This is a genomic window from Amycolatopsis sp. NPDC003861 (assembly GCF_053605405.1).
In genome coordinates this window covers 1-54,822 of record NZ_JBSGJD010000026.1, presented here as the reverse complement: position 1 = coordinate 54,822, position 54,822 = coordinate 1, and the positions used below count along the sequence as shown (strand labels likewise).

Genomic DNA, 54,822 nt, shown 5'->3' with positions numbered 1-54,822 from the left:
CTACGACGCGACGCTGGTGGTGCTGTCGGTGGTGATCGCGGTCGTCGCGGCCACGGCGGATGCGACGACCTCAGCCCGCCCGGCGCACCGCGAACGCCGCCGCGAGCCCGGTCGCCGTCATCGCTACCCCCGACACCAGCAGCACCCACGCCCCCGCTCCCGGCACCACCCGGGCCGCCGGCTGGATGCGGGTCACTCCGGGCAGTGTCACCACCAGGTGCCTCAACACCACGCCCGTCACCACCAGCCCCGGCAGGCACGCCATGGCCAGGGGCTCGTCCTGGTGCCGTGCGAACGTCAAGTACGCCAGTGTCACCGCGATCAGCACCGCCGCCGCGCAGACCAGGCGCAAGCCCAGGTCCAGCTCCGGGTCCGGGGTTCCGGGCGGCAACATCCCCGGGTACTCGGCCGTCCGGAGGGTCAGCCCCGCCAGCACGCCCAGGCCCGCCGCCCCCACCAGCACGGCCCGCGGGCCTCGGAGACGCTTTCGCTGTTCGTCCACTCCGGCCTCCCCTGCGTCGCCGTCGACGCAGCATAAGGCCGGTTTCAGCCCGAGAACCAGCGTTGCGGTTCCGGCCTGAGGTTCTGGTAGATGTGCTTGACCTCGGTGTACTCGGCCAGTCCCGTCGGGCCCAGCTCGCGGCCGAATCCGGACTGCTTGTAGCCGCCCCACTCGGCCTGGGGGAGGTACGGGTGGAAGTCGTTGATCCACACCGTTCCGTGGCGCAGGCGGCCCGCGACCCGCTGGGCGCGGCCGGCGTCCTGGGTGAACACCGCGCCCGCCAGGCCGTAGTGCGTGTCGTTGGCGATGCGGACCGCGTCGTCCTCGTCGGTGAACGTCTCGACCGTCAGGACCGGGCCGAACGACTCCTCGACGACCGCCGACGAACCCTGTTTCACCTGGTCGAGGATGGTCGGCAAGTAATAGAAGCCGTCGGCCAGCGCCGGGTCGTCCGGGCGGCGGCCGCCCGTGCGGAGCACCGCGCCCTCCGCCAAGGCCGCCGCCACGTACGCCTCGACCTTCGCGCGGTGGGCCGCCGAGATCAGCGGGCCGGTCTCCGCCTGCGCGTCGAACGGGCCGCCCAGGCGGATGCGCTCGGCCCGGCGCACCAGCTCGTTCACGAACTCGTCGTGCCACTCGCGCTGCACGATCAGCCGGGCGCCCGCCGAGCACACCTGGCCGGAATGGAGGAACACCGCCGTCAACGCGTAGTCGACCGCCGTCTCGAAGTCGGCGTCGGCGAATACCACGTTCGGGTTCTTCCCGCCCAGTTCCAGGGCGACCTTCTTGACCGTGCCCGCGGCCGCCGCGGCGATCACCTTGCCGGTCGCCAGGCCGCCGGTGAACGACACGAGGTCGACGTCCGGGTGCGACGCCAGCGGCGCGCCGGCCTCGGCGCCCGCGCCCAGCACCAGGTTGCCGGCGCCCGGCGGCAGGCCGGCCTCGGTGAGCAGCTTGAGGAACCGGATCGCGGTGTGCGGGGTCAGCTCGCTCGGCTTGAGCACGAACGTGTTGCCCGCGGCCAGCGCCGGTGCGATCTTCCACACGGTCTGCAGCAGCGGGTAGTTCCACGGCGTGATCAGCCCGCAGACGCCGACCGGCTCGTGCACGATCCGGCTGAACGCGTCCGGGTTGCCGGTGTCGACGACGCGCCCGGCGTCCTGGGCCGCGAGCTTGCCGAAGTAGCGCAGGCAGGCCGCGATGTCGGCCATGTCGTAACGGCTCTCGACCAGGCGCTTGCCGGTGTCGAGCGACTCGGCGCGGGCGAACGCCTCGGCGTCGCGGTCGAGCAGGTCCGCCGTGCGCAGCAGCAGGTCGCCGCGCAGGTGGGCGGGGGTGCCGGGCCACGAGCCGGTGTCGAACGCCCGGCGCGCCGCCGCGATGGCGGCCTCGGTGTCCTTGGCGGTGCCTTCGGCGACCGTCGCGACCAGGGAGCCGTCGGCCGGGCAGCGGATCTCCCGCCGGGCGCCGTCCACCGCGTCCACCCATTCGCCGCCGATGAAGAAATCCGCCATGCGAACCATTCTCGTGGCCACGCGGCGTGACCGCCACAGCGACGCGGCGAGACGAGGTTCACCCCACGTGCTGACCTGCGGTCGCGCTCCGGTTGTGACGCCGGACGCGGCCTGCGGCCCGGCTCTGGCGGGTCTCCGTAGACTGGCCGGAACCGAGCGAGTGAGGTGGAGACGAGTGACGATGCTGGAGTCCGTGAGCGGACCGGCGGACCTGAAGCGCATGAGTGTCGAGGACCTCGGCGAACTGTCCGCCGAGATCCGGGACTTCCTCGTCGACAAGGTCCGGCGGGCGGGCGGTCACCTGGGGCCGAACCTGGGTGTCGTCGAGCTGACCCTGGCGCTGCACCGCGTGTTCGACTCGCCGCGTGACGCGATCGTGTGGGACGTCGGTCACCAGGCGTACGTCCACAAGCTCGTCACCGGCCGGGCGGCGGGGTTCGACCTGCTGCGCCAGACCGGCGGCGTCACCGGTTACCCCTCGCGTGCGGAGAGTGAGCACGACTGGGTGGAGAGCAGCCACGCCTCGTCCGGACTGTCCTATGTGGATGGCCTGGCGAAGGCGTTCGAGCTGGCCGGCGGCGGGCGGCACGCGATCGCCGTCGTCGGCGACGGCGCGCTCACCGGCGGCATGTGCTGGGAGGCGCTCAACAACATCGCCGCGCACAAGGACCGCCCGGTCGTCATCGTGATCAACGACAACGGCCGGTCCTACTCGCCGACCATCGGCGGGCTGGCCGACCACCTCGCGGCGCTGCGCCTGCAGCCCGGCTACGAGCGGCTCCTCGACGGCGGCCGCGAAATCCTCAAGCACACGCCGGTGGTCGGGAAGCCGATCTACGCCGCGCTGCACGCCGCGAAGGCCGGCCTGAAGGATGCGCTGAGCCCGCAGGCGATGTTCTCCGACCTCGGCCTGAAGTACCTCGGGCCGGTCGACGGGCACGACCTCGTCGCGTTGGAAAAGGCGTTCCACAGTGCGCGGTCGTTCGGCGGGGCGGTGATCGTGCACGTGGTCACCGAAAAGGGGCACGGGTACGCGCCCGCGGTCAACAACCAGCACGACCAAATGCACCAGACCGATCCGATCGACCCGGAGACCGGGCTCCCGCCGGTCAAGGGACCCAGCTGGACCGGGGTGTTCGGCTCCGAGCTGGCGGCGATCGGTGCCGAGCGCGAGGACGTCGTGGCGATCACCGCGGCGATGCTGCGCTCGACCGGGCTGGACAAGTTCGCCGAAGCGTTCCCGGATCGGTGGTACGACGTCGGGATCGCCGAGCAGCACGCGGTCACCTCGGCCGCCGGGTTGGCCATGGGTGGGTTGCACCCCGTTGTGGCGATCTACTCGACGTTCCTGAACCGGGCGTTCGACCAGGTGCTGATGGATGTCGCCCTGCATCGGCTGCCCGTGACGCTGGTGCTGGACCGGGCCGGGATCACCGGGCCCGATGGGCCTTCTCACCACGGTATGTGGGATCTGTCGTTGCTCGGGATGGTTCCCGGGATGCGGGTTGCCGCTCCGCGTGACCCGGCCACTCTGCGGGAGGAGCTGCGGGAGGCCATTGCTGTTTCCGACGGGCCTACCGCTCTTCGGTTCTCGAAGGGCAAGGTCGGTACCGATGTCGCCGCCGTCGAGCGGGTTGGCGGTGTCGACGTGCTGCGCCGGCCGGCCGAGGGTGCTGACGTTCTTCTTGTGACGGTCGGTGCCTTTGCGACTTTGGGGCTTGCGGCTGCCGATCGGCTGGCTGATCAGGGGATCGGGGTTACCGTTGTCGATCCTCGGTGGGTGCTTCCGGTTCCCGCTGAGTTGGTTGCCCTGGCTTCGCAGCACAAGCTTGTCGTCACTGTCGAGGACAGTGGTCGGCATGGTGGGTTCGGGTCGGCTCTTGCCGCGATGTTCCGGGATGCCGAGTGTGATGTTCCCCTGCGGGATCTGGCTGTTCCTCAGTCGTTCCATGACCACGGGAGCCGGGACGAGGTTCTGGCTAGGGTTGGGCTGACCGCTCAGGATGTTGCTCGGCGGGTTACCGAGTGGGCTTCCCGGCTTGGGTCTTCGTCGGAAGAGTCGGCCAAGGATGCTCATCGGTGAGGAGAAAGACGTTGCGAACGCGTTGATGCTCGACACCATGTGCCGTGCTGTTCGACGTCCGTGATCCTGTCGCTCACGCGAACCTCGTCATCACGTGCTTGACGCGGGTGTACTCGGTGAACGCGTACGCCGAGAGATCTTTGCCGTGGCCGGAATGCCCGAAGCCGCCGTGGGGCATCTCGGCGACCAGTGGCCCGTGCGTGTTGACCCACACACAACCGAAGTCCAGGTCGGCCGACACCCTGGCCGCGACGCCGAGGTCGCGGGTCCACACCGAGGACGCCAGGCCGTAGGGGACGCCGTTGGCCAGTTCGACGCCCTTGGCCTCGTCCGCGAAGGACTGGACCGTGATCACCGGGCCGAAGATCTCCTCCTGGACGATCTCGTCGTCCTGCCGCAGGCCCGAGATCACCGTGGGGGCGAAGAAGAACCCCCGGGAACCGAAGCGGGTGCCGCCGGTCTCGATGCGGGCGTGCGAGGGCAAGCGCGCGATCAGGCCTTCGACGCGGGAGAACTGCGCCGCGCTGTTCAGCGGCCCGTAGTCGACGCCCGGCGTCTGCGCCGCGGCGGCCTTGGCCAGCGCCGCGACGAAGTCGTCGTGGATCGACTCGTGGACCAGGACCCGGCTGCCCGCCGTGCAGTCCTGGCCCGCGTTGTAGAACGCCGCGCCCACGATGCCCTCCGCCGTCTCCGCGAGGTCGACGTCCGGGAACACCAGCAGCGGTGCGTTGCCGCCCAGCTCCAGGTGGGTGCGCTTGAGGTCGGCGGCCGCCACCGTGGCCACGTCGATGCCCGCCCGCGTCGAGCCGGTGATCGAGACGAGTGCGGTGAGCGGGTGCTTGACCAGCGCCCGGCCGGTGTCGCGGTCGCCGGTCAGCACGGTGAATGCCCCCGGAGGCAGGAACTCCGCCGCGATCTCGGCCAGCCGGACGGCCGTCGACGGGGTCGTCTCGGCCGGCTTGAGCACCACCGTGTTGCCCGCCGCCAGAGCCGGGGCGATCTTCCAGACCGCCATCATCAGCGGGTAGTTCCACGGGGCGATCTGGGCGCAGACGCCGACCGGCTCGCGGCGGATCACCGACGTGTGGCCCGGCGTGTACTCGCCGGCCGCGGTGCCCTCCAGGTGGCGGGCGGCTCCGGCGAAGAACCGCAGCGCGCTCACGCACTCCGGGATCTCCTCGTCGAGGACGACCGAGCGGATCTTGCCGGTCTCGCGCACCTCGAGGTCCGCGAACTCGGCCGCCCGGGCCTCCAGGGCGTCGGCGATCTTCAGCAACGCCAGCTGACGCTGCGCCGGGGTGCTGCGCCGCCAGGTCGCAAACGCTTGCGCGGCGGCCGTCAGTGCGTTGTCCACATCGGACTGCGAGGCGACGGGGCTGGTGCCGGACACCTCGCCGGTCGCCGGGTCGGTCAGCTCCAGGGTGCGGGTCATGCCTTCTCCAGGTGGGTCGGCGCGAACAGCTTCAGCAACGCGGGGAGGACGACGACGGACGGTCCGGGCGTGCGCAGTGCGTCGGCGAGGTCCGCGCCCACCGTGTCCAACGACGACAACCGGGCCGGGACGCCGAACGAAGCGGCCAAGGCGACGAAGTCGGGCCGGGTCAGCTCGGTCGCCGTCGTCTGGCCGAAGGCGTCGGTGAGGTACTCGCGCAGGACGCCGTAGCCGCCGTCGTCGATGATCAGCCACGTCACGTCGAGGCCGTGCTGCATCGCCGTGGCCAGCTCGGCGACGCCGTACATCGCGCCGCCGTCACCCGAGACGGCGAGCGTGGGCCGGCCGGCCGCCGCGCCGCCGAGCGCGCCCGGCAGGCCGTAGCCCAGGCCGCCCGCACCCTGGGCCGTGTGGATCGGCGCGCCCTCGGGATTCCACGCCGACCAGGCCCAGTACGCCGCGATCGTCATGTCCCAGAACGTCTGCGTGCCCTCGGGCAGCGCGGCGCGGACGTCGTCGATCAGCTTCCGCTCGACGGCCAGGTCCTGACCGTCCAACCGGGACTCGACGCGGGCGAGCAGCCCGGAGACCGCTTTCTCGGCCCGGCCGTCGGACGCCCGCATCGGCACCCACTCCAGCAGCGCCTGCAGCGTCAGCCGGACGTCGGCGTGCAGGCCCAGGCCCGGGTAGTTCGACTCCAGCTTCCCGAGGTCGGCCTCGACCTGGATCACCCGGCCGCGCGGGGCGAACTCGCGGTAGTTGCTGGACAGCTCGCCGAGACCGGAGCCGAGCACGAGCAGGACGTCGGCGTTCGCCAGGAATTCCGTGGTGTGCCAGTCCTCCAGCCACGACCGCCCGGACAGTTCGTGGTCCCAGCCGAACACGCCCTTGCCGCCGAACGTCGAGATCACCGGCGCGCGGAGGGCTTCGGCCAGGGCCAGCAGCTCGGCGTGCGCGCCCGACCGCAGTGCCCCGCCGCCGGCCAGGATCACCGGGTTCGTGGCCGCCGCGAGCAGGCCGGCCGCCTCGGTGACCAGCTCGGGCAGGGGTGCCAGGGGAACGGGCGCGGCCGACACCGACGTGATCGGCGGCAGCCCGGCCGGGCCGAGCAGCACGTCCTGCGGGATCTCGACCCACACCGGGCCGTAGGGCGCGGTCGCCGCCGACGTCCACGCCTCCCGCAGCGCCGACGGGAGCTGGCTCGCCCGCCGCACGACGTGCACCGACTTCACGACGTCCCGGAAACTCGCCTGCTGGTCGGGCAGTTCGTGCAGGTAGCCGTGCCGTCCGCCGCCGAGGCCGGCGACCGGGACCTGGCTCGAGATGCCGAGCACCGGCACCGACGCCGCGCGCGACTCCTGCAGCGAAGCCAGCGTCAGCAACGCACCCGGGCCGGTCGAGACGATCAGCGGCGTCACCGGCACCGGGCCGTCCGGGTCCGCGGCGAGCCGGGCGCGGGCGTGGCCGTCGGCGGCGAAGGCGAGGTTGTTCTCGACGCGCCAGCTGATCACGCGCAGGTCGTCGGCCCGCCGCAGCGCCTCGAACAGGCCCAGCGCGTGCTGACCCGGCAGCCCGAACACCGTGTCGGCGCCCAGGGCCCGCAGCGTTTCGACGACGACGTCGCCGCCGATGCGGGTCATTCGCCCTTCCCCAGGGCCAGCAGGCTCACCAGGTCGTAGGCGACGTGGGAGGCCGCGATGGCGGTGATCTCAGCGTGGTCGTAGGCCGGGGCCAGCTCGACGACGTCCGCGCCGACCAGGTTGAGGTCGCGCAGCCCGCGCAGGATCTCCAGCAGCTCCCGGCTCGTCATGCCGCCCGCCTCGGGGGTGCCGGTGCCGGGCGCGTGGGCCGGGTCGAGGACGTCGATGTCGACCGAGACGTAGAGCGGGCGGTCGCCGATGCGCTGGCGCAGCGCATCGACCGTCTCGTCGACGCCCCGGCGCAGGACGTCGCCGGAGGTGACGATGCCGAAGCCCAGCCGGCGGTCTTCTTCGAGGTCGCGCTTGCCGTAGAGCGGCCCGCGGGTACCGACGTGCGACAGCGCGCTCGTGTCGAGGATGCCTTCCTCGGACGCCCTCCGGAACGGCGTGCCGTGGGTGTAGGGCTCGCCGAAGTAGGTGTCCCAGGTGTCGAGGTGGGCGTCGAAGTGCAGCAGCGCAACGGGTCCGTGCTTCTTGGCCGCCGCGCGCAGCAGCGGCAGGGCGATCGTGTGGTCGCCGCCGACCGTCACCAGCCGCGTCCCGTCCGCCTGCAGCGCTTCGGCTTCCTGCTGCAGCGTCTCGATCGCTTCGCCGATGTTGAACGGGTTGACCGCGATGTCACCGGCGTCGACGACCTGCTTCTCCTCGAACGGCGAGACGTCCAGCTCCGGGTGGTACGGCCGCAGCAGCCGGCTCGCCTCGCGGACGGCCGCCGGGCCGAACCGGGCGCCGGGCCGGTAGGACACGCCGGAGTCGAAGGGCACCCCGACGACGGCGACGTCGGCGCGTTCGACCTGGTCGATCCGCGGCAGCCGCGCGAAGGTCGCGAAGCCGGCGAACCGGGGGATGCGCGACGAGTCGAGGGGTCCGATGTTAGGCACTGGTGGGCTCCTGTTCCCGGTTCGGAATGGCGGTTTCTTCGCCGGCGAGCCGGCGGGTCCAGACGGCGAGGATGGTCTCGGGGGTGCGGGGCGTGGCGAAGCTGACCGCCAGGTAGACGACCAGGCTCACGCCGAGGCCCCAGTAGATCGGGGTGTTGGCGTCGACGCCGTCGATGATCATGAAGGCGATGACCGAGATCGTGCCGGCCACCATCGACGCGTAAGCGCCCTGCCGGGTGCCGCGCTTCCAGAACAGCGCGCCGACGATCGCCACCAGCAGGCCGCCCACCAGGATGTCGTAGGCGATGGTGAGCGCGTTGACGACGTCGTCGACGATCATCGCGATGCCGATCGCCAGCAGGCCGAGCAGCAGGGTGGCGAGCCGGTTGCGGCTGACTTCGCCGCCCTTCTTCAGGCCCAGCTTGGTGAGCAGGTCCGACGTCGTCGTGGTCGAACACGCGATCAGCGCGCCGCTCGCCGTCGACATCATCGCCGAGAGCGCGGCGGCCAGCACCAGGCCGCGGACGCCGGTGGGCAGCAGGCGTTCGACGATCGTCGCGAAGGCGTCCTGGGCGCTGGCGATGTCCGGGTACAGCGCGTGCGCGGCGGTGCCGATCAGGGCCCCGGCGAGGCCGTAGACCAGGCAGTAGACGCCGGAGGTGATGCCACCGGACGTCGCGATCGCCGGCGTGCGGGCGGTGAACACGCGCTGCCAGATGTCCTGGCCGATCAGCAGGCCGAAGGTGTAGATGACGAAGTAAGTGACGATCGTGTCGGTGCCGATCGAGGTGAAGCTGAAGAAGCTCGCGTCGAGCTTGGCGCTCATCCCGTCGAAGCCGCCCGCCGACGTGACCGCCACCGGCAGCAGGATGGCCAGGATGCCGATCGTCTTGATGACGAACTGGGCGATGTCGGTGAGCGTGATCGACCACATGCCGCCGAGCACCGAGTAGAGCACGACGATCGAGCCGCCGATCGCGATCCCGGCCCAGTTCGGCAGGTCGAACAGCACCTTGAAGATGGTCGCGAAGGCCAGTGTCGAGGTCACCGTGAGCATCAGGGTGTAGCCCCACATGACGACGCCGGACACCGCGCTGGTGCGGCCGCCGTAGCGCAGGTCGAGCATCTCGCCGACGGTGTAGACCTTCAGCCGCACCAGCCGCCGCGCGAACAGCGCGTGCAGCACCAGGATGCCGACGCCGATGCTGACCACCAGCCACATGCCGGAGATGCCGTAGGTGTAGCCGAGCTTCACCCCGCCGACGGTCGACGCGCCGCCGAGCACGACGGCCGACATCGTGCCGGAGTACATGAACCAGCCCAGCCGCCGTCCGGCGACCAGGTAGTCGGACTTCGTCTTCGCGAGCCGGAGGCCGTACCAGCCGACCCCGAGCATGCCTGCGATGTACAGCGCGATCACTGCGTAGTCGCCGGTCACGGTGTCCTCCTCACGTCGTTTCGGGTCACCGTAGGTTCGCCCGCACCCTCCCCGGCATGGGATGATTCATCCCCATGTCGACATCGGTGGGGACGAAATGACCCCGAGCACGGATGCGCTGTCCACGGAGGTGAATGTCCCGTTACGGGACGTGGTCGGCAACCGGGAGCTCGCGCTCGACGTCGTCCCCGAGACGCTGCGGCCGGGTGCGCTGGACGCCCCGGTGCGCTGGGCGCACGTCAGCGAGCTGGAGGACCCCGCGCCCTACCTGCTGGGCGGCGAACTGATCCTCACCGCCGGGGTCAACCTGCCGGAGCGGATCGACCGGTACGTGCGCGGGCTGCGCGACGCCGGCGTGACGGCGCTGGGGTTCGGGCTCACCCCGACGGTGCACGAGACCCTGCCGGAGCCGCTGCGCCGGGCGTGCGCGCGGCGCGGGCTGCCGCTGCTGGTCGTGCCGTCGCGGACGCCGTTCCTGGCCGTCAACCGGGCGGTCTCGGTGGCGCTGGCCGAGGCCGGCCAGCGGGAGCAGCGGCGGATCACGGCGGCGCGCGAGACGCTCACGCGCGCCGCGGGCGGCGGGCTCGGCGAGCTGACGTCGGCGCTGGCGGCGGTGCTGGGGTCCTGGGTCGCCCTGGTCGGCGCCGAGGACGTGCTGGCCGCCGCGCACGACGCGCCCGCGCCGCTGCCCCTTCCGGTGCGGGAGCTGATGGCGACCGTGCGGGCGGGCAGCGGGATCCGGAGCGCGACCACCGAGCTCGACGGCGGGTTCGTCGTCGTCCAGCCGGTCTACCCGCAGGCCACGGCGTCGCACCTGGTGGTCGTCGGCCGGCCCGGGCGGCTCGACGGCGCCGAGCGGGCCATCCTCGCGGTCGGGGCGGCCCTGCTCGGCCTGGTCGGCCGTGCGGGCTCGGACGCGGCCGAGCTGGGCGCGGCGGCGACCGGGCTCTTGCTGGGCCGGGTGTCCCCCGGCGAGGCGGCCCGGTCGCTGCTGGGGTCCGACGTCGTCCGGCTGGTCGCCGGGGCGGCGTTTCGGCGGGGTCCCGGCGAGGTGGCCCGGCGCCCGGACTGGCTGCGGGCCCGGCTGGACACGCCCCTGGTGTCGGTGCTGCCCGGGCCGTCGTTCGTGGCCGTCGCCGGCTCGGTCCCGCGGTTGGAGGACCTGCGCGCGGCCGGCTGGCTCGCGGCCGTGGGTTCGCCGGTGCCGGCGTCCCGGGTGGCCGCGGCCTCGGCGGAGGTGGAGCTGCTGCTTTCGCGGGCGCTCGCGCTCGGCCGCCCGGTCGTGGCCGGCAGCGAGCCGCTCGACTTCGACGCGCTGCTGGACCCGGACGCCTCCCGCGGATTCGCGTCGAGAGCGTTGGAACCGTTGGTGGCGCTCGATCAGGCGGGGGACCGGGCGCTGGTGCTGACCCTGCGGACCTGGCTGGCCCACCACGGCGCCTGGGAACCGACGGCGGCTGAGCTGGGCGTCCACCGCAACAGCGTCCGGCACCGGATCGCCCAGGTGGAGAAGGCGCTGGGGGTGGATCTGGCGGACCCGGAGACCCGGATGCGGCTGTGGTTCGCCCTCCGCTGGGTCACGCCCGGTCCTTAAAGGGCACTCTCAGGAAAATATGGGATTGTGGGCTGGTGCGAGTTTTGGTAGTCGAGGACGAAGAACCCCTGGCCGACGCGATCGCCCGCGGGCTGCGCCGCGAGGGGATGGCGGTGGACGTCGCGCTCACCGGGGACGACGGGCACGAGAAGGCCGCCGTCACGCGGTACGACGTCGTGCTGCTGGACCGGGACCTGCCCGGGATGTCCGGGGACGAGCTGTGCCGGGAGATCGTCGCGTCCGGGGAATTGACCCGGGTGCTGATGCTCACCGCGAGCAGCTCGGTGTCCGACCGGGTCGACGGGCTGTCGCTGGGCGCCGACGACTACCTCGCCAAGCCGTTCGCCTTCCCCGAGCTGGTCGCGCGGGTGCGGGCGTTGGGCCGCCGGGCCACGCCGGCCGCGCCGCCGCTGCTCACCGCCGGGGACGTCGAACTCGACCCGGCCAAGCGGACCGTGCGGCGCGCCAGTGGGCCGGTGGAGCTGACGCGCAAGGAGTTCGGCGTCCTCGAAGTCCTGCTGCAGGCGGCCGGGTCCGTCGTCAGCAGCGAGGAACTCCTCGAGCGGGTGTGGGACGAGAACGCCGACCCGTTCACCACGACCGTCCGGGTCACCGTCATGACGCTGCGCAAGAAGCTCGGCGAGCCGGGGATCATCGAGACCGTCGTCGGCTCCGGGTACCGCGTGCCGGAACCCGGCACCCCGCAACGCGCGTGAACCTGCCGGGCACCCGCACCCTCCGCGCCCGGATCACGCTGCTGGCGACCGTCCTGGTCGCCGCCGTCAGCCTGCTGCTGCTCTGGCTGGCCTGGACGCTGGTACGGGACTCGCTCGACACCGTTCCGCAGATGCCGCCGGGCAGCACGGTGGTCGTCGACGGCGTCACGGTCGACGCCTCCACGCTCGCCGAGCACCTGCGCGTGCACGCCCGCGACCGGATGCTGCTGTTCGGCTCGATCGCGTTCCTGCTGGTGGTGGCGGCCGCGGCGATCCTCGCCTGGACGTTCACCTCGCGCGTGCTGCTGCCGCTGCGCGAGATCACCGGCACCGCGCGGCGGCTGTCGGTCGAGTCGCTGGGGGAGCGGATCGGCGAGATCCGCTCCCGCGACGAGCTGGCCGAGCTGGCGAGCACGTTCGACGACATGCTCGACCGGCTCCAGGCGGCGTTCGACGCGCAACGCCACTTCGTCGCCAACGCGAGTCACGAGCTGCGGACGCCGTTGTCGGTGATCCGCACGGAACTCGACGTCACCCTGGCCGACGACGCGGCCGACGAAGCCGAGCTGCGCCGGATGGCCGGCGTGGTCCGGGACGCGACCGAGCGCGCCGGGCAGCTGGTCAACTCCCTGCTGCTGCTGGCCCGCACCGACGGCGCCGGGCTCGGTGTGCGTGAGCCGGTGGACCTCGCGGTGCTCGTCGACCGGGCGTGGCGCGCGGTGCAGCGTGAAGCCTCGCAGCGGGGTATCCGGGCGACGTTTTCCGTGGTGTCGGCGTCCGCGTTCGGCGACCCGGCGCTGCTGGAGCGGATCGCGGGCAACCTGCTGGAGAACGCCGTCCGCCACAACGTCGAGGGAGGCTGGCTGGAGGTGACGACGCAGCCGGGGCCGCGGTGGTCGATGCTGCGGGTCCGCTCGTCGGGTGGCCTGGTCGACCCGGCGGCGGTGCCGGAGCTGTTCGAGCCGTTCCGCCGCGCCGGCGTGGCCCGCACCGCCCGCCACGGCGCGGGCCTGGGCCTGTCGATCGTCCGCGCGGCAGTGGCCGCCCACGGCGGAACGGTCACGGCCGAGCCCATCGTGGGCGGCGGCCTGGGCGTGACGGTCCACCTCCCAGTCCACTGACCCCGTGATCGGAACCGGATCTCGCGTGCTTGGAGCCGGATCCCGCGTGATTTGAGGCGGAACTCGCGTGATTAGAGACGGATCTCGCGAGTTCCGCCCTCAATCACGCGAGTTCCGTGCTCAGTCACGCGGGATCCGTGTTCGATCACGCGGGTTCCGTGCTCAATCACGGGGGCGGGTGAGGGCGAGGGCGGCTCGGAGGACTCCGGCGGCGTGGAGCATGGCTGCGCGGGCGTCCGGGTCGACGCCGACTCGGTTGGCGAAGCCGTGGAGCTGGCCTTCGTGACGTCGGTGCACCAACGGGACACCCGCTGCGGCGAGGCGGGTTGCGTAGGCCTCGCCTTCGTCGCGGAGGAGGTCGAAACCGCACGTGGCCACGTACGTCGGGGGGAGGCCGTCGAGGGTGTCGTCGTAGATCACCGAGGCTCGCGGGTCGGTGTAGGACTCCGGGTCGCGGACGTACTGGTCGCGGTACCAGGCCCACTCGTCGCGGTCGAGGCGGAAGCCCGAGCCGAACTGCCGGTGCGACTCCGACCCGCCGAGGGCGTCCGTCGCCGGGGTGAGCAGGAGGCTGAACGCCGGGCGGGGCAGCTCGCCGCGGGCCGCCGCGTGGGCGACCACCGCCGCCAGGTTGCCGCCGCTGCTGTCGCCGCCCACTGCCAGCCGGGCCGGGTCGACGCCGAACTTCGCCGCGTGCTCGTGGACGAAGGCGAACGCCGCCACCGCGTCCGACGCCGCCGCGGGGAACGGGTGTTCCGGCGCGAGCCGGTAGCCGATCGACACCACCCGCACGCCGGCTTCCTCGGCGAGCAGCCGGCACGCGCCTTCGTGCGTGTCGATGCTGCCGAGCACGAACCCGCCGCCGTGGAAGTACACGATCGCCGGGGCGGGCGCCGGGACGCCCTCCGGTTCGTACCACCGCAAGGGCAGCGGCCCGCCCGGCCCGGGCCACGTCGTATCGCGGGTCCGGACGCCGGGGCAGATCCCGGCGCCGGCCAGCGCCCCCGCCAGGTTCAGCTCGGTCCGGGCCCGCGCCAGGTCGCCGTTCTGGTGCGGCGAGTCGAACGGCGCCAGCCGCGACACCCGCATGAGCACCTGGGCGGTGAGGACCGGCCGCCGGCCGTCCACCACCACCGGACGGCCCGCGATCACCCGCAGCACCGGGGAAGGCAACCGCAACAGGAACCGCAACCCGGTCATGATCGACCACACGAGCAGCCGACGGGACAGTCCACTCAGCACAGGTCCACAAAAACCGGATTCGCGTACAACCACAAGTCCTCGAACGGATTCGCCTGCCCGATGACGTCCGGCGTGGGCTCGGCGTCGCCGTTCGAGCCCCGCACCCGCAGGTAGAACGGTTCCCGGACGTTCCGGAAGGTGTGCCGGAAGACGACCTGCCGTCCCGGCGCCCAGCGCGGCTCGAACGACTCCACGACCCGCGTGCCCGGCGCGGTCATCGTGTCGCGATCGGCGGCCTGGCCGGTGACGGGGCCCGCGATGACGTCCAGGTGCGCCAGCCGCGGCACCGAGCCGCCGCCGTTCGGCCGGGACGCCAGCCGCGCCCGCACGACGACCGTGACGTCCGACCCCCGCCGCACCCGCAGGCGCCCGCCCAGCGTCGCCGCGGAGCCACCGCTGTGCGCCTCGACCTCGAGCTCGGCGACCAGGCCGCCGTGCGAGCCCCAGATCCGCCCGGCCCGCAGGCCTTCGAGGACGCCTTCGAGACTCCGCCGCGTGACGCCGACGTACGTGCGGCTGAACTCGCCCGGGTAGAAGTCCGCGTACGGCGCGAGCAGCTGCGGCTTGCCGGAGTCGACCGGGTCCGGGAACTTGCCGTGCGTGTCGTACCAGTCGCCCGGCACGTCCGGGCGGACCAGCGTGTCGCCGCGGTTGTAGTGCGAGTCGGAGTTCGTGGTGACCCACCACGGCTTTCCCTCGGCCAGCAGCGAGTCCCACAGCCCGCCGACCTTCGCCGTCGCCCAGTCCCAGCCGCCGTGCGTCCGGTACGCCTCGGCCGGGAAGCCGGGCCACGAGTTCGCGCCGGAGTTGTTGACGTACCCGCCGCGCGCGCCGGCGTTGCCGAGCGGCTTGGGGAAGCCGTCCGCCTGGGCGCCGGGCGCGCCCTCCATGCCGATGACGATGCTCGGCGCGGCGTCGCGGTAGGCCCGCAGCTCGTGCGGGGCGACGCGGCCGTTGCGCAGCGGGTGGTTGATCAGCACGACCGGCGCGTGGATCCGCCGTGCGCGTTCCTCGTCGGAGAGCCAGCGCAACGCCCGCAGCGCGAGGGCCTCGTTCGCCGGGCTCGACGCCTCCGAGTTCGTCAGCCGCCAGTCGAAGGCCCGCTCGAACTCGCGCAGCTTGGCCGCCTGCGCCGAACCGGCCTGGAAGAACACGGTCGCGTGCTCGGCGCCCGGGACGTTCCACTCCATGCCGTGCCACAGCAGCAGGTCCGGGTACTTCCGCCGGGCGGCGAGGAAGTCCGCCTCGGTGGGCTCGACCGACACCTTCTCGTGCTCGGCGTGGCCGTGGTCGGTGCAGACGATCCAGTCCGCGCCGTGTGCCCGCCCGCCGCGCGCGATGTCGTCGATCCGGTACATCGCGTCGTAGGAGTACTGGCTGTGCGTGTGGTGGTCGCCGACCAGCCACTGGTAGCGGCCGCACACCCGGCCCAGATCGAACTCGGCGGGAGCGGAAGCGGAAGCGGCGGCGGGAGCCGCGAGGGGCACGCCCGCGGCGGCGGCCGCGAGTCCGGCACCCTTGAGGAAGCGGCGTCTGTCGGTGGTCACGGCGGGACGCTAAGCCGCCGGGGTGAACGGGCGGTGTCCCGGCGGCCAACGTGTGCTGTGATCTTCGGTGTGGCGGAGAAACCCCTGGCCCGGGTGCTGGTGGCGGCCGGCGCGCTCGCCTTGGCGGCCGGCGTCGGGCTGGCCTTCTTCATCGCCGCGCTCGTCCGGCCACCCGAGCTACCGGTGGACACGAACCCGGCGCCCCTGGCCGGGCACACGCTGTGCGCGGCGGTCGTCGTGACCTATGTGTCCGAAGAGGACATGCGGGCCGCGGTGCCGGTGCTGCGCGACGACCCGAAGGCGCGGCGGGTGTTCCTCGACCCGCCGTCGGTCTCGCTGCTCGCCGTCCCGGGCACCGACCTGAAGGCGTGGGCGCAGGAGCTGCACGCCCGCTACCGGACCGCCGAGCGGGTCACGGTGATCGACTCCGACACGACGGCGGCGCAGCTGAAACTCACTGCGCCGCCGCCGAAGTGCCCTCGCGAGGGCGAGTACTAGGCCGTCGGGACCGACGCCACGCCCGGGGCGAGGAACGGCTTGCCGTTCACCCGCTCGGAGACGCCGGAGCGGTCCAGGTACGGCGTGATGCCGCCGTTCCAGAACGGCCAGCCCGCACCGAGGATCAGGCACAGGTCGATGTCCTGCGCCTCGGCGACCACGCCCTCGTCGAGCATGATCCGGATCTCCTCGGCGATGGCCGACAGCGCCCGGTCGCGCACCTCCTCCGAGGTGGACGGCTTGTCGCCCTGGGTCCACAGCTCGACGACCTCGGGGTCGGCCGACTGGTTGCCCTGCGCGTCCCAGATCCAGACGCCCTTCTTGCCGGCCTTGACGAACTTCGCGAGGTTCTCGGACACGGTGAACCGGTCCGGGAAGGCCTCGTGCAGCGTCTCGCCGACGTGCAGCGCGATGGCCGGGCCGACCAGCTGCATCAGTGTCAGCGGCGTCATCGGCAGGCCGAGCGGCTCGAGGGCCTTGTCGGCCACGTCGAACGGCGTGCCCTCGTCGACGGTGACCAGCACCTCGCCGAGGAAGCGCAGCAGCAGCCGGTTGACGACGAACGCCGAAGCGTCCTTCACCAGTACGCTGGACTTCTTCAGCTGCTTGCCGACCGAGAACGCCGTCGCCAGGGATGCGTCGTCGGTCTGCTCGCCGCGGACGATCTCCAGCAGCGGCAGCACGGCGACCGGGTTGAAGAAGTGGAAGCCGACGACCCGCTCGGGGTGCTGCAGCTTCGACGCCATCGCGGTGATCGACAGCGACGAGGTGTTCGTCGCCAGGATCGCCTCGGGCTTGACGTGCTGCTCCAGCTCGGCGAACACCTGCTGCTTGACGCCCAGCTCCTCGAAGACGGCCTCGATGACGAAGTCGGCGTCGGCGAAGGCGGCCTTGTCGAGCGAGCCGGTGACCAGCGCCTTGAGCCGGTTCGCGCCGTCCGGGGAGACGCGCTTCTTGCTCAGCAGCTTGTCGATCTCGGCGTGGACGTAACCCACGCCCTTGTCGACGCGCTCCTGGTCGACGTCGGTGAGCACGACCGGCACCTTCAGGCGGCGGACGAACAGCAGCGCGAGCTGGCTGGCCATCAGGCCGGCGCCGACGATGCCGACCTTGTTCACCTTGCGCGCCAGGGACTTGTCCGGCGCACCGGCCGGGCGCTTGGCGCGCTTGTTGACCAGGTTGAACGAGTACAGGCCGGCGCGCAGGACGTCGGACATGAGCAGCTCGGCGAGGCCGTCGGTCTCGGCCGCGTAGCCGCGGTCGAGGTCGTTCTCGCGGGCCAGTTCGAGCAGCTCGACGGCCTTGGTGGCGCCCGGCGACGCGCCGTGCGTGCGGCCGTCCACAATGGACTTGGCGCGGGCGATGGCGGCGTCCCAGGCCGAACCGCGGTCGATCTCGCGGCGCTCCGGCTCGATCTCGCCGTTGACCACCTTCGCCAGCCACAGCAGCGACTGCTCGAGGTAGTCGGCCGAGCCGAAGACCGCGTCGACGATGCCGAGCTCGGCCGTCTGCTTGACGTTGAGCATCTTGTTCTGCGCCAGGGCGTTCTCGATGATCACCGTGACGGCGGCGTCCGCGCCGATCAGGTTCGGCAGCAGCTGCGTGCCGCCCCAGCCCGGGAACAGGCCGAGGAAGACCTCGGGGAAGGCGATGGCGGCGGTGTTCTCCGACAGCGTCCGGTAGTGGCAGGACAGCGCCAGCTCCAGGCCGCCGCCCATGACCGCGCCGTTGACGAAGCCGAACGTCGGGATGGTCGATTCGGTGAGGCGGCGGAACACGTCGTGCCCGGTCTGGGCGATCTCGCGCGCCAGCTTCGGGTCGCTGACGGACTCGACGCCGGACAGGTCGGCGCCGACGGCGAAGATGAACGGCTTGCCGGTGACGGCGATCGCGGCCGGCTCGGCGGCGAAGGCCTCGTCGAGCGCGGCGTTCAACGACACGAGCCCCTGCGGGCCGAAGGTGTTCGGCCGGGTGTGGTCGTGGCCGTTGTCGAGCGTGATCAGCGCGACCTGCTTGGTCAGGCCGGGCACCTTGATCAGGCGGGTCTTCGCGTGGGTGACGACCTCGTCCGGGAACGCGGCCTTCGCCTCTTCTGCGGTGAAAGTCATTACTTGGTCCCCTCGAACGCCGGGTTCTCCCAGATCACGGTGCCGCCCATGCCGATGCCGATGCACATCGTCGTCATGCCGTACCGCACGTCGGGCCGCTCGGCGAACTGGCGGGCCAGCTGCGTCATCAGCCGGACGCCGGACGAGGCCAGCGGGTGGCCGCAGGCGATGGCGCCGCCCCACTGGTTGACGCGCGGGTCTTCGTCGTCGATGCCGAAGTGGTCGAGGAAGGCCAGCACCTGCACGGCGAAGGCCTCGTTGATCTCGAACAGGCCGATGTCGTCGATGGACAGGCCGGTGCGCTTGAACAGCTTCTCGGTGGCCGGCACCGGGCCGATGCCCATGACCTCCGGCTCGACGCCGGCGAAGGAGTAGCCGACCAGCCGCATGGCGACCGGCAGGCCCAGCTCGCGGGCGGTGTCCTCGTCGGCGAGGAGCGACGCGGTGGCGCCGTCGTTGAGGCCCGCGGCGTTGCCCGCGGTGACCCGGCCGAACGGGCGGAACGGCGTCTTGAGGTTCGCCAGCTGCTCGACCGTGGTGCCCGGCCGCGGCGGCTCGTCCTCGGTGGCCAGGCCCCAGCCGAGCTCGGCGGACCGGGTGGCGACGGGCACCAGCTCGGGGCCGATCTTGCCGGTCTTCACGGCTTCGGCGTAGCGCTCCTGGCTGCGCGCGGCGTAGGCGTCGGTGCGCTGCTTGGTGATCGCGGGGAACCGGTCGTGCAGGTTCTCGGCGGTCTGGCCCATGACCAGGGCGGTCGGGTCGACGAGCTTGTCGGCGATGATCCGCGGGTTCGGGTCGACGCCCTCGCCCATCGGGTGGCGGCCCATGTGCTCGACGCCACCGGCGATGGCGATGTCGTAGGCGCCGAAGCCGATGCCGGACGCGGCGGTGGTGACGGCGGTCATGGCGCCGGCGCACATGCGGTCGATGGCGAAGCCGGGCACGGACTTGGGCAGCCCGGCCAGCAGCGCGGCGGTGCGGCCGATGGTCAGGCCCTGATCACCGGTCTGGGTGGTGGCGGCGATGGCCACCTCGTCGACGCGCTCGGGCGGCAGTTCGGGGTGCCGCCGCAGCAGCTCGCGGATGGCGTTGACGACGAGGTCGTCGGCCCGGGTCCCGGCGTAGATGCCCTTGTCGCCGGCCTTGCCGAAGGGGGTGCGGACCCCCTCGACGAAGGCGACATTGCGCACGCCCCGCGCGTTCGGCGCGAGCGGCGTTGCTGGTGCGGCCACGAATGCTCCATGAAGTAGACAGCTGATCTTCGGGGGGTCCGGGTGGCGGAGCCCCCGGCCCGGGGCGGAGCCCCGGTTGTCACTGACCGCACGATAGCCCTTGTTACCCACCGGTAACCAGTGGTGTGGCCCGGTCGAGTGGGCTACAGCACACTCTTGGGCTCCAGCGGACCGCGTTCGGCGCGGGAACCGCCAGTCACAGAGACGGTGTCAGTCCTAGTGCCTCGCGATGGCGCCACGCGAGCTCGAGGCAGACGGCGCCGGCGTTGACGGTGCCCGGGTGCTCGACATAGAGGCGGATGTTTTCTTCGGTGAAGGGGATGCCGTGCCCCTCGGGGCCGACGATGACGGTGCCTTCCGGCCCCGTCGGGACCATTTCGCAGAAGAGCCGATCGAAGACCGGCGCGTCGATCAGAGTCACGGTGTAGAGGCTGGGCTTCCAGTCGAGCAGGTCAAGACCGAAGCCGAACACTTGGACCGTCAGTTCGCCCCGGCGGTAGGCTTCGTCGAGACGGCAAAAGGGTTCCTCGCGCTGGTAGTCGATTGGGCGGCCGCCGCGGCCGAAAGCCTCCTCGACGTTCAGGAACTCCTCCCCGTACTCGCGCATGATGCTCTTCCATAGGTCGAAGTCTTGCCGGACCGCGCCGAGGCCGATGTCCGAGGGGGTGAACTCGCCCGCTGGGATGACGTGGACGATATCCGGCCCTTCAGCCACGAAGCTGCCGTCCCGCCGGTGGAGGAAGAAAGTGGACAAGCCGGGGCTTCGGCGAATGGTCAGGGTGTTGACGCCGAGACCGGGAGAGCGGCGGTGGATCTCGAACGGGTCGCGGAGCCAGCGACGGTATCGCCCCCTGAGGATGTTCCTGCGCCCGGCGAGGTGACGAGCCGCTGCCTCCAGGGTGAGAACCAGCGACGTGTTCAAGTGGTCGAAATAGCACCCGGTCGAGAAGGTCAGGTCCAGCCGCCTTGCCTCGGCGTGGACGCCGAGAAGACGGTAGATCTGGCCGTCGTACAGGGAACCCAGACGTTCGAGCTTCTTGAGCGCCTCGGTGTAGCTGGTGAACGAGCGGACGCCGCGGACTCTCGGCAACGCTCGTGCCGCCTTGGCGAGTGTCCGCTTCAACTCGAGGTCGTCCTCGGTTGGCTCGAGCAGGGTCAGATTCACGGAGGTCAGCGGCAGAGGTGGGTCGAAGAGCCATCCGGGCTTGGTCAGAATGGGCAAGCTGCCCGTCCAATCGGTCCGAGCAGCTTCTCGTGAAGCAACGTTGATTCGGGGATAGTGGGCGCGGACGTGATCCAGTACGTCGTCCAGCTGCTGGTCGCTTACCGCTCCGGCGGACTTCCGCCAGTTGATCACGAACGTTGTCGCGGCGATCAGCAGACTCGAACTGCTGATCAGGAGCGCGAGGTCCATGAGCCGCCCCTTCTCGCGGGATTACTGCCCATGTCGTACCCCGCCTTGTCGTTGTTGCGCAGGTCGGCGGGTCGAGCTGAACGTTCACTCGATCGGCGGGCACGAGGCGCGTGCCGTCATTTGGGCTCCAGCGTCCGTCCTTTCACGAGCCACGCGACGCCGAACGCCTCCACCGCGACCGCCTCCAGCCACAGCGCCGGGTGCAGGTCCGGGGTGAGGCCGAGGTACTTGGCCAGGGCAATCAGCGCCAGGCAGGCGAGGATCACGCCACCGCAGACCCGGTAGAGCGCGCCGGACTTCTCCGGCTGCTCGCCGTCGTGCGGGAACAACCTCAAGCAGAAGTAGGCGAGGGAGAGGAAGAACACCGCCGCGAAGGCGAGGTGCAGGACGCCGGCGGTGCGGTCCCAGGCGGTGACGTCGTGGTCCGGCGTGGTGGGGAACAGCGCCAGCCCGATCGCGCCCAGGCCGGCGACCGTGCTGGCGATGTTGTCGACGTAGTCGTGACCGTAGTAGGCGAGCAGGAACACCCCGACCGCGCACATCGCGCCGACCAGGACGTCCCGGAGATCGGTGTAGTAGTAGCCGCTCAGGGAGCCGATGAGCGGGCCGCCTTGGAGGAGCTGCTTGCCGAGGATGAGGACGAGCGGCAGGGCCAGGCCGATCAGGCCGATGGCGCGCCGGAGGAACAGGTACGAGTGGACGAGGGTGTTCTGCGGGGATGTGGTCGCCGTGGTCATGGCCGCCTCCGGGGGTCACTCAGGAGAATCGGCGTCGAGGTGCCCACGGGTGAGGTTTGTTACCGCGGAGTTGTCCAAGTTCTCAGCTGATCGTTACGGAGTTCGGCGAAGGTGCCGTCGTCGTGGGCGATCGGCGTGAACCCTTCGAGGAACCCGATCCGCGCCCCTTCGGCCGGATCCCAGACTTCGAGCCCGGCTTCGGCGGCGACGTAGAGCAGCCCGCCGTGGGCCCACATCCGTCCGGCCGGACCCGCGAACATCCCGGTGCGGCGCCCGGTCCCGGCGTCGTAGAGCTCGACGCCGTCGAGCATCTCCTGCCAGGAGGCGCCCATGCGCTGGATGGCGACCGTGGTGTCGTCCAGCCAGGCGATCGGCTGGTCCCACTCGCTGCTGCGACCGGGAGTGAGGTGCCGGCCCGTCTCGGCCGCGTGGACATCGCCGGCGAGCCACGCCGCGACGGCCACGACCAGCGGGGCACCCACGGGCATCCAGACCCAGCCGTCCACGACCAGTGACCGCTCGGACGGGCTCACGTGGAGCGCGCCCTGGGTGTAGTCGAGGTAGTGCTCGGGTTCCGGCTCGCCCTTCCGCGGTGCCGCGGTTTCCCGGTCGGTCAGCAGCTCTCCGCCGGGCAGGGTGAACACGTCCAGGCGGTTCCAGTCGGTGCCCGCGACGACCTTGGCCGATTCGCCTTCGCCGAGGAAGGCGAACGGGTAGCGGGTGTGTTCGTTGTCGTTCCGGTCCCGGTCGAGGTCGAGCACGGTCAGCCACTCGTCGAGGTCGACGACGGTGGCGAACCGGCCGTAGTCGGAGACCACCGCGGCGAACCGCCCGTCGCGGGAGGTGTGCAGGCCGCGGCGGGGCCGGTCGGGGAAGTCGCGGATGTCTTCGCAGGTTTCTTCGGGCAGCTCGACCGGCCCGACGAGCCACTGGTCGTCGTCGGTGATCCGCACGAAGCCCTCCGCGGTGAGCGCGAGCCAGTGTCTGGGCATCGGCGCCAGACAGCCGTCGTTCAGCGGCTGCACCGGGCAGGGGCGGGCGGACCAGGTACCGCCGGGTTCCCGGTCCCGCACCAGGATTTCGGGCTCGCCGTGCCAGCCCGCGGGAAAGCTCTTCTGGTCGGCCCGGTCGGCGCAGTTTTCGCAGACGCCGACCAGCGCGGCCGGCGTGCACTTGCCGCAGACGAGGTCGTAACGCGTGCCCACGCCGGTCAGGTGGCGGGTGGACGGGGGAGGTTCTTCGACAGCCAGATGCAAACAGGTGCGCAGGGAGCCGATGCGGCCCGGGTGGCCGCAAGGCAGGGTGTTCATGACTTCAGTGTCACCCTGCCGCGCAACCCGTTTACCCGATGCCCAGGTGTGCCAGCCACCCGCCCTTCGCCGAAATGTCCTCCGCGCCTTCCGTGGCCGACGGCTCGCACAGGAAGCCGGAGACCCGCCTGCCGTCGGCCAGTTCCAGCTTGCCGATGGCCAGGGGCGCCGGGATGCCGGCCACGAACTCGCCGAAGCCGCGCGCCGGCAGGTCCCAGACCTCGGCGGCCACCGACACGCCGCCGGACGCCACCCGCACCAGGCCCGGCTTCGGCGGCACCGTGTCCAGCGCGTACAGCCGGTACGCGGCCGCCGTCGAGACCGCCGACACGAACCGGCCGCCGCGGGAGGTCAGCTCGTGGTTCAGCGGCTGGCCCCTCAGGTGCGCTCCGACCACCACGATCGGGATGCGCGACGAGCGCAGTCCCGCCAAAGCCGCCAGCTTCAGGTCGTCGTGCGGCGCGCCGAGGAACATCACGCCGAACGGGCGGCCGGCCACCGTTCCCGCCGGGACAGCCAGCGCCGACAGCCCGAACAGGTTGGTGGCGTTGGTGAACCGGCCCAGGCGGGCGTTGACCGCCACCGGGTCCGCCGCGACCTCCGCGATCGTCGGGTGCTCGGTCGTCGTCGGGAGCAGGAGTGCGTCGGCGCCCGCCAGCGCCACCAGCGCCGCCGCCCGCAGGCCGGCCAGGGTGGCCTGGTCGGCGAACAGCCGGTGCGCGGGGATGTCCCGGGCCGGGCCGATGATCGAGCGCACGACCGGGTCGACCGCGTCCGGGTGCGCGTCGATGAACTCGCCGACCGCCGTGTACCGCTCGGCGACGAATGCGCCGCCGTACAACAGCTGCGCCGCCTCCAGGAACGCCGAGATGTCCACAGTGGTCACTTCGGCGCCGGCCGCGGCGTAGTCCGCCACCGCCGCGTCGAACGCCTCCGCCCAGCCGGGCGCCAGGGGCCCCAGCTGGTCCGGGGCCGGGACGCCGAGGCGGAACCGTCCCGTGTGGACCTGCGCGGGTTCGGCCAGGCAGGTCAGCGCGAACGACGCCTCCTCGACCGTCCGCGCGAACAGCGAGACGCAGTCGATGCTCGCGCACGCCGGGACGACTCCGTCCGTGGGCAGCAGCCCCGGGGTGGGCTTGAGGCCGACGATCCCGTTGAACGCCGCGGGCACCCGGCCGGACCCCGCGGTGTCCGTCCCCAAGGCGAGATCCACGATCCCCAACGCGACAGCCACCGCGGACCCCGAACTCGACCCGCCGGAAACGTAGGCGGGATCCACGGCGTTGCGCACCGCGCCGTAGGGGCTGCGCGTCCCGACCAGCCCGGTCGCGAACTGGTCCAGGTTCGTCGTGCCGAGCACCAGTGCCCCGGCTGCGCGCAGCCGCGCCACCACCGGCGCGTCGGCCTCCGGCTTGTACGCGTAGTCCGGGCAGCCCGCCGTCGTCGGCAGCCCGGCGACGTCGATGTTGCCCTTGACCGCCACGAGCTTCCCGTACAACGGCAACCCGTGCTCCGGCAGGGCCGCCGCCTCGGCCAGGACGTCGGCTTCCGGCCGGAGGTCGATCCAGATCTCCGGCCGGTCCACCTGCTCGATCCGCCGGTAAGCCGCTCGTACCCGCTCTTCGAGGGCGCTCATCCCAGCACCACCAGCGGCGTGCCGGGGGCCACCTGGTCACCGGGGGACACGAGCACCTCGACCACCTCACCGCTCGCCGGCGCGGGGATCCGCGCCTCGGTCTTCATCGCTTCCAGCGTCACCAGCGACTGCGCGTTCTCGACGCGCTCGCCCGCGGTGACGTCGACCCGCCACACCGTCGCCGCGAAGGGCGCCTCCACGACGTGCCCGCCCGGCGGTGCCTCGACCCGCGCCGGGGGCCGGGTGACCGGCTCGGGCTTCGGGTCGAACTCGCCCGCCGCCGCCCACGCCTGCCGCTCCGCCTCGAACGCCGCCGCCTGCGTCGCCCGGAACTCGGCGATGCTCCCGGCGTTGTCCGCGAGGAACTGCTGGTAGTCCGCCAGGGCGAAGGAGCCCTCGGTGGTGTCGAGTTGCAGCGTCCCGGACGCGCTCTGCGCCCGCAGGTCCAGGAGCTCCTCGGCCGAGACCGGGTACCAGGAGATCCGGTCGAAGAACCGCAGGTTCCACGGCTGGTCCCCGCCGCGCCAGCTATTCCACACCTGGATCGTGCGCCCGACGAACTGGTAACCGCCCGGGCCCTCCATGCCGTAGATGCAGAGGTACGCGCCGCCGATGCCGACGGAGTTCTCCGCCGTCCAGGTCCGGGCCGGGTTGTACTTCGTCGTCACCAGGCGGTGGCGCGGGTCCAGCGGTGTCGCCACCGGCGCGCCGAGGTAGACGTCGCCGAGGCCGAGCACCAGGTACTCCGCGTCGAACACCGTCCGGAACACGTCATCCACACTGGACAGCCCGTTCACGCGCCGGATGAACTCGATGTTCCACGGGCACCAGGGCGCGTCGTCGCGGACGCCGGTCATGTACCGCTCGATCGCCTCGCGGGTGGCCGGGTCGTCCCACGACAGCGGCAGCCGCACGCTGCGGCTCGGCACGACGAGGTCGTGCGTCGGCGGCAGGTCCCGCTCCAGCTCGCGGACCAGCCCGAGGGCCTTGCCGACCGGCAGCGCGTCCGGGTCGACGTGCACCTGCAGCGACCGGATGCCCGGCGTCAGGTCCACGATTCCCGGCACGCCTTCGGTCGTCAGGCGCTCGGCGAGCGCGTGCACCCGCATCCGCAGCGCGAGGTCGAGCGTCATCTCGCCGTACTCGACGAGCAGGTTGTCGTCGCCGCTGCGGCGGTAGGTGACCGACGGCTCCTCGCCGGACGCGGGCATCCGCGCGAGGACACCGCCGTCGTCGCGCGCGGGCCGGCTCGGTTCGACCGCCGAGGCCGGCCGCGTCCGCAGCGCCGCCGCGTGGTCGGTGCCGATCGGCACGAACCGCACGGTGTCACCCGGGCGCAGCTGCCCGAGCTTCCAGCGCTCGCCGGTGGCGACCGTCGCCGGGCAGACGAACCCGCCCAGGCTGGGGCCGTCCGGGCCGAGCAGGATCGGCAGGTCGCCGGTGTAGTCGACGGCGCCGATCGCGTACGGCGTGTCGTGGATGTTCGACGGGTGCAGGCCCGCCTCGCCGCCGTCCGGCCGCGCCCACTTCGGCCGCGGCCCGACGAGCCGGACGCCGGTGCGCGCCGAGTTGAAGTGCACCTGCCAGTCCGTGGCGTAGAACGTGTCGACGTCGTCCGGGGTGAAGAACTCCGGGGCCGCGTGCGGGCCTTCGAGCGCGCCGATCGTCCACTGGGGAGCGAAGTCCGGGCGTTCGGCGGCCGGCACCGGCCCCACGACCGGGTCCGCGGGCGCCGGTCCGGGCCGCAGGACGTCCCCGGCGGCCAGCGCGCGGCCGCCGTGCCCGCCGAACTTGCCCAGCGTGAACGTCGCCGCGCTGCCGAGGAACTCGGGCACGTCGACACCGCCGCGCACCAGGACGTAGCTGCGCAGCCCGGCCGTGCAGGCCCGGACGTCGAGGGTCGCGCCCGCCGGGACCTCGACGGGGGTCCACAGCGGAACCTCGGCGCCGTCGACGAGCACGGTCGTCGGGGCGCCGGTGACGCACACCTCGGTGGCGTGCGAAAACCGGAGCGCGACACCGTCCACAGTGCACTCCAGGCCGGGCGCGCCCTCGGGGTTGCCGAGCGCGAGGTTGCCCAGGCGCAGCGAGAGGTCGTCCATCGGCCCGCTCGGCGGCACCCCGACGGCCCAGTACCCGGTGCGGCCCGGCCAGTCCTGCACCGTCGTCATCGTCCCGCCGCGCGCGACGTCGATCCGCGGCTCCGCGTCCCCGACGTCGTCCAAAGTGGACGTGTCGTGCGCGGCGGCGTCGAATGCCCGGTCGGCGGCCGCCGACCGGAGCTGCCCGAGGTTGGTCTGGACGCCGTCGAACCGGGTCGCGGCGAGCGCTTCCCGGAGGTTCGCCAGCGCTTCGGTGCGGTCGGCGCCGGTGCAGACCACCTTGGCCAGCAACGGGTCGTAGTGCGTGGTGACGGTCGTGCCCGGCTCGACCCAGGTGTCCACGCGGGTGTCCGCGGGCAGGGTGACCCGGGTGACGAGACCCGCGCTCGGCCGGTGCCCGGCGCCCGGGTCTTCGGCGTACACGCGCGCTTCGACGGCGTGCCCGCGCGGGACCGGGGTCGCGCGGAACATCGCGCGGTCGCCCTGGGCGAGGCGGAGCATCCAGGCGACCAGGTCGACGCCGTAGACCGCCTCGGTGACCGGGTGCTCGACCTGCAGCCGGGTGTTGACCTCGAGGAACGCGGCCTCGCCGCGCTCGGCGTCGTAGACGTACTCGACCGTGCCCGCCGAGCGGTACCGCACCGACGAGCACAGTGCGACGGCGGACTCCACCAGGTGCTTCCGGACGTCCTCGGGCAGGTCCGGCGCCGGGCACTCCTCGACGACCTTCTGGTTGCGCCGCTGCAGCGAGCAGTCGCGCGTGCCCAGGGCCAGGACCTCGCCGAAGCCGTCGCCGAACACCTGGACCTCGACGTGCCGCGCGCGGGTCACCAGGCGTTCCAGGAAGACCCCCGAACTGGCGAAGCTCTTGGCGGCGACGCTGCGCACGGTGTCCCAGGCGGCGCGCAGCTCGTCCGGCGACGCGCAAGCGCGCATCCCGATCCCGCCCCCGCCGCCGGTCGCCTTGAGCATCACCGGGTAGCCGATGTCCTCCGCACGGGCCAGCGCTTCGTCCACATCGGACAGCAGACCGGTGCCGGCGAGCAGGGGGACGCCGGCCGCGATCGCCGCTTCGCGCGCGGTGTGCTTGCTGCCGAACACTTCCAGGTGTTCCGGCGACGGCCCGGCGAAGGCGATCCCGGCGTCTTCGCAGGCCCGCGCGAACGCCGCGTCCTCCGAAAGGAACCCGTAGCCGGGGTGGATCGCGTCGCAGCTGGTGTCGAGCGCGGCCCGGATGATGGCGTCGGCCCGCAGGTAGCTCTCCGCCGCGGGCGCCGGGCCGAGCCGGACGGCCCGGTCGGCCAGCCGGACGTGCGGGGCGAGGCGGTCGGCGTCGGAGTGCACCGCGACGGTCTCGAGACCCAGTTCCTTCGCGCTGCGCAGGATCCGGACCGCGATTTCGCCGCGGTTGGCGACGAGCAGCCTCACGCGCCGACTCCCGGGGAGATGACGACCATCCGCACCGGCGTCGGGTCGAACCCGTTGCACGGGTTGTTGATCTGCGGGCAGTTCGAAACGAGCACCAGCACGTCGGTCTCGGCGCGCAGCCGGACTTCCAGGCCCGGCGCGGAAATGCCGTCGACGATGCCGAGTGTGCCGTCTTCTTCGACCGGCACGTTCATGTACCAGTTGACGTTGCTGACCAGGTCGCGCTTGCCGAGGCCCCACTTGGCGCCCTCGATGAGGAAGTTTTCGACGCAAGCGTGCTGGTAGCGGGTGTGCTGGCCGTAGCGGAGGCTGTTGGACTCCTTGCTGCACGCGCCGCCGAGCGTGTCGTGGCGGCCGCAGGTGTCGGCGACGACGGTGAGCAGCGGCGCGCCTTCCTGAGTGCGCAGGACGCTGCCGGTGGTCAGGAAGATGTTGCCCTGCGCGGCGATCGTCGCGGCCGCGCTGTAGCGCTTGGCGGTGTCGTTCGCGTCGTAGCAGAGGAAGTCGACGGCCTGGTTGCCGCCGAGGTCGATGATCGCCAGCTCCTGGCCCTGCTGCAGCACCGTCGAGTACGGCGCCCGCGCGGGAACGTCGACGCTGACTTCCAGCTGGGATTCGTAGGCCGTGCTCATGCGATCCCCCGTGCGGTCAGGTAGTCGGCGGTGTTCTCGAACGCGCGCTGCGCTTCCGGCGTGTGGGTCCATTCCGGACTGTCCGGGGTGGTCGGCCGGTCGCGCCAGGCGAGGACTTCGAGCTTGGTCACGGTGTAGTCCGGCCGCGGGTCGACCGGGTGGGCGACGTTCGCGATCAGCACGATCGACGGGATCTCGATCCGTAGGTCGACCGACCGGCCGGCGCCCGCGGAACCGGTGAACTCCAGGCCGCCCTCCGGCTGGACCCGCACCCCCTGGAAGAAGGACAGGCTCGGCGGCAGATCACGCGGCCCGAGGCCGTTCTTGGCCGCCGCCAGGGTGAGCAGCGGCAGCCCGGCGGGGGAGGGGCTTTCCGGGGCCCCGTCGCCGTAGCGCTCAATGTTGGCGTCCACAGTGGACGTTCCGCAGAGCGCGTCGTGCTGCCCGCTCGAATCCGCGACGATGGTGGCGAGCACCCGCGCCTGGTCCGACAGCAGCGCCACCGACTCGCCGAGGTAGGCGTTCCACTGCACCTTGACGGTGTCCGCGACGTTCAGCCGCTCCCACGGCCCGTCGGCGTTGAACAGCAGCAGGTGCGCGCAGGCGTCGCCGTCGACGTCGGTCAGCCGCAGCCGCGTGCCGCGGGCCAGCACCTTGTGCGTGTACCCGCCGCCGGCCACGGTTTCGGCCCAGGTCAGCGTCTCGGGGGCGACCTCGGCCGGCGGCGCGGGCCAGGTGCTCGCCGGGATCGACGGCATCGTGTCGACCACGGTGCCGGCCTGGGCGCGGGCGTGGTCGCGCGCTCCGTGGGGCGTCGCGGTGGTGCTCATGGTCGTCCTCTCTCAGGTCGCGGGTTCGAGGGCGGGAGCGGGACGCAGCCGCAGCCAGCAGAGCCAGCCGATCACCAGTGCGCCGCCGACGAACTCTATCGGGAACAGGAGCATCCAGGGGGAGCCCGAACCGGCGAGATCGTAGATCTCCGCACGTGGCCAGGCGATGTTCACGATCATGCCGATTCCGTACAGAACGGCTGCTCCGTTCAGCGGTACGCCCCAGCGCCCGAGCGAGAACCGGCCCGGCTCGGCCGGGACCCGCCCGCGCAGCCGCTGCACCAGCAGCGGCCCGGTCACCAGCAGGTAGGCCAGGTAGACGACGACCACCGACGTCCCGGTGATCGTGCTGAACAGCGTCGGGTTGCCGACGTTGAGCAGCAGCAGCCCGATGGCGAGCGCGCCGGACAGCAGCGCGGGCGCGACCGGCGTCCCGGTGCGCGGGCTGACCCCGGCGAGGCGGGTGGACGCGGGGAGCGCGCCGTCGCGGGCCATCGCGTAGATCAGCCGGACGGTGCCGGTCTGGATGGTGAGCGTGCAGACGACGACGGCGATCGCGACGTCGGCGAGGAAAACCCGGCCGAGGGTGTCGCCGAAGACGGCGGTGATCACGTACGGCAGGCCCTTGCCGGCGAGCTGCCCGTCGGTGAGGCTCGGCGCGGCCATCAGCGCGGTGACGACCACGGCGAGGCCGCCGATCCCGGAGACGAGCACGGCCCGCAGCACCGCCCGCGGTGCCGTCCGGCGCGCGTCCTTCGTCTCCTCCGCGACCGACGCGGCGGTGTCGAAGCCGTAGAGGACGTACGCCGCCATGAGCGCCGAAGCGAGCACGCCACCGATCCCGGCGCTCGTACCGGGTGCGTCGTGCAGCACCACCTGCGGGCCGCGGACGGCGAACAGGAGCAGCCCGGTGATGAGGACGACGACGCCGAGCAGTTCGGCCGCGACGCCGACGTCGTTGATCCGCGCCATCAGGCGGACCCCGCCGGCGTTGACGGCGGTGGTGAAGACGAGCAGCACGGTGCCGAGCAGCACGGCGTTGGCCGCGCCGGTCGGCGACGTCACCGAACTGTCGCCGCCGACGAACTGGAAGCCGTCCCACACCGACGGCAGGACGACCTGCAGCGCGATCGCGGCCGCGGCGAGGGCGACGATGCAGCCGATCAGCATCATCCAGCCGGCGAGCCAGCCCAGGAAGCCTTTGCTGAGCTGTTTCGCCCACTGGTACACGGATCCGGCGAGCGGGTAGCGGGCGGCGAGTTCGGCGAAGTTGAGCGCGACCAGCAGCTGGCCGGCCAGGACGACCGGCCACGTCCAGAAGAAGAGCGGGCCGCCGAAGGTGTAGCCGAACCCGAAGAGCTGGAAGACGGTGGTGAGGATGGAGACGAAGGAGAACCCGGCGGCGAAGGCGGAGAACCCGCCCAGCGACCGGCGGAGCTCCTGGCGGTAACCGAAGGCGGCGAGTTCGTCGGGTGGCGTCATGCGGGCTCCTTGTTTCGATCGCTCGACAGAAATTAGGTCTTCGCCGCGACGCGATGATCTCCGCCGTGTTAGGGCGCGGTTAACGGCCGGATCGACCCGGCGTCAATGACGACATCCGGGCGTAACCGCACCGCCGTGCGCGTGTCGCCGCCGGAGACCTGGCAAGATCACGTCCGTGGTCAAAGGGTCGGGAGTCGGCAGGCCGAGGGCGAGCGGAGCGGCGGCGAACCGTCCCGACGCGCGCCAGGCCGTGCTCGACGCGGCGGGCGAGTTGTTCACCGGAGCCGGGTACGCGGCCACGACGACGAGGGCGATCGCCGAACGCGCGGGCTTGCGCCAGGCGTCGCTCTACTACCACTTCCCGGCGAAGGAAGACATCCTCGCGGCGTTGCTGGCGGAGACGGTCCGCCCGTCCCTCGCGCTGGCGGCGCGCCTCGTGGCCGGAGAGGCCCCGGCGGCGGTCCGGCTGTGGGCGCTGGCGTACGCGGACATCGGCCTGCTGGGCGGTGCGCGGCACAACCTGGGCGCGTTGTACCTGCTGCCGGAGGTCGGATCCCCGAACCTGGCCCGTTTCCGCACCGAGCGCGCGGAGCTGAAGGCGGCGTACGGCCGGCTCGTGGCGGCTTCCGGTGTCGCGCCGGCGGCGGTCGGAATCCGGACGGACCTGGTGTTCGGGTTGGTGGAGAGCATCGCGGTGATCCGGCGGGACGACCCGGCGCTGGACGTCGAAGCCCACGTGCGCGAGGGCGCCGACGGGGTGGTCCGCCTGGTGGGCGTGGGCGAGCCGACGGACGAGCTGCGGGCGGAGGCGCACGCGCTGCTGGCGGCCCTGGCGGAATGAGCGTCGACCGGCTCCGGGGCGAGATCGCCTGGCTGCACGCGAAGCTGCAGCGCCGCCGTCGCCAGGACGACCAGACAGCGCTCGAGCTGCGCGGCGAGATCGCGGACCGGCTCGCGGAGCTGCGCGACCCGGAGACGGAGCCGTGGCTGCGCACGCTGGTGGCGGACCAGACCCGCGTGTTCGGCGCACGCCACCACGCGACGCTGGCGTCCTGGTTCCTGATCGCCGCACGCTGCTCGCAGACCGGCCGGGTGGACGAGGCACTGGAGCTGTTCGCGTCGGTCCGTTCGGCGTATGCGTACGTCCGCGGACCGGACCACGATTCGGTGGCGCACTGCACGTACGCGATCGGGACCGCACTGGCCGACGCGGGCCGGTACGCGCCGGCGATCGAAGTCTTCCGGTCCCTGGGCAGCACGGACTGCACGTCCGACATCGCCCGGGCCCAGATCGAGCTGGCGAGGTTCGACGAGGCCGAGCAGACGTTGCGCGCGGCCCCACCCGAGTGGGCGTCGGTGGCCGGGTTCCTGCGCACGACGATCCAGGCGGAGCTGGGTGCCCCGGGCCCGCTGGTCGATGGAATGCGAGCCCAGCTGGCCGAGGGAACGGACGACGGGGAGGCGGCCCGCATGTGGCTGTCGTACGGACTGCTGCTGGCGGGAGAGCCGGAGGAAGCGGCGGAGCTGGCAGCGTCCGTGGTGGCGGCGAGGGTGGCGCACCCGGGCCCGGAGGACCGTCAGACGTGGGAGGCGAGAGTGCTCTTGAGCCGAGCGCTGGCGGAGACGGACCGCCTGGAGGACGCGGAGCACTACGCACGAGCGGCCCTGGCCTCGGCCCCGTTGCCCCCGGGACACCCGGACCTGCTGCACGCCTTGACCACGGTGGCCCGGGTGCACGCCCGACGAGGGGAGTGGCCGGAAGCGGTGGAGTCGTACGAATTCGCGGTGGAGGGCTTCGAGGCTGTGCTGGGGCCAGGGCACCCGCAGACGACGAAGACGGCCGAGGCACTGGCGAAAGCCAGAAGCCAAGCGACCTAACGAGACCCGCAACTACCGAGCAGATTGCTGATGATCCGGGAAAGCTCCCGCATCGTCCGCATCCCGAGCTGCATGGACTGAGCCCCCACCCGCAACGGCCGGATCGCCGCGCGCAACGGCGCGTTGATCGCCTCGAGCGGCCGGATCTGCGTCAGGAATTCCGTGATCCGCGCTTCCAGTTCCATCAGCCCGGTCAGCATTTCGACGAATTCGTCGTATTCGCGGCGGGCGCGGTCCAGCAGTTCCGGGGTCATGTGCGAATCCATCAGGCGCATGTACGAGCGGATCGTCGCGTCGGTTTCCGCGACGGTCGCTTCGAACGCCGTGCCGACCTGCTGGATGTTGACGGCCATCGGCTTGATCGTGTCGGCCGCGCGGACCACCCGGGCTTTGATCGCCTCCGGCGCCAGCCCGGCGACTTCGCCGGTCACCTGGCGCATTTCCTCGGCGAGGTCGTCGAGCGAGTGGCTGATCGCGTCGAACTGCCGCTCGAGCAGCTCGCCGATCTTCGTGAGGTTTTCCTTGTATTCCTGCAGTCCGGGGCCGTCTTTCTCGGGGGTGTGCCCTTCGAGCAGCAGCCGGTCGCACTTCTTGAGCTTTTCCAGCGCGGCCTCCGCGGAACGGATCGCCTTGATCAGCCGGTCGGCCACCAGATCCATGGCACGCCGCCATTCCGCGGTGCCCGCGCCGGCCAGCACCGCCTCCTTGATGTCGACGTACTGCAGCTTTTCGATGATCCGGATGTTGGCGTCGTCGCTCTGGCCGGTGACGAGCTCGTGCCCGAGCACGATCAGCGGCAGGATCAGCTGGGTGAGGCCGAGCTCGTTCGCCTTGGCGTAGAACGCGGTCAGCTCTTCCCGGCAGGCGCTGCTTTCGTAGAAGTAGTTCATCGAGATGGCCGGGATGAACACCATGGCGGCGTTGAGGCCGTCCTGGATCTTCGTCCGCCAGTCCTCGCCCCAGCCGATGCTTTCGCGGTCCACGAACACTTCGATCTTGCGTCCGTGCGCCGAAGCGCAGAACTTCTCCAGCGAATACTTGAGCGGTGTGACGAAGTTCAGAAAGCTGTCATCTTCGTGCGTGAAGCTGAGAAAGCATTGCACGGCAGGCTGATCGGACATGAAATCGGGCATCGGTGACCTTCGGGCGGTGCGGCGTTTCCGGCGCAGCCTAGGGCAGCCGGTGTCCGGCACAGCACGATTCCGGGAACTGTCCCGGATCTGTCCGTTCAGGCCGCGGTGGTCTGCAACGCCTTGCTCAACGCCGCCACGGTCAGCTCGACCTGCCACGGCCGCGCGCCACCCGCGCGCAGGACCTCCGCCACCGAGTCCTCGTCCGTCTCCGCCGGCGGCCGCCAGCACGTCCGGCGCACCAGATCCGGCAGCAGCAGGTTCTCCACCGGCAGCCGCCGGTCCTCCGCGATCGCCGTCAGCGCCGCCCGCGCGGCGGACAACCGGGCCGCCGCGTCCGGGTCCTTGTCCGCCCAGCGGTTCACCGGCGGTGGCCCGTCGGTCGGCTGCGAGGGCGAAGGCAGCTCGGACGCCGGCAGCGCCCGGGCCGCCTGGAGGTGCCGGAGCCAGCTCGCCGTGTACTTCCGCTGGACGCGGCCGCTGAACACCGGCAGCGCCTGCAGCTCTTCGACCGTCTTGGGCTCCGCCGTGACCGCGTTGATGATCGCGCTGTCCGGCAGGATGCGGCTCGGGGCGCGGTCGCGCTTGCGGGCGAGCTCGTCGCGGGCCTGCCACAGCTCGCGGACCGCCGCGAGCCCGCGCGGGCTGCGGATCTTGTGGACCCCGGACGTCCGGCGCCACGGCTCGGCGCGCGGGGGCGGCGGCGGGGCCGTCCGCACGTTCTCGAACTCCTGACGCGCCCACTCCAGCTTGCCCTGGGCGCCCAGCTCCGCTTCCAGCTTTTCCCGCAGCTGGACGAGCAGCTCGACGTCGAGGGCGGCGTAGTTCAGCCAGTCGACCGGCAGTGGCCGCTTCGACCAGTCGGCCGCGCTGTGGCCCTTTTCGAGGGTGTACCCCAGCAGCAGCTCCACCAGCGTGCCCAGCGCGACGCGTTCGTAGCCCGCCAGCCGGCCGGCCAGCTCGGTGTCGAACAGCGCCGCCGGGTGCAGGCCCAGCTCGGCGAGGCAGGGGAGGTCCTGGGAGGCCGCGTGCAGCACCCACTCCAGGTCGTTGAGGACGTCGCGCAGCGGCTGGAGGTCGTCGGCCAGCGCGATCGGGTCGATCAGCACCGTGCCGGAACCCTCGCGGCGCAGCTGCACGAGGTAGGCCTTGGGCCAGTACCGGTAGCCGGACGCGCGTTCGGTGTCGACGGCGACCGCGCCGGTGCCCGCGGCGAGCTTCGCGCAGGCGTTGGCCAGCGCGGCAGCATCGGTGATCACCGGGGGCGTGCCCTCGGCGGGTTCGCGTAGCAGCACGGGGCCGCCCGTGGACTCGATCTCCATCCCGGTGTCCTCGGCCTCTGTGCTTCCCATGGTTGACGACCCTACGGGACGGGCATACCGCGCCTGGTCTGCCCGCCCCGCAGGGCTGTTCGCTTGCGTCAGCGGATCACGCCGGCTCGCATGGCCAGCGCCACCATCTGGGCCCGGTCGCCCGTGCCGAGCTTGCGCCCGATCCGGGACAGGTGGGACTTGACGGTGAGGGCGGAGAGCGAAAGCTCCTCGCCGATCTCCTTGTTGGACTGCCCGTCGGCGACCAGCTGGAGCACCTCCACCTCACGAGCGGACAGCTCGCGCGGGGTGTTGTCGGTGCCCGCGACGCGGGTCCCGGTGGCCAGCACCGGAGCCACGCTCGGGTCGGCGTAGACGCCGCCCTCGAGCACGCGCCGCACGCCGTCGGTCACCACGACCGGCGACGCGGACTTCAGCAGGTACGCCTGGGCCCCGGCCTGGAAGGCCGAGCGGACCGCGTACGGGTCGTCCGAGGATGCGAGAACGACCACGCGCGGCCAGCCGTGGCTACGGAGTTCCGTAACCAGCTCGATGCCGCTGCCGTCCGGCAGTCCGAGATCGAGGATCGCCAGGTCACAAGGCCCGGTGGCCTGTGCTCGCGCCCTCGCCTCGGCCACCGTGGCGGCTTCGTGGACGGTCCCCGCACCCATCTGTGCGAGTCTTGCTGCGATTGCCTCCCTCAACAGCGGGTGGTCATCGACCACCAGTACCGAAAAGAGCTCTTCCCGCGGGTGCGGAACCATGCTCGCCGGCAACGCGCCGGCTGGCGTGGATCGGACGGCCTGAGAAATGCCGACGGTAGCCACGTCACTACCTCCCTGGAGTCGGTCGTGCCCCCCGACCGGCACCGGGACCTTCGGCCGTTCAGCCGCGCCAGCTTTAGACCGAAAGTGGTGTCGTCGAAGGCACTGTAGCCGTCCTGAGGCCGTTGCGGGGGGATCGAATGGGTATCTATCTCAAACGAACAGTCACTCAGTGGGTTCGTAGTAACACGATCGGGCTAGTACACGGCCGGTTGCTAACGGATAGCCCAGTGAACACGATGCAAAGGAGTTACCGGCGCCCAAATGGCCGTGCAGATGAGGCGTGCAGCTTCCGGTGCGCCTAGTGACGAGGGGCCGGATGGGCTCCCCCAACCCTCGGAAAGTGGCTCCGGCCGGGGCTTGATCAACTCGGCTCGGAGGTGTCCGCGGGCCTTCGCGCCCGCTTGTCGGGGCCGGGATCTGTGACTGTCCGTGTCTGTCGCAGGGTGACGACGGCTTCGGATCCCCGATTTGATCTTGTAGCGGTGCGTGACCGCGGGGAGTCACGAACGAGGAGACGTGAAACGGCCTCACGGACCGCGGCGGGCTGTCCGGGGTGCTCCGAGGTCATCCGGGCCGTTCCGGGCGTCAGGCGGCGCCTGAGGCCCCGATAACGAAATGAACGGCGTTCAGCGGACGTGAATTTTGCTCACATCCGTACAAGTCGTGGTCCCGGGGCGACGCTCGGCGACCGGCCGTTGCCGATTCGTTGCCGAAGATCGCCCGGACAGCCGTGTGTCGCGGGTTCAGGAGCCCTGACGCTGCTCGAACAGGGCCACCCCGACCGGCGGCAGGCCGACGACGCTCGCCATCACCTGGCAGAAGGCCTGCCCGTGGGGCAGCAGCCCGGCGTCCGTCGGCGTCCACGACGCCCGCAGCTCCAGGTCGTCGGTGCGAGCCGGGCCGGAGATGTCGCCGAAGCGGGCCGACGACGTCTCCGTCACCGTGCCGCCCAGCGCCTTCCAGTTCGCCCCGGACACCTCCAGGGCGTCGGTGAGCCACGACCAGCCGACGGCTGGTAGGAACGGGTCGGTCGCCAGCTCCCGGTCCAGCTCCGCGCGCACGTACATGACGAGGCGCAGCACGCCGTCCCAGCCGTCCTGGCCGTCCGGGTCGTGCAACAGGACCAGCCGGCCCGAGGCCAGCACGTCGGCCGGCCCCGCCACTTCACAGCTGACCGCGTACGACCACGGGGCGAGCCGCTGCGGGGCGCGCATCGGCTCCAGCAGCACCTCCCGGCGGGGCCGGACGGACTGCAGCGCCGCGACTGCTTCGCGGAAGAGCTCGGGCACTGGCGTCATCGCGGTCACGCTTCGACTTTAGGGCGGGCACGGCCTGTTGCGGGCGCAGGCGCGCCGAGGAACGGGCCCGCCTCGGCTCGTGGCACGATTGACGGCGATGTCTCAGACCACGCCCCTGCCGCGCCCGGCCGCCCCGGCCGCCCGCCGCGAGCTGCCCGAAGCCCCGTTCCTGGCCGCTGCGCGCGGCGAACGCCCGGCGCGCACGCCCGTCTGGTTCATGCGCCAGGCCGGTCGCTCGCTGCCCGAGTACCGCGCGCTGCGCGAGGGCGTGCCGATGCTCGACGCGTGCTTCGACCCGGAAATGCTCGCCGAGATCACGCTGCAGCCGGTCCGCCGCCACGGCGTCGACGCGGCGATCCTCTTCAGCGACATCGTGGTCCCGCTCAAGGCCGCCGGGGTCGACATCGACATCGTGCCCGGCACCGGCCCGGTGGCCGCCGCGCCGGTGCGCGACCTCGACGCCGTGAAGGCCCTGCCCGAACTCCAGCCCGAGCAGGTTGCGAAGGTCGCCGACGGCGTCCGGCTGCTCGTCGAGCGGCTCGGCGACACCCCGCTGATCGGCTTCGCGGGTGCGCCGTTCACGCTGGCCAGCTACCTCATCGAGGGCGGCCCCAGCCGCAACCACGAGCACACCAAGGCGCTGATGCACTCGGACCCGGCGCTCTGGCACGAGCTGGCCGGCCGGCTGGCCGACGTCGCCCTGACCTTCCTGCGCGCGCAGCTCGACGCCGGCGTCGACGCGGTCCAGCTGTTCGACTCCTGGGCCGGGGCGCTGTCCGAGCGGGACTACCGCGAGTTCGTCCTGCCGCACTCGGCGAAGGTCCTCGCGGGTGTCGCGGAGTACGGCGTGCCGCGGATCCACTTCGGCGTCGGCACCGGTGAGCTCCTCTCCGCGATGCGGGACGCGGGCGCGGACGTCGTCGGCGTCGACTGGCGGATCCCCCTGGACGAAGCCGTGCGGCGCCTGGGCGGCCGCGCGGTCGTGCAGGGCAACCTCGACCCGGCGCTGCTGCACGCCTCCTGGCCGGTGCTCGAAGCCGAGGTCCGGCGGATCGTCGCCGAGGGCAAGGCGGCCGACGGCCACATCTTCAACCTCGGCCACGGCGTGCTGCCGGGCGTCGACCCGGACGTGCTGACCCGCGTGGTCGGGCTGGTGCACGAGCTGTGAAGCGCGTCGCGGTCGTCGGCGGCGGCGTCTCCGGGCTGACCGCGGCGTACCGGCTGCGGCGCCTGCTCGGCGCGGACGCCGTGATCACCGTCTTCGAGAAGACGACGGCGCCGGGCGGGAAACTGCGCACCGCCGAGCTCGCCGGCGTGCCCTACGACGTCGGCGCCGAGGCCTTCCTCGTCCGCCGTCCCGAGATGCTCGGCCTGGTCCGCGAGCTCGGGCTCGACGTGGTGAACCCGACGAAGGCGCGCGCGAAGATCCACGCGGGCGGCGCGGTCACCGGGCTGCCCCCGGGCACGGTCATGGGCGTGCCGGCGTCCGCCGAGTCGGTGGCCGGCGTGCTGTCCGAGGCCGGACGGCGGGCGGTCGAGGCCGAGGCGTCGCTGCCCGAACTGCGGCTGCCGGGCGGGGACGTGCCGCTCGGGCCGCTGCTGCGCGAGCGCTTCGGCGACGAACTGGTGGACCGGCTGGTCGACCCGCTGCTCGGCGGGGTCTACGCGGGCGGCGCCGACGGTCTCGGCCTGCGCGCGACCATGCCCGGCCTGGCTTCCGCGCTGGCGGCGGGCGCGGGCTCGCTGACCGCGGCGGCCGCCGCCCAGCTGCCCGCGAACCCGTCGACGGCGCCGGTGTTCGGCACCGTCCCGGGCGGCCTGGGCGCGGTGATCGACCGGCTCACCGCGGAATCCGGCGCCGAGCTGCGCACCGGCCTGCCGGTGTGCGAGATCGAGCGGCACGGCGACGGCTGGCGGCTGCGCATCGGCGCGGCACCGACCGCGCACGCGCCGGCGGACAACACCTTCGAAGCCGACGCGGTCGTCCTCGCGGTTCCGGCACCCTCGGCCCGCCGGCTGCTGGCCGACCTCGTCCCGGCAGCGTCGGCGGCGTTCGGCGAGGTCGAACTGGCGTCGATGGCGGTCGTGGCGCTGGCCCTGCCGCCCGGCACGGCGCTCCCGGAGGCGTCGGGAATCCTGATCGGCGCCGGCGAAAGCGACGCTTCGGGCCAGCCGTACGCGTCGAAGGCCTTCACCTTCTCCTCGCGGAAGTGGGCGCACTTCGGCACCGGCCCGGTCCTGGTCCGCGGCTCGGTCGGCCGGTTCGGCGAGCCGGGCGCACTGCAGTTCGACGACGTCGAGCTCGTGCGCGTGGTCCGCGACGACCTCGCCCGCCTGACCGGCATCACGGCGGCCCCGATCGAGACGCTGGTGACGCGGTGGGGCGGCGGGCTGCCGCAGTACGGCACCGGGCACCTCGACCGCGTCGAGCGGATCGAGAAGGCGGTCGCGGAGGTGCCGGGCCTGGCGATCGCCGGGGCGACCCTGCACGGCGTCGGCCTGCCGGCCTGCGTGGCGACGGCGGAAGCGGCGGCACAGCGGATCGCGGCGCAGCTGTCCGCGTGAGTGCGCTCACCTGACCCGTGGCGGCGGCCGCGTCGCCGCGGTGACAGGATGGAGCCATGGCGCGGGTCAACTACAACGAGCTCAACGACACCATCCGCTACACCACCTGGTCGGTCTTCCGGATCGAACCGGGACGGCTGGGCGAGGACCGCGGGGCGGCCGGGCGCGAGACGACCGAGTACCTCGACGGCCTGGAGGCCAAGGGCGTCACCGTGCGGGGTGTCTACGACCTCTCCGCGCTGCGCGCCGACGCCGACTTCATGATCTGGTGGCACGCCGAGGAGATCGAGCAGGTCCAGGCCGCCTACGCCGGGTTCCGCCGGACGCCGCTGGGCCGCGCGTCGACGCCGGTCTGGAGCCAGACCGCGCTGCACCGGCCCGCCGAGTTCAACAAGAGCCACATCCCGGCGTTCCTGGCCGGCGAAGAGGCCCGCAAGTACATCTGCGTCTACCCGTTCGTGCGGTCCTACGAGTGGTACCTGCTGCCGGACGCCGACCGCCGCAAGATGCTCGCCGACCACGGCAAGGAAGCCCGCGACTACCCGGACGTCCGCGCGAACACCGTCGCGTCGTTCGCGCTGGGCGACTACGAGTGGATCCTCGCCTTCGAGGCCGACGAGCTGCACCGGATCGTCGACCTGATGCGCCACCTGCGCGGCACCGAGGCGCGGCTGCACGTGCGCGAGGAGATCCCGTTCTACACCGGCACCCGCGTGCCGCCCGCCGAGCTCGTCGCGGCTCTCCCGTAGTGCGCGACGTAGTCGAGGGTGTCTGGGACACCCTGACCGGGTCTTCGCCGGGGCCGTTCGAGCTGACCGGGACCGAGGACGTGCTGCCCGGGCCGTACCGGGTCGCGGCGGCCGCCACGGCCTCGGTGGCCGCGGCCACCCTGGCGGCCGGCGAGATGCTCCGGGTGCGTGACATCGAACCCGGCGTGGTCACGGCGGACACGCGCCACGCGGCGGCGGCGTTCCGGAGCGAGCAGCTGCTGCGGGTGGACGGCGTCGGCGCCGAGCCCGTCTGGGCACCGCTGTCGGGCGACTACCGCGCGGCCGACGGCTGGGTGCGCTTGCACTGCAACTACCCGCGTCACGAAGCGGCGGTGTGCTGGGGCCTGGGCGTGCCCGGGGCCCGCGAGGCCGTCGAGAAGGCGGTCGCCGGACGTCCGGCGCGCGAGGTGGAGCACGCCGTCGTCACCGCCGGGGGAGCGGCCGCCGAGCTGCGGTCGCCGGCGGACTGGGCCGCGCATCCCCAAGGGCAGGCAGTGGCTTCGCTGCCGCTGGTTTCAGCGTCCCCGGTCGCCGACGCGCCGAAGCGGACGTTGTTCTACTCGGACCGGCCGCTGGGCGGCATCCGGGTGCTGGAGCTGACCCACGTCCTCGCGGGCCCGGTGGCCGGCCGGGTGCTGGCCGCGCACGGCGCCGACGTCCTGCACGTCGGGGCGGCGCACCTGCCGCGGGTCGAGGCGCTGGTGCGGGACACGAACCAGGGCAAGCGCTCGGCGTTCGTCGCCCTGGACACCGAGGGCGGCCGCGCGCGGCTGAAGAAGCTGATCAGCCGGGCGGACGTGCTGGTGCAGTCGTTCCGCCCGGGAGCGCTGGAGCGCATCGGCTTCGGGCCTGCGGAGCTGGCCGAGCTGCGGCCGGGCTTGGTGATCGCGGACCTGAGCGCGTACGGCTGGGAAGGCCCGTGGGCCCGGCGGCGCGGGTTCGACAGCCTGGTCCAGATGTCGAGCGGCATGGCGTTCGGCGATCCTCCCTCGCCGCTGCCGGTCCAGGCCTTGGACCACGCCACCGGCTGGCTCACGGCGGCGGCGGTGATGACGGCGTTGCGCCGGCAGGTGGACGAGGGCGGGACCTGGCGGGCCCGGCTCTCGTTGGCGGGAACGGGCCGGTGGCTGGATTCCCTGGGCCGCAAGGATTCGGCTTCGGCTTCGGCCGACGTCGACTACGGCGATCTGCTCGAGGAAGCGGACAGCGGGTACGGGCGGATGACGCGGGTGCGAATGGCCGGCGGCCTGCCGGGCGCGCAGCCGCACTGGGAGTTCGGGACGCGGCCGCCTGGAGTCGACAAACCGACCTGGACGCCCTGAGGCAGCACCCACTCTGGGGGCCGGCAGTGTTGGCTGCTGCTGCGCGGCGGAAGCGGTCTGCCGGGCTTCGACCGGAAGGTGCGGCTTACGTTGTCTTGGTGCGGTGCCCACCACCCCGAAGCCGGATTGTGACTACGGCCGGTGGTACCGCGTCAAGGCGGGAAAGCGTGCCTTGACCCGGCACCACCGGCCGTGTTCGGGCTTCGGATCGGGGTGGTGGGGCGGGTCTGGGTGGGGTGCGGGTTTTGCGGGCCGCGCGCCGTTCGGGGTGGCGGGGCAGGCCTGGCGGAATTGTGGATCAGCGGCGCCGGAGGCGGTCCACCAGGCGCCGCTTCGGTTTGGGCAAATGGCCGCCCTCGATCAGCCACGTCACGAACTCGTCCGCGTACGCCCCTGAGCGCTCGGTCGCCTTCTTCGGCCGGGCCGTGTTGAACTGCGCGAACAGCGGGCCGAACCGCTCGCCGAGGGCCTCCGCCAGCTCGGGCCGCTGGTAGGCCAGCACTCGACCGTGCTTCCTCCGCAGCACCCCGGCCTCCACCCGCAGCCGGGCCGGGTCGAAACCCGGCGGTGGCGGGCCGTCGGCCAACAGTGCCTGCAGCAGCTCCGCCTGGCGCCGGGCCAGGTCCGCGCGGGTCACCGCGCCACCGCCGTGCGCAACGCCGCCAACTCCGCCGCCAGTTCGTCGTCGGTCGGGTAGTCGTCGTCGCGCTCCAAAAGCACGCCCGGCGGGTCGGTCCGGCGGCGGAGTTCCGTCAGCAAAGCCAGCACCTCCGGCAGCACCGGGTGCGCGTGCGTGTCGTGGTAGACGCCGTCGCGCTCGATGCCGCCCGCCATGTGGACGTACGCCAGCCTCTCCCAGGGGATGCCGTCCAGGAACGCCACCGGGTCCGTGCCGATGTTGCGGGCGTTCGCGTACAGGTTCGCGACGTCGATGATCAGCCGGCAGTCCGTGCGCTCGGTCAGCTCGGTGAGGAACTGCTCCTCGGTCAGCTCGGCGTCCGGCCAGTCGAGCACCGCGGCGATGTTCTCCAGCGCCAGCGGGACGTCCACGATGGACTGGGCCAGCCGCACGTTCGCCACCAGCACCTCCAGGGCCTCGCGGGTGCGGGGGAGCGGCATCAGGTGCCCCGAGTCGAGCCCGCCCGCGCGCACGAAACACACGTGGTCGCTGACCAGCGGCGCATCCAGCGCCCGCGCGATCTCCGCGAGGTGCTGGACGCGCCCGGTGTCCAGGGGCTCGGCCCCGCCGAGGGACAGCGAGACCGCGTGCGGCAGCACCGGCAAGCCTCGCTCGCGCAGCGCCACCAGCGTCTCCGGGAGGTGGTCGGCGTGCAGGTTCTCGGCGACGACCTCGACCCAGTCCACGCCCGGCAGCCGCGCGATGGACAGGTCGAGCTCGTGCCGCCAGCCGATCCCGATGCCCAGCTCACCCACCGCAACCCCCTCCGCCGCCGCACGACGAACCACACGAAGAACCGCTGCTGCACGACGAGCTCGAGCACGACGACCCGCTGCTGCACGACGAACCCGACGAGCCACCGCCCCCGTAGGACGTCACCGGCGGGGCCAGCGCCGCGCTGAGCTCCTCGTCCGGGTACATCGCCCAGCCGCCGAGGGCGACCGCGGCCGCCGCCCCGCCGAGCAGGACGCCGCCGGCCAGCATGCCGGCCGGGACCGGCCCGCTCGCCGCGGCCCGGGCTTGGCCCAGCAGGCGGTGGCCCGCCGCCGACGGCTGCCGGGCGCCCGTCTTCGACCGGCGGACCGCCGCCACGACGGCCAGCACCGCCGCGACGATCACCAGGAACACCAGGATCCCGACCGGACGGTCCAGCGCGATGCCGTTGACCAGCCGCGCCACGCCGAACACCAGCACGGCCAGCTGCAGGAGCAGCCCGAACGTCCGCGCCTGCCGCTTGGCGGCCGCCGACGCCAGCAGCCCGCGCTGGTCGAGGCCCTCTTCCAGGGCCCGCATCGCCGCCGACTGGCGGCCGTACGCCCGCAGCGTCGCCGTCGTCTTCAGCTGCGCCGCGTCGAAGACCGCCTGCTCCAGCGGCTCGGCCGGCCGCCTCCCGGCCTGGCTGACCTGCTTGTAGCTGTTGACGCGCAGCTGCCCGCGCTCGACCAGGGCCGCGATCGCCGCGTCGACGGCCCGGTCGGGGCCGCCGGCGAGGAAGGCGAGCTGGTAGACGGTCGGCGGCGGGCCGGGCGCGACGGCGTCCGCCCGCAGCGCCCGGCTGCTCACGACGCCGGACACGATGACCCTGATCAGCAGGACCACGCCGAGCAGTGCGATGTAGAGGACCACGAAATCCGGTCCGGAGATGCCCCACGGGTCGGTCATCGCCCGTCTCCCCTCAGTTCGTCGCGGTTACCGTAGCTGTGAGACGCACGCGCTCGCGTCGGCGTTTCAACCGCCGCAACCCCCTCCACCGCCGCCGCCGCAGCCGCCACCCCCGCCGCCGCACGAGCTGCCGCTGCTGCACGAGCCGCCGCCGTAGTAACCGGCGCCCGCTCCGCCGGCCGCCGCCCAGCCGGCCCGGCGCGGACGGCGGTACACCTGCGCGGCCGCCTGCGACACGGCCCGCCCGACGGCCAGCCGGACGTCCTTGTCGGGATGCGCGCTCAGGCCCTGGGACGCGACGGTGCCCGCGGCCCCGGTGGTGAACGTGCCGTCGCGGCGCGCCTTCTCCAGGGCGGCGCGGCCGGCGGCGGTGATCTTGACGCGCGGCCGGTTGGCGGCGCAGATCGCGGTGACGATGAGCGCGACGGTGTTCAGCACCAGCAGCAGGACCAGGTAGCCGACGGGGTGCCCGCTCGCCGACCCGGCGATCAGCCGGAGCACGCCGAGGGCGGCCAGCGCGCCGTAGGCCACCGCCATGATCACCCAGACCGCCCGCACCGCGCGGACGTCGGTGAGCAGGCCGCGGGCGGCCAGCTTCTCCTCCAGCTCGGTCACCGACGCGTGCTGTGCCACTTCGTCGCGGACCCGGCCGTACCAGTTCCCGGTCTTGCCGATCCGCGCCAGGGCGGCGCGGCCGAGGTCGTCGGAGGCCGTGCCGCGGATGCGGTGCAGCTTGCCGGTGCCTTCGAGGCGGACGAACTGCCCCTCCAGCAGCGTCGCGACGACGAACTCGCCGAGCCGGTCCCGCCCGCCGGCCAGCAGGGCGAACTCTTCGGGACGCTCCGGCGCGTTGCCGGCGTCCCCTTGCGAAATCCGCCGGCCGCGAACCGCGCCGTACAGCGCCACCGCCAGCAGCAGGCCCAGGTAGAGCCCCGCGAACACCGGTCCGGGAATACCCCAGGTGTCGGTCATGAGTCCGCCCTCCCTCGTCCGTGTGCGGAGACTACGTTCGAGGAAGGGCGGCGGGTTGCTCGCTTAAGGGAGATTTAGGACTCGGGGACCAGCTTCAGCGAAATCGAGTTGATGCAGTAGCGCTGGTCGGTGGGGGTCGGGTACCCCTCGCCCTCGAAGACGTGCCCGAGGTGGCTGTGGCAGGAGCCGCAGAGCACCTCGATCCGCTTCATGCCCATGGTGCGGTCCTCGCGCAGCAGCACGGCGTCGGAATCCGCCGGGTCGAAGAACGACGGCCAGCCGCAGTGGCTCTCGAACTTGGTGTCGCTGCGGAACAGCTCGGCACCGCACGCGCGGCACTCGTAGACGCCGGTGGTCTTGGTGTCGGTGTACTCACCGGTGAACGGCCGTTCGGTCCCCGCCTGGCGGAGCACGGCGTACTCGTCGGGGCTGAGCTGCGCCCGCCATTCCTGCTCGGACTTCACGACGCGCGGGGTCGCGCCGACAACGGGTTTCATACCTTTCACCCGATCCACGTTACGCCGCGAGCCAGGCGAGGGCGTGCACGACGATGTCCCATGCGGCCACGATCACGCCCAGCACGATGAGCACCACGATCAGAGCGGACACCCAGTAGCGCAGCCCGCCGAGCCGGTTGCTGGAGTCGGCGAAGTCGGCCACCCCGTCGAGGGCGGCTTCGATGGTGTAGTTCGGGCCGCACCGCTCGATGCGGTCGAGGTGCTCGGCGAACGCGCGCGCCTCCGGGTCGTACGGGTCCAGGCCGACCAGGTCCTCGTGGAAGCGAGGATTCTGGCCCGGCAGCGAAGCTCCGTCGTCGGCCATGCCACCACGGTAGGCCATCGGGGCTCGTCAGCCCACCGGACGCGCGTTAAGTCTCAGTAGCTCTGGCTGGCGGAAATCGCGTCGAGCTTGGTGTTCGCGTCGATGAGGGTCTGCCCGCCGACGATCACCATCCGGAACTTGTGCCGGCCGTTCAGGATGTTGAGGTACATCTGCACGGAGCCGTCGTCGGCCACGCCCTCGTCCGTGCGGGCGGTGTTGAACGAGCCGACGTTCTTCTTGTTCTCCGCCCAGTACTGCTGGAACTGCTGCTGGTCGCCGTAGACCTCCTGGGCGGCCGGGGTCAGCATGTTCCAGTTGTCGGCCGGGGCGTTGAAGAAGTTGACCAGCTGCTGGCCGGTGCTCCCGATCGCGGTGATCCGGCCTTCGGACTTGGTCTTGCCCAGCTCGGCGGAAGCGTTCGAGTTGCTCGGGCTGTTGGTCTTGGACGAGCTGTGGCCCGTGGTCGGCTGGTTGCCCGGCGTCTGGCCGGCCTGGTTGTTGCCCGTGCCCCCGCCGTTGCCCGAGTTCAGGACCAGGAACACGATCACCGCGACCACGACGACCGCCGCGCCGGCGCCGGCGAACAACGCGTACTTGCGCTTGTTGTCCGGCTTCGGGGTGTTCGACGAGTACTGGGGCGCCCTGGCCGTCGGCGCGGCCGCGGGCACCGGTCTGGGCGGGGTGTTCGGCGGGGCGGCCGGGGAGCGCATCGGCATGAACGCCGCCGTCGGGCGCGGCGGGTTCGAAGCTGCCTTGTTCGCGGGCACGGGCGTGCCGACCGGCGGGGACGAGGGCGCCTTGTTCGCCGTCCGCTGCCACGGCGGCCGCTCGCCGTCTTCGGTGGACGCGGCGGGCTTGCGGCCGGCGCCGCCGGAGAGCAGCGGCGGGGACGCCGTCATGCCGCCGGGCTCGGTGCGGGCCAGCGCGGCCAGCCGCTCGCGGGCCTCGGCCATGCTCGGCCGCTCGCCCGGCTCGCTGCGCAGCAGGCTCATCAGCAGCGCGGTGGCCCCGCCCGCCTGCACCGGCGGGTTGATCTGGCCGTTCGCCGCCGCGTAGAGCAGCGCGAGCTGGTTGGTCGTGTTGCCGTACGGCGTGGTGCCTTCGATCGCCTGGTAGAGGGTGGCGCCGAGGGCGAAGACGTCGGAGCTGGGCACCGGGTCGGCGCCGCGGGCCAGCTCGGGCGCCAGGTACGCCGGGGTGCCGCCGATCAGGCCGGTCGCCGTCAGCGTCATGTCGCCGGCCGCGCGGGAGATGCCGAAGTCGGTGATCTTCGCGGTGCCGGTCTGGTCGATGAGGATGTTGCCCGGCTTGACGTCGCGGTGCACGATCCCGGCGCGGTGGGCGGCCACCAGCGCGGACGCGACCTGCTCGCCGATCCGGGCCACCCGGCCGAGCGGCAGCGTGCCCTCCTCGGCCAGGATCGTGGAGAGACTGGGCCCGTCGAGGTACTCCATCACCAGGCAGGGGTCGCCGTTGTGCTCGGCGATGTCGAACACCACGATGGCGTTCGGGTGCTGGAACCGGGCCGCGTTCTTGGCCTCGCGCATCGCGCGCTGACGCATGTTGTCGCGTTCGGTCTCGGAGACGCCCGGCTGCGGGAGGATCTGCTTGATCGCGACGGTGCGTTCGAGGCGCACGTCGGTCGCGCGCCACACGACACCCATGGCACCGCTACCAATGTGCTCGACGAGGCGGTAGTGCCCCGCGATCAGCTGACCGGTGTCGATGGCGACTGCTCCTGACGAAATTCCCGGTGGTGGTGGCCCTGCTCAGCGCGTTACCGCTTCGCGCACCCGATCGAGTGTAGCGGTCGGCCGCGTGCTCTTCGCGTCAGCCAGCCTGTCCGGCGGGCTGCGGTTCGGCCGGTGCCCGCTTCTTGAACACCTTGACCAGGCCGATCGCTCCGGCCAGCGCGAACACGCCGTAACAGGCGAGCAGCGCGGGCGGCGTGTCGCCGGTCAGCGCGTCGCCGAGGACCACCACGGCGACCGTGCCGGGCACGCTCCCGAGCAGCGTACCGGTCAGGTACGGGACCAGCCGCACCGAGGACACCCCGCAGAGGTAGCTGAAGGGGGCGAACGGCACCACCGGGATCAGCCGCAGCGACGTGACGGCGAGGACGCCGCCGCCGGAGAGGCGGTCGTTGACCGTGCGGACGGCGGACCGGTGCAGGTGGCGGGTGACCAGGTCGCGGCCGAGCAGCCGGGCCAGCCCGAAGGAGAGGCCGGCCGCGATGGTGGTGGCGACCAGGCCGATCGCGATCCCGGCCGCGGTGCCGACGAGCAGGCCGGCGGCGAGGTTGAACACCGTCCGCGGGATGGGCGCCACGGTGAGCAGCGAGTAGGCGACGAGCAGGACGAGCGGGGTGGCGGGGCCGGTGGTGGCGGCCCAGGCCCGCAGCTCGGCCGGACCGGGGATCGGCAGCAGCACCGCGGCCGCCGCGAACCCGGCGAGCACGGCGAGCGCGACGATCAGCTTGGTGCGGCCGGACACCTGTTCGAGCCTACCGGGCGGGGTTGCGGGCGCTAGCGTGGCCGCATGCCCAAGAACGGTGACCCGGTCGAGTACGAGGTGGGCGGGCGCACGGTCCGCGTCTCGAGCCCCGACAAGGTGTACTTCCCCCAGCGCGGCATCACGAAGCGGCAGGTCGTCGAGCACTACATCACGGTCGGCGCCCCGCTGCTGCGCGCGATCGGCGAGCGCCCGACGACGCTGAAGCGCTACGTCGACGGCGTCGAGGGCGACTGGTTCTACGCCAAGCGCGTGCCCAAGGGCGCGCCGTCGTGGGTGGAGACGGCCGAGATCACGTTCCCGTCGGGCCGCAAGGCCGCGGAGGTGTGCCCGACCGAGCCGGCGGTCTTCGCGTGGGCGGCCAACCTGGGCACGTTCGACTTCCACCCGTGGCCGGTCCGCCGGTCCGACGCCGACCACCCGGACGAGCTCCGCATCGACGTCGACCCGCCGGACCGGGCCGGCTTCGCGGACGCGGTCGAGGTGGCCATGGTGGTCCGCGAGGTCCTGGCGGACGCGGGCCTGACGGGCTGGCCGAAGACCTCGGGCGGCCGCGGGGTGCACGTCCTGGTCCGGATCCGGCCGGAGTGGGACTTCGTGGCGGTCCGCCACGCCGTGATCGCGCTGGGCCGCGAGGTGGCGCGCCGGATCCCGGCCAAGGCGACGACCTCCTGGTGGAAGGAGGAGCGCGGCGGCCGCGTGTTCCTGGACTACAACCAGGCGGCGAGGGACCGGACGGTGGCTTCGGCATGGTCGGTTCGGGGGACACCGAGGGCCACGGTGTCGACGCCGGTGACGTGGGACCTGCTGGGCGAGGTGGACGCGGACGACTTCGACGTCCTGACGATCCCGGCGTTCCTGGACGAGCACGGCGACCTGCACGCGGCAATGGACGAGACGCCGTTCGGGCTGGAGACGGCGCTGGAGTGGTACGAGCGCGACCTGCGTGACCACGGGCTGGGCGACCTGCCGTACCCGCCGGACTACCCGAAGATGCCGGGCGAGCCGAAGCGGGTCCAGCCGAGCAAGGCCCGTCCCGACTGACCCTCACGGCTTGCGGCAGCTGACCGCCGTCACGGTCGCCTGCGGGACGACCTTGCCGTTCTTGGTGGTCAGGCTGGTGCGGGAGACGCGGTAGGAGCTGCCGCCCTCGGCGTAGGCGGTCTCGATGAGTTCGCCGGACGTGTCGCCCGAGATGCTGTAGGTGAGGTCGCACTCCCAAAGCAAGGTGCTCGCGCCGAGGAAGTTGAGCTTCGGCTCGACGACCACGTTGCACCCCGCCGAGCCGAAACACTGCTTGGACTGGATGGCGAGGTCGACCGAGTAGTCCTTCGCCGTGGGTTCGGGCAGAGCGGGTTCCGTCGTCGCCGGAACGGCGAACGCGGGGATCGACGGGCTCGTGGTGGCGGGCGCGGCGGCATCACGCGGCCGGGCGGCACCATCGGCGGAAATCCACGTGCCGCCGGGGCCGGCGCACGGGGCGTGCTGCGACCGGTCCAGGCACGGGCTGACGGAGCTCTTGCTGTAGGCGAGCGCCAGCACGATGCCCGCGGCCAGGGCGGGCAGCACGGTCAGCACCCCCACCACCCACGGCCACTTCCGGCGCGGGGGCCGCGGGGCGACCGGCGGGAAGTACGGCACCTGCGGGACGGGTGAAGCCGGAACGGACATGACCACCTCCGTGACTGTGCTGCGGGGACAGACGCGGCGGCGGCGCCCGGCGTTACGGAGTGACACGGACGAGACCGTTTTCCGGCACGAGCTGTAACCACGACCACAGCCGTGGCAGTCCTCACTGAATAGGGCATCACGCGGGGCAATTGCGTTCCGCCGAAAGAACGAATCCGAACGCGCAGTGATCACCCAAGCGCCCGCTGTCGCCTTTCGGGTCACAAATGTTGCACGGCCGATCTCGATGTCACGATCTTGGTCTCCGACGGCGTAACGTGCGGTCCCGAATCGACGACTCCCCGGGGCCATCGGGGAGCGGGTTCGAGGAAGGAGGCCGTTCGTGGACGACCTGATCGCTTTCCTCGCGGCGCGGGTGGGCGCGCGGCAGGCGTTGATCATGCAGGCCGTCAACAAGGCCAAGGCGGGCGAGGCGATGAACCGCGGCGAGACGAAGGTCGCCGTGGAGCAGAAGATCCGCGGGCTGACCGATCTCGAACTCGACGTGGTCAACCAGATGATCAACGAGATCGAGGCGACCCGGCGGATCCTGCTCGCCCACCGCACCACGGTGTCGGAGAAGGTGCCCGGTTTTCCGCTCTACGGCAGCGAATACTGGTGTGAGACCTGCCACGTGCCCGCCGACGAGGCCGGCTCCAACTGGTGCCTGACGCTGCGCCTGCTGGCCCTGCCCTACGCCGACCACCCGGAGTACAGCGAGCGCTGGCGTCCCTGACGGGAATCCCGCCGGGCGCCGGGCGTTGCACCCGGCGTGAGGATCTCCGTGCTCGACCGTTCGCCCGTGCGGCGGCACCGCGGGCCCGCGCAGGCGCTGCGGGACACCGTCGCCTTCGCCGCCGACATCGAACGGCTGGGGTACCACCGGTTCTGGGTGTCCGAGCACCACGGCGTGCCGGGCGTCGCCGGGTCCGCGCCGACCGTGCTGGCCGCCGCCGTCGCGGGGGCGACGAGCCGCATCCGCGTCGGGACCGGGGGTGTGATGCTGCCGAACCACCGGCCGCTGGTCGTGGCCGAGCAGTTCGGCGTCCTGGAAGCGCTGCACCCGGGCCGGATCGACATGGGACTCGGCCGGTCCGTCGGGTTCACCGCCGGCGTTCGCGAAGCGCTGGGCCACGGCAAGGAAGCGGCCGACGGCTTCGGGGCGCAGGTCCGTGCGCTGCTCGGGTTCTTCGCGGGCGAGCACCGCGGGGTGCACGCCTACCCGGCCGAGGGGCTGCGTGTGCCGCCGTTCCTGCTGGCCACCGGGTCGGGCGCGGACCTCGCCGCGGAGCTCGGGCTGCCGCTGGTGATCGCCCCGGTGCGCGGCGAACCGGCCCTCGCCGAAGCCGTGACGCGGTACCGGGACGGGTTTCAGCCGTCCGAGTGGGCGCGCGAGCCGTACGTGGTGGTGTCGACGGCGATCGCGGTGGCGGACTCGGCGGCGGCCGCGCGCCGGCTGCTCGTCTCGGAAGCCTGGGCGACGGTGTATTCGCGCTCCCACGGCGTCTTCCCGCCGCTGGACCCGCCGGGCGAGGTCCTCGCGGCGCCGATGACCGATCGCGAACGCAAGCGGCTCGAGGAGACTGTGGACGGTCAGCTCTGGGGGACGCCGGCCGAGGTCGAGGAGCGGCTGGGAAGGCTGGTCGCGCTCGTCGGCGCCGACGAAATCCTCGCCACGACCGCCGCCCACGACCAATCCGCCCGGCTCGATTCTTTCGCCGCGCTCGCCGAACTTGCGGGGCAGTGTGAGCCTATTTCCTGATCCGCGGATATCGGGTCAGGGAATTTCGACGGCGAATTCCGGTATGGTTCCCGGGGTGACTGCCGGGTCGGCCTCGAGCCGTGAGCAGACGGGGTACCCGGCTGAGCCGTGACCTCCGGGCGGGCCCGCGGCCCGCCGCCTCCGCGCGACTGTCCTGATCGGGACGTGCGCGGGAAGGAGGTGAAATCGCATGACCCCATGGCAGGAGTTCGTGGCGGCCCACGCCGAGGGCGGCGTCCTCGACGGCGTCGTGACCCGGGTGGTGCCGTTCGGCGCGTTCGTCGAAGTCGCGGACGGCATCCACGGCTTGCTGGTGACGAACGAAGCCCCGCAGGCCGGAACGCGGCTGTCGGTCCGCATCGAGCAGATCGACGTCGAGCGGCGCCGGTTCAGCCTGGTGCGGGCGTGAGGTGAGCCGGGTGAGGCAGGGCGCCCTGCCTCACCCGAGCACCAGCGGCAGCCGCGCGGCCAGTTCGTCCAGCGAAGCCGTCTCTTCGTCCGTGGCGGCACGCCGGCCGGTCCCGACCAGCAGGACGTCCGTGTCCGAGAACGACGCCGGGAACTCCGCTCCCGCGATCTTCTCCAGCATCACCCGGGTCCGCGCCAGCCCCTCCGCCGGCGGGCCCGGCACCGACGGCACGTGCGCCACCAGGTCCAGGTGGTGCAACGTCCACTCCAGCACGTACGCCGACAGGTAATCGCCCGCCGTCAGGACCATCTCCTGGGTCGACACCCGCTCTCCCGGGTCCACCAGGTCCGCCGCGCGGCCCGCCGCCGCGCCCACGTCGTCCAGGTGGAACTTCAGCAGTTCCGGGTCCTCGTACGCCGCCGCCAGGCGGACGATCAGCGCCGACAGCGGGTCCTCACCCGAAGGCAGCGACGACGACACCGCCCAGTACGTGATCGCGTCGTGCGTCAACGCCGAGGACGCCGGGGTGGCGAGGGTGATCAGCACGTCCTGCGCGTCGATCACCAGGTGGCAGACCAGGTCCCGGACCAGCCACCCGCGGCAGCCCGAGGGCTGGGAAAACGCCGAAGCGGGGAGGGAAGCGACCGCGGCGCGCAACGCCGCCCACGTGCGCGAGAAGAGATCCACGCGCGCGAAGCTAGCAGCTTCACAACCGAAGCTGCAGCTGAGTTAACAGGCGCTGGGCCGGGTCGTCGAAGTCCACTCCGGACACCTCCGCCGCGCGCCGGACGCGGTAGCGGACCGTGTTCGGGTGGATGTTGAGCACCCGGGCCGCCGCGCGGACGTCGCCGAACGCGTTCAGCCAGGCCAGGACGGCCGGGACCAGGATGCCGCCGTGCTCGGTGTCGTGCTCCACCAGCGCGGTCAGCCGCGGGTCGCGGATCCGCGGCTGCGACCCCAGGTAGGCCAGCACCTCCGAGAGCAGCACCTCGGCGCGGACGTCGGCCAGCGACGCCACGTCCGCCGCCCAGTGCCCGCGTGTCATCGCCGCCAGGACGCGGTCGGCGTCGCCGCGGGAGGCCGCCGCCTCCGACAGCCGGGGGACCACGCCGCCGAGGGCCGCGCGGACCGGGACGTCCAGGTGACGGCGGGCCGTTGCCGCGATTTCGCGGGCCAGCGCCAGCACCGCCGCGTCCGAGTGCTCGGGCAGGTCCGGCAGCAGCGCGTAGACGCGGCCGCCGATCACGCTCACCAGCGCGCTGCGCCGGTAGGCCGCGGTGTGCACGGCGATCAGGTGGACCAGCTCGGCCCGCCGCAGCTGCCGGTTGTCCGACCTTTCCAGGGAAAACGCCAAGACCTGCGCCGGCCGCGCCGGGTCCGCGCCGATGTCGTCGGCGACGGACTCCGCGTCCAGCCGGCCCTCCAGCAGGCTCGCCAGGAGGTCCTCGCGCAGCCGCAGCTCCGGGCTCGGCAGCGTGCGTGCCCGGATCAGCTGCGGCGCCAGGGTGCGGCTCGCGCCGAGCAGCGCCGTCTCGGCCCGCTCGGTGAGCGGCTGCGCGCCCTCCTGGACCCAGATCGTGCCCAGCGGCTGCTGGCCCGCGTGGATGCCGGCCGCGATGCGGCGGCGGATGCCCAGCTCGGGCCGCTCGTCGATCCGGACGATCCCTTCCCCGGCACGAAGCCGCTGGTAGACGCCCCATTCGCGGAGCATCGCGAGGTAGCGCTCCGGCCCCTCGCGGCCGAGGATCGACAGCCGCCGCAGTTCGTCGACCTCGTCGCCCGCCCGCGAATACGCGAGCACGCGGTTCGCCGTGTCCTCGATGCTGACCAGGCCGCCGGTGAGCGTCGCGATCGTCTGGGCCAGGGCGAACAGGTCGCCGAGGACCTCGCCGCTGGCCGCCTCACCGCCCGCGCGGGCCGCCTCGACGACACCGCGGGCCAGCGATTCCACCTGCTCCCAGCGTGCTTCCGACCCGACCGTCAGCAGCGCGACGCCCGCGTCGGCGGCCACCTCGGCACCCGTCGCGCCCTTGACCGCCACCGCGGCCGCGCCGCCGC

General features: G+C 72.3%; 48 protein-coding genes. 15 read left to right on the top strand and 33 right to left on the bottom strand.

Features of this window, described 5'->3' with window-relative positions; genetic code table 11:
• Positions 1-70: 70 nt before the first annotated feature.
• Both ACWEVN_RS10050 and ACWEVN_RS10045 read right to left on the bottom strand, forming a co-directional pair.
• On the bottom strand, positions 71-502 hold the full coding sequence (locus ACWEVN_RS10050) for a hypothetical protein (protein ID WP_449683852.1): 432 nt from the start codon (positions 500-502) through the stop codon (positions 71-73).
• Positions 503-546: 44 nt separating this feature from the next.
• A complete protein-coding gene (locus ACWEVN_RS10045) occupies positions 547-2,016 on the bottom strand; it encodes an aldehyde dehydrogenase family protein (RefSeq protein ID WP_452050972.1) in 1,470 nt (489 codons plus the stop codon).
• Between the two features lie 175 nt (positions 2,017-2,191).
• Between ACWEVN_RS10045 and dxs the strand changes: the two genes are divergently transcribed.
• Complete coding sequence (gene dxs / locus ACWEVN_RS10040; protein ID WP_449683854.1) at positions 2,192-4,099, top strand: 1-deoxy-D-xylulose-5-phosphate synthase; 1,908 nt, start codon at positions 2,192-2,194, stop codon at positions 4,097-4,099.
• Between the two features lie 73 nt (positions 4,100-4,172).
• On the opposite strand, the gene ACWEVN_RS10035 is transcribed toward dxs, so the two are convergent.
• From ACWEVN_RS10035 to ACWEVN_RS10020, 4 genes are read right to left on the bottom strand one after another with little or no spacing between them, the layout of a single operon-like run.
• A complete protein-coding gene (locus ACWEVN_RS10035; RefSeq protein WP_449683855.1) occupies positions 4,173-5,531 on the bottom strand; it encodes an aminobutyraldehyde dehydrogenase in 1,359 nt (452 codons plus the stop codon).
• Entirely contained in the window at positions 5,528-7,171 is a 1,644-nt protein-coding gene (locus tag ACWEVN_RS10030; RefSeq protein ID WP_452050971.1) for a thiamine pyrophosphate-binding protein, read from the bottom strand. Before ACWEVN_RS10030 ends, ACWEVN_RS10035 begins: the two co-directional genes overlap by 4 nt.
• Positions 7,168-8,112, bottom strand: coding sequence for an agmatinase (speB, locus tag ACWEVN_RS10025; RefSeq protein WP_452050970.1), 945 nt, complete (start codon positions 8,110-8,112; stop codon positions 7,168-7,170). The genes ACWEVN_RS10030 and speB overlap by 4 nt, the downstream gene beginning before the upstream one ends.
• The gene (locus ACWEVN_RS10020) at positions 8,105-9,550 is read right to left on the bottom strand and encodes a sodium:solute symporter (protein ID WP_452050969.1); all 1,446 of its coding nucleotides are present in this window, start codon (positions 9,548-9,550) and stop codon (positions 8,105-8,107) included. Before ACWEVN_RS10020 ends, speB begins: the two co-directional genes overlap by 8 nt.
• A gap of 97 nt (positions 9,551-9,647) precedes the next feature.
• On the opposite strand from ACWEVN_RS10020, the gene ACWEVN_RS10015 reads away from it, so the two are divergent.
• From ACWEVN_RS10015 to ACWEVN_RS10005, 3 genes are read left to right on the top strand one after another with little or no spacing between them, the layout of a single operon-like run.
• A complete protein-coding gene (locus ACWEVN_RS10015; protein ID WP_452050968.1) occupies positions 9,648-11,144 on the top strand; it encodes a PucR family transcriptional regulator in 1,497 nt (498 codons plus the stop codon).
• Between the two features lie 35 nt (positions 11,145-11,179).
• Positions 11,180-11,860, top strand: coding sequence for a response regulator transcription factor (locus ACWEVN_RS10010; RefSeq protein WP_043781112.1), 681 nt, complete (start codon positions 11,180-11,182; stop codon positions 11,858-11,860).
• Positions 11,857-12,981, top strand: coding sequence for a sensor histidine kinase (locus tag ACWEVN_RS10005; RefSeq protein ID WP_449683860.1), 1,125 nt, complete (start codon positions 11,857-11,859; stop codon positions 12,979-12,981). The genes ACWEVN_RS10010 and ACWEVN_RS10005 overlap by 4 nt, the downstream gene beginning before the upstream one ends.
• Positions 12,982-13,143: 162 nt before the next feature.
• Here the strand turns inward: ACWEVN_RS10005 and ACWEVN_RS10000 are convergent, their stop codons facing one another.
• Positions 13,144-14,223: an alpha/beta hydrolase gene (locus ACWEVN_RS10000; protein ID WP_452050967.1), complete on the bottom strand. Its 1,080-nt coding sequence runs from the start codon at positions 14,221-14,223 to the stop codon at positions 13,144-13,146.
• Positions 14,217-15,770, bottom strand: coding sequence for a twin-arginine translocation signal domain-containing protein (locus ACWEVN_RS09995; RefSeq protein ID WP_452050966.1), 1,554 nt, complete (start codon positions 15,768-15,770; stop codon positions 14,217-14,219). Before ACWEVN_RS09995 ends, ACWEVN_RS10000 begins: the two co-directional genes overlap by 7 nt.
• A 69-nt stretch (positions 15,771-15,839) precedes the next feature.
• Between ACWEVN_RS09995 and ACWEVN_RS09990 the strand changes: the two genes are divergently transcribed.
• Complete coding sequence (locus ACWEVN_RS09990; protein WP_452050965.1) at positions 15,840-16,268, top strand: hypothetical protein; 429 nt, start codon at positions 15,840-15,842, stop codon at positions 16,266-16,268.
• Here ACWEVN_RS09990 and ACWEVN_RS09985 read toward each other — a convergent pair.
• The 10 genes from ACWEVN_RS09985 to ACWEVN_RS09940 form a co-directional block, all read right to left on the bottom strand.
• The gene (locus ACWEVN_RS09985; RefSeq protein ID WP_452050964.1) at positions 16,265-18,376 is read right to left on the bottom strand and encodes a 3-hydroxyacyl-CoA dehydrogenase NAD-binding domain-containing protein; all 2,112 of its coding nucleotides are present in this window, start codon (positions 18,374-18,376) and stop codon (positions 16,265-16,267) included. The genes ACWEVN_RS09990 and ACWEVN_RS09985 overlap by 4 nt on opposite strands.
• Complete coding sequence (locus tag ACWEVN_RS09980) at positions 18,376-19,566, bottom strand: thiolase family protein (RefSeq protein ID WP_449683930.1); 1,191 nt, start codon at positions 19,564-19,566, stop codon at positions 18,376-18,378. Before ACWEVN_RS09980 ends, ACWEVN_RS09985 begins: the two co-directional genes overlap by 1 nt.
• 238 nt (positions 19,567-19,804) lie before the next feature.
• A complete protein-coding gene (locus tag ACWEVN_RS09975) occupies positions 19,805-21,022 on the bottom strand; it encodes a hypothetical protein (RefSeq protein WP_452050963.1) in 1,218 nt (405 codons plus the stop codon).
• A gap of 116 nt (positions 21,023-21,138) precedes the next feature.
• Entirely contained in the window at positions 21,139-21,759 is a 621-nt protein-coding gene (locus ACWEVN_RS09970; RefSeq protein ID WP_452050962.1) for a DUF998 domain-containing protein, read from the bottom strand.
• A gap of 59 nt (positions 21,760-21,818) precedes the next feature.
• A complete protein-coding gene (locus tag ACWEVN_RS09965) occupies positions 21,819-23,069 on the bottom strand; it encodes a hypothetical protein (protein WP_452050961.1) in 1,251 nt (416 codons plus the stop codon).
• A gap of 31 nt (positions 23,070-23,100) precedes the next feature.
• On the bottom strand, positions 23,101-24,705 hold the full coding sequence (locus ACWEVN_RS09960; RefSeq protein WP_452050960.1) for an allophanate hydrolase: 1,605 nt from the start codon (positions 24,703-24,705) through the stop codon (positions 23,101-23,103).
• Entirely contained in the window at positions 24,702-28,235 is a 3,534-nt protein-coding gene (gene uca, locus ACWEVN_RS09955; RefSeq protein ID WP_452050959.1) for an urea carboxylase, read from the bottom strand. Before uca ends, ACWEVN_RS09960 begins: the two co-directional genes overlap by 4 nt.
• Positions 28,232-28,867 (bottom strand): urea amidolyase associated protein UAAP2, encoded by a 636-nt coding sequence (locus tag ACWEVN_RS09950; RefSeq protein WP_310974915.1) that lies wholly within the window; start codon positions 28,865-28,867, stop codon positions 28,232-28,234. The genes uca and ACWEVN_RS09950 overlap by 4 nt, the downstream gene beginning before the upstream one ends.
• Positions 28,864-29,697, bottom strand: coding sequence for an urea amidolyase associated protein UAAP1 (locus ACWEVN_RS09945; protein WP_449683869.1), 834 nt, complete (start codon positions 29,695-29,697; stop codon positions 28,864-28,866). Before ACWEVN_RS09945 ends, ACWEVN_RS09950 begins: the two co-directional genes overlap by 4 nt.
• 12 nt (positions 29,698-29,709) lie before the next feature.
• A complete protein-coding gene (locus tag ACWEVN_RS09940; RefSeq protein ID WP_449683870.1) occupies positions 29,710-31,179 on the bottom strand; it encodes an amino acid permease in 1,470 nt (489 codons plus the stop codon).
• A gap of 175 nt (positions 31,180-31,354) precedes the next feature.
• Here ACWEVN_RS09940 and ACWEVN_RS09935 point away from each other — a divergent pair, with 175 nt between their 5' ends.
• On the top strand, positions 31,355-32,020 hold the full coding sequence (locus ACWEVN_RS09935) for a TetR/AcrR family transcriptional regulator (protein WP_449683871.1): 666 nt from the start codon (positions 31,355-31,357) through the stop codon (positions 32,018-32,020).
• Positions 32,017-33,057 carry a tetratricopeptide repeat protein gene (locus ACWEVN_RS09930; protein ID WP_452050958.1) on the top strand — a complete coding sequence of 347 codons (1,041 nt, stop codon included), beginning with the start codon at positions 32,017-32,019 and terminating at the stop codon, positions 33,055-33,057. The genes ACWEVN_RS09935 and ACWEVN_RS09930 overlap by 4 nt, the downstream gene beginning before the upstream one ends.
• Here ACWEVN_RS09930 and ACWEVN_RS09925 read toward each other — a convergent pair.
• From ACWEVN_RS09925 to ACWEVN_RS09910, 4 genes are all read right to left on the bottom strand, one after another.
• Entirely contained in the window at positions 33,054-34,178 is a 1,125-nt protein-coding gene (locus tag ACWEVN_RS09925; protein ID WP_452050975.1) for a toll/interleukin-1 receptor domain-containing protein, read from the bottom strand. The genes ACWEVN_RS09930 and ACWEVN_RS09925 overlap by 4 nt on opposite strands.
• 107 nt (positions 34,179-34,285) lie before the next feature.
• Positions 34,286-35,509, bottom strand: a complete 1,224-nt coding sequence (locus tag ACWEVN_RS09920) for an HRDC domain-containing protein (protein WP_452050974.1) — start codon at positions 35,507-35,509, stop codon at positions 34,286-34,288.
• Positions 35,510-35,607: 98 nt separating this feature from the next.
• On the bottom strand, positions 35,608-36,324 hold the full coding sequence (locus tag ACWEVN_RS09915) for a response regulator (protein ID WP_033261886.1): 717 nt from the start codon (positions 36,322-36,324) through the stop codon (positions 35,608-35,610).
• Between the two features lie 743 nt (positions 36,325-37,067).
• Positions 37,068-37,631 (bottom strand): DUF3000 domain-containing protein, encoded by a 564-nt coding sequence (locus tag ACWEVN_RS09910; protein ID WP_449683874.1) that lies wholly within the window; start codon positions 37,629-37,631, stop codon positions 37,068-37,070.
• An 88-nt stretch (positions 37,632-37,719) separates the two neighbouring features.
• Here ACWEVN_RS09910 and hemE point away from each other — a divergent pair, with 88 nt between their 5' ends.
• Genes hemE through ACWEVN_RS09890 form a run of 4 tightly spaced genes read left to right on the top strand, consistent with a single transcriptional unit; the run spans position 37,720 to position 42,279 of the window.
• Positions 37,720-38,790, top strand: coding sequence for a uroporphyrinogen decarboxylase (gene hemE / locus ACWEVN_RS09905; RefSeq protein WP_452050957.1), 1,071 nt, complete (start codon positions 37,720-37,722; stop codon positions 38,788-38,790).
• Positions 38,787-40,187, top strand: a complete 1,401-nt coding sequence (gene hemG, locus ACWEVN_RS09900; RefSeq protein WP_452050956.1) for a protoporphyrinogen oxidase — start codon at positions 38,787-38,789, stop codon at positions 40,185-40,187. Before hemE ends, hemG begins: the two co-directional genes overlap by 4 nt.
• A gap of 56 nt (positions 40,188-40,243) precedes the next feature.
• The gene (gene hemQ, locus ACWEVN_RS09895) at positions 40,244-40,936 is read left to right on the top strand and encodes a hydrogen peroxide-dependent heme synthase (protein ID WP_452050955.1); all 693 of its coding nucleotides are present in this window, start codon (positions 40,244-40,246) and stop codon (positions 40,934-40,936) included.
• Positions 40,936-42,279, top strand: coding sequence for a CoA transferase (locus tag ACWEVN_RS09890; protein ID WP_452050954.1), 1,344 nt, complete (start codon positions 40,936-40,938; stop codon positions 42,277-42,279). The genes hemQ and ACWEVN_RS09890 overlap by 1 nt, the downstream gene beginning before the upstream one ends.
• A 298-nt stretch (positions 42,280-42,577) precedes the next feature.
• Here ACWEVN_RS09890 and ACWEVN_RS09885 read toward each other — a convergent pair whose 3' ends face one another.
• The 8 genes from ACWEVN_RS09885 to ACWEVN_RS09850 form a co-directional block, all read right to left on the bottom strand.
• The gene (locus ACWEVN_RS09885) at positions 42,578-42,916 is read right to left on the bottom strand and encodes a hypothetical protein (protein WP_449683879.1); all 339 of its coding nucleotides are present in this window, start codon (positions 42,914-42,916) and stop codon (positions 42,578-42,580) included.
• Positions 42,913-43,713: a DUF692 domain-containing protein gene (locus ACWEVN_RS09880; RefSeq protein ID WP_452050953.1), complete on the bottom strand. Its 801-nt coding sequence runs from the start codon at positions 43,711-43,713 to the stop codon at positions 42,913-42,915. Before ACWEVN_RS09880 ends, ACWEVN_RS09885 begins: the two co-directional genes overlap by 4 nt.
• The gene (locus ACWEVN_RS09875; RefSeq protein ID WP_452050952.1) at positions 43,706-44,620 is read right to left on the bottom strand and encodes a TIGR04222 domain-containing membrane protein; all 915 of its coding nucleotides are present in this window, start codon (positions 44,618-44,620) and stop codon (positions 43,706-43,708) included. Before ACWEVN_RS09875 ends, ACWEVN_RS09880 begins: the two co-directional genes overlap by 8 nt.
• Before the next feature lie 66 nt (positions 44,621-44,686).
• The gene (locus tag ACWEVN_RS09870; protein WP_452050951.1) at positions 44,687-45,592 is read right to left on the bottom strand and encodes a TIGR04222 domain-containing membrane protein; all 906 of its coding nucleotides are present in this window, start codon (positions 45,590-45,592) and stop codon (positions 44,687-44,689) included.
• Positions 45,593-45,666: 74 nt separating this feature from the next.
• Positions 45,667-46,089, bottom strand: a complete 423-nt coding sequence (gene msrB, locus ACWEVN_RS09865; protein WP_086849491.1) for a peptide-methionine (R)-S-oxide reductase MsrB — start codon at positions 46,087-46,089, stop codon at positions 45,667-45,669.
• A 19-nt stretch (positions 46,090-46,108) separates the two neighbouring features.
• Positions 46,109-46,414: a hypothetical protein gene (locus tag ACWEVN_RS09860; protein WP_205661049.1), complete on the bottom strand. Its 306-nt coding sequence runs from the start codon at positions 46,412-46,414 to the stop codon at positions 46,109-46,111.
• A gap of 53 nt (positions 46,415-46,467) precedes the next feature.
• Entirely contained in the window at positions 46,468-48,126 is a 1,659-nt protein-coding gene (locus ACWEVN_RS09855; protein WP_452050973.1) for a protein kinase domain-containing protein, read from the bottom strand.
• A 118-nt stretch (positions 48,127-48,244) separates the two neighbouring features.
• Positions 48,245-48,907, bottom strand: a complete 663-nt coding sequence (locus tag ACWEVN_RS09850; protein WP_452050950.1) for a TVP38/TMEM64 family protein — start codon at positions 48,905-48,907, stop codon at positions 48,245-48,247.
• 45 nt (positions 48,908-48,952) lie between these two features.
• On the opposite strand from ACWEVN_RS09850, the gene ACWEVN_RS09845 reads away from it, so the two are divergent.
• Entirely contained in the window at positions 48,953-49,969 is a 1,017-nt protein-coding gene (locus ACWEVN_RS09845; RefSeq protein WP_452050949.1) for a DNA polymerase domain-containing protein, read from the top strand.
• 3 nt (positions 49,970-49,972) lie between these two features.
• Here ACWEVN_RS09845 and ACWEVN_RS09840 read toward each other — a convergent pair whose 3' ends face one another.
• Positions 49,973-50,596: a hypothetical protein gene (locus ACWEVN_RS09840; protein WP_452050948.1), complete on the bottom strand. Its 624-nt coding sequence runs from the start codon at positions 50,594-50,596 to the stop codon at positions 49,973-49,975.
• Positions 50,597-50,936: 340 nt separating this feature from the next.
• On the opposite strand from ACWEVN_RS09840, the gene ACWEVN_RS09835 reads away from it, so the two are divergent.
• From ACWEVN_RS09835 to ACWEVN_RS09825, 3 genes are all read left to right on the top strand, one after another.
• Positions 50,937-51,329, top strand: coding sequence for a DUF6221 family protein (locus tag ACWEVN_RS09835; protein ID WP_003068867.1), 393 nt, complete (start codon positions 50,937-50,939; stop codon positions 51,327-51,329).
• A 48-nt stretch (positions 51,330-51,377) separates the two neighbouring features.
• Positions 51,378-52,355 carry an MsnO8 family LLM class oxidoreductase gene (locus ACWEVN_RS09830; protein WP_452050947.1) on the top strand — a complete coding sequence of 326 codons (978 nt, stop codon included), beginning with the start codon at positions 51,378-51,380 and terminating at the stop codon, positions 52,353-52,355.
• A 190-nt stretch (positions 52,356-52,545) separates the two neighbouring features.
• Positions 52,546-52,764 (top strand): S1 RNA-binding domain-containing protein, encoded by a 219-nt coding sequence (locus tag ACWEVN_RS09825; protein ID WP_449683887.1) that lies wholly within the window; start codon positions 52,546-52,548, stop codon positions 52,762-52,764.
• A gap of 30 nt (positions 52,765-52,794) precedes the next feature.
• Here ACWEVN_RS09825 and ACWEVN_RS09820 read toward each other — a convergent pair whose 3' ends face one another.
• Complete coding sequence (locus tag ACWEVN_RS09820; protein ID WP_452050946.1) at positions 52,795-53,451, bottom strand: maleylpyruvate isomerase N-terminal domain-containing protein; 657 nt, start codon at positions 53,449-53,451, stop codon at positions 52,795-52,797.
• Positions 53,452-53,470: 19 nt separating this feature from the next.
• Positions 53,471-54,822, bottom strand: a 1,352-nt coding sequence (locus ACWEVN_RS09815) for a PucR family transcriptional regulator (RefSeq protein ID WP_452050945.1), incomplete at its 5' end; no start/stop codon positions are given.

Bases quoted from the DNA above. Each gene is read 5' to 3' on its own strand.
- ACWEVN_RS10045 (WP_452050972.1), bottom strand. From the start codon at position 2,016: ATGGCGGATTTCTTCATCGGCGGCGAATGGGTGGACGCGGTGGACGGC.
- ACWEVN_RS09875 (WP_452050952.1), bottom strand. From the start codon at position 44,620: ATGACCGACCCGTGGGGCATCTCCGGACCGGATTTCGTGGTCCTCTAC.
- ACWEVN_RS09870 (WP_452050951.1), bottom strand. From the start codon at position 45,592: ATGACCGACACCTGGGGTATTCCCGGACCGGTGTTCGCGGGGCTCTAC.
- hemE (WP_452050957.1), top strand. From the start codon at position 37,720: ATGTCTCAGACCACGCCCCTGCCGCGCCCGGCCGCCCCGGCCGCCCGC.
- ACWEVN_RS10015 (WP_452050968.1), top strand. From the start codon at position 9,648: ATGACCCCGAGCACGGATGCGCTGTCCACGGAGGTGAATGTCCCGTTA.
- ACWEVN_RS10030 (WP_452050971.1), bottom strand. From the start codon at position 7,171: ATGACCCGCATCGGCGGCGACGTCGTCGTCGAAACGCTGCGGGCCCTG.
- ACWEVN_RS09950 (WP_310974915.1), bottom strand. From the start codon at position 28,867: ATGAGCACGGCCTACGAATCCCAGCTGGAAGTCAGCGTCGACGTTCCC.
- ACWEVN_RS09860 (WP_205661049.1), bottom strand. From the start codon at position 46,414: ATGGCCGACGACGGAGCTTCGCTGCCGGGCCAGAATCCTCGCTTCCAC.
- ACWEVN_RS09825 (WP_449683887.1), top strand. From the start codon at position 52,546: ATGACCCCATGGCAGGAGTTCGTGGCGGCCCACGCCGAGGGCGGCGTC.
- msrB (WP_086849491.1), bottom strand. From the start codon at position 46,089: ATGAAACCCGTTGTCGGCGCGACCCCGCGCGTCGTGAAGTCCGAGCAG.
- ACWEVN_RS09965 (WP_452050961.1), bottom strand. From the start codon at position 23,069: ATGAACACCCTGCCTTGCGGCCACCCGGGCCGCATCGGCTCCCTGCGC.
- ACWEVN_RS09930 (WP_452050958.1), top strand. From the start codon at position 32,017: ATGAGCGTCGACCGGCTCCGGGGCGAGATCGCCTGGCTGCACGCGAAG.
- ACWEVN_RS09960 (WP_452050960.1), bottom strand. From the start codon at position 24,705: ATGAGCGCCCTCGAAGAGCGGGTACGAGCGGCTTACCGGCGGATCGAG.
- hemQ (WP_452050955.1), top strand. From the start codon at position 40,244: ATGGCGCGGGTCAACTACAACGAGCTCAACGACACCATCCGCTACACC.
- ACWEVN_RS09925 (WP_452050975.1), bottom strand. From the start codon at position 34,178: ATGTCCGATCAGCCTGCCGTGCAATGCTTTCTCAGCTTCACGCACGAA.
- ACWEVN_RS09970 (WP_452050962.1), bottom strand. From the start codon at position 21,759: ATGACCACGGCGACCACATCCCCGCAGAACACCCTCGTCCACTCGTAC.
- ACWEVN_RS09840 (WP_452050948.1), bottom strand. From the start codon at position 50,596: ATGTCCGTTCCGGCTTCACCCGTCCCGCAGGTGCCGTACTTCCCGCCG.
- ACWEVN_RS09920 (WP_452050974.1), bottom strand. From the start codon at position 35,509: ATGGAGATCGAGTCCACGGGCGGCCCCGTGCTGCTACGCGAACCCGCC.
- ACWEVN_RS09985 (WP_452050964.1), bottom strand. From the start codon at position 18,376: ATGACTTTCACCGCAGAAGAGGCGAAGGCCGCGTTCCCGGACGAGGTC.
- ACWEVN_RS09975 (WP_452050963.1), bottom strand. From the start codon at position 21,022: ATGGACCTCGCGCTCCTGATCAGCAGTTCGAGTCTGCTGATCGCCGCG.
- ACWEVN_RS10035 (WP_449683855.1), bottom strand. From the start codon at position 5,531: ATGACCCGCACCCTGGAGCTGACCGACCCGGCGACCGGCGAGGTGTCC.
- ACWEVN_RS09845 (WP_452050949.1), top strand. From the start codon at position 48,953: ATGCCCAAGAACGGTGACCCGGTCGAGTACGAGGTGGGCGGGCGCACG.
- ACWEVN_RS09940 (WP_449683870.1), bottom strand. From the start codon at position 31,179: ATGACGCCACCCGACGAACTCGCCGCCTTCGGTTACCGCCAGGAGCTC.
- ACWEVN_RS09945 (WP_449683869.1), bottom strand. From the start codon at position 29,697: ATGAGCACCACCGCGACGCCCCACGGAGCGCGCGACCACGCCCGCGCC.